This is a genomic window from Gordonia polyisoprenivorans NBRC 16320 = JCM 10675 (genome assembly GCF_000241325.1).
Lineage (GTDB): Bacteria > Actinomycetota > Actinomycetes > Mycobacteriales > Mycobacteriaceae > Gordonia > Gordonia polyisoprenivorans.
This window is the reverse complement of sequence record NZ_BAEI01000043.1, coordinates 1-55038: the sequence shown is the minus strand read 5'-3', so window position 1 is coordinate 55038 and position 55038 is coordinate 1. Positions and strand designations below refer to the sequence as shown.

60 protein-coding genes (1 of these 60 only partly in view) are annotated in these 55038 nt (G+C 65.1%); 31 read left to right on the top strand and 29 right to left on the bottom strand.

Annotated elements, in window-relative coordinates; translation table 11 throughout:
• The 6 genes from GOPIP_RS11925 to GOPIP_RS11900 all read right to left on the bottom strand — a co-directional run.
• Positions 1-816 carry the 5' end (the start) of an acyl-CoA dehydrogenase family protein gene (locus GOPIP_RS11925; protein ID WP_006369904.1) on the bottom strand. Its footprint begins 897 nt before the window's first position, so the window shows 816 of its 1713 coding nt (coding positions 1-816); the start codon lies at positions 814-816; its stop codon lies off the left edge, out of view.
• Positions 813-1457, bottom strand: coding sequence for a TetR/AcrR family transcriptional regulator C-terminal domain-containing protein (locus GOPIP_RS11920; RefSeq protein ID WP_006369903.1), 645 nt, complete (start codon positions 1455-1457; stop codon positions 813-815). Before GOPIP_RS11920 ends, GOPIP_RS11925 begins: the two co-directional genes overlap by 4 nt.
• 120 nt (positions 1458-1577) lie before the next feature.
• Positions 1578-2195, bottom strand: a complete 618-nt coding sequence (locus GOPIP_RS11915) for a 3,4-dihydroxy-2-butanone-4-phosphate synthase (protein ID WP_006369902.1) — start codon at positions 2193-2195, stop codon at positions 1578-1580.
• Complete coding sequence (locus GOPIP_RS11910; RefSeq protein WP_035727828.1) at positions 2192-2893, bottom strand: GntR family transcriptional regulator; 702 nt, start codon at positions 2891-2893, stop codon at positions 2192-2194. The genes GOPIP_RS11915 and GOPIP_RS11910 overlap by 4 nt, the downstream gene beginning before the upstream one ends.
• A gap of 43 nt (positions 2894-2936) precedes the next feature.
• Entirely contained in the window at positions 2937-3452 is a 516-nt protein-coding gene (locus GOPIP_RS11905) for a flavin reductase family protein (protein ID WP_006369900.1), read from the bottom strand.
• A gap of 2 nt (positions 3453-3454) precedes the next feature.
• Positions 3455-3883: an ester cyclase gene (locus GOPIP_RS11900; RefSeq protein WP_006369899.1), complete on the bottom strand. Its 429-nt coding sequence runs from the start codon at positions 3881-3883 to the stop codon at positions 3455-3457.
• 272 nt (positions 3884-4155) lie between these two features.
• Here GOPIP_RS11900 and GOPIP_RS11895 point away from each other — a divergent pair, with 272 nt between their 5' ends.
• Genes GOPIP_RS11895 through GOPIP_RS11865 form a run of 7 tightly spaced genes read left to right on the top strand, consistent with a single transcriptional unit; the run spans position 4156 to position 10374 of the window.
• Positions 4156-4776 (top strand): amino acid synthesis family protein, encoded by a 621-nt coding sequence (locus tag GOPIP_RS11895; RefSeq protein ID WP_035727825.1) that lies wholly within the window; start codon positions 4156-4158, stop codon positions 4774-4776.
• A complete protein-coding gene (locus GOPIP_RS11890; protein WP_006369895.1) occupies positions 4770-5324 on the top strand; it encodes an amino acid synthesis family protein in 555 nt (184 codons plus the stop codon). Before GOPIP_RS11895 ends, GOPIP_RS11890 begins: the two co-directional genes overlap by 7 nt.
• A 53-nt stretch (positions 5325-5377) precedes the next feature.
• Positions 5378-6109 carry an alpha/beta fold hydrolase gene (locus GOPIP_RS11885; protein ID WP_006369894.1) on the top strand — a complete coding sequence of 244 codons (732 nt, stop codon included), beginning with the start codon at positions 5378-5380 and terminating at the stop codon, positions 6107-6109.
• On the top strand, positions 6102-7604 hold the full coding sequence (locus tag GOPIP_RS11880; RefSeq protein ID WP_006369893.1) for an aldehyde dehydrogenase: 1503 nt from the start codon (positions 6102-6104) through the stop codon (positions 7602-7604). The genes GOPIP_RS11885 and GOPIP_RS11880 overlap by 8 nt, the downstream gene beginning before the upstream one ends.
• A 1-nt stretch (position 7605) precedes the next feature.
• Complete coding sequence (locus tag GOPIP_RS11875; protein ID WP_006369892.1) at positions 7606-7827, top strand: tautomerase family protein; 222 nt, start codon at positions 7606-7608, stop codon at positions 7825-7827.
• A 14-nt stretch (positions 7828-7841) separates the two neighbouring features.
• On the top strand, positions 7842-8885 hold the full coding sequence (locus GOPIP_RS11870; RefSeq protein ID WP_006369891.1) for an LLM class flavin-dependent oxidoreductase: 1044 nt from the start codon (positions 7842-7844) through the stop codon (positions 8883-8885).
• A gap of 34 nt (positions 8886-8919) precedes the next feature.
• Complete coding sequence (locus tag GOPIP_RS11865) at positions 8920-10374, top strand: purine-cytosine permease family protein (protein ID WP_006369890.1); 1455 nt, start codon at positions 8920-8922, stop codon at positions 10372-10374.
• Between the two features lie 165 nt (positions 10375-10539).
• On the opposite strand, the gene GOPIP_RS11860 is transcribed toward GOPIP_RS11865, so the two are convergent.
• The 3 genes from GOPIP_RS11860 to GOPIP_RS11850 are packed head-to-tail and all read right to left on the bottom strand — an operon-like array spanning position 10540 to position 12852.
• Complete coding sequence (locus GOPIP_RS11860) at positions 10540-11556, bottom strand: aldo/keto reductase (RefSeq protein ID WP_006369889.1); 1017 nt, start codon at positions 11554-11556, stop codon at positions 10540-10542.
• 25 nt (positions 11557-11581) lie between these two features.
• Positions 11582-11956 carry a DUF2255 family protein gene (locus GOPIP_RS11855; RefSeq protein WP_006369888.1) on the bottom strand — a complete coding sequence of 125 codons (375 nt, stop codon included), beginning with the start codon at positions 11954-11956 and terminating at the stop codon, positions 11582-11584.
• Between the two features lie 11 nt (positions 11957-11967).
• Positions 11968-12852, bottom strand: coding sequence for an aldo/keto reductase (locus GOPIP_RS11850; RefSeq protein ID WP_006369887.1), 885 nt, complete (start codon positions 12850-12852; stop codon positions 11968-11970).
• A 102-nt stretch (positions 12853-12954) separates the two neighbouring features.
• On the opposite strand from GOPIP_RS11850, the gene GOPIP_RS11845 reads away from it, so the two are divergent.
• Positions 12955-13848: a helix-turn-helix domain-containing protein gene (locus GOPIP_RS11845; protein ID WP_006369886.1), complete on the top strand. Its 894-nt coding sequence runs from the start codon at positions 12955-12957 to the stop codon at positions 13846-13848.
• Positions 13849-13999: 151 nt separating this feature from the next.
• Here the strand turns inward: GOPIP_RS11845 and GOPIP_RS11840 are convergent, their stop codons facing one another.
• From GOPIP_RS11840 to GOPIP_RS11830, 3 genes are all read right to left on the bottom strand, one after another.
• Positions 14000-14215, bottom strand: a complete 216-nt coding sequence (locus GOPIP_RS11840; protein ID WP_035727821.1) for a hypothetical protein — start codon at positions 14213-14215, stop codon at positions 14000-14002.
• Positions 14212-14949 carry an MgtC/SapB family protein gene (locus tag GOPIP_RS11835; RefSeq protein WP_006369885.1) on the bottom strand — a complete coding sequence of 246 codons (738 nt, stop codon included), beginning with the start codon at positions 14947-14949 and terminating at the stop codon, positions 14212-14214. The genes GOPIP_RS11840 and GOPIP_RS11835 overlap by 4 nt, the downstream gene beginning before the upstream one ends.
• 66 nt (positions 14950-15015) lie before the next feature.
• Positions 15016-15435 carry a hypothetical protein gene (locus tag GOPIP_RS11830; RefSeq protein WP_006369884.1) on the bottom strand — a complete coding sequence of 140 codons (420 nt, stop codon included), beginning with the start codon at positions 15433-15435 and terminating at the stop codon, positions 15016-15018.
• A gap of 279 nt (positions 15436-15714) precedes the next feature.
• Here GOPIP_RS11830 and GOPIP_RS11825 point away from each other — a divergent pair, with 279 nt between their 5' ends.
• Positions 15715-16110, top strand: coding sequence for a tautomerase family protein (locus GOPIP_RS11825; protein WP_006369883.1), 396 nt, complete (start codon positions 15715-15717; stop codon positions 16108-16110).
• A gap of 47 nt (positions 16111-16157) precedes the next feature.
• On the opposite strand, the gene GOPIP_RS11820 is transcribed toward GOPIP_RS11825, so the two are convergent.
• Both GOPIP_RS11820 and GOPIP_RS11815 read right to left on the bottom strand, forming a co-directional pair.
• Positions 16158-17015: an aldo/keto reductase gene (locus GOPIP_RS11820; protein ID WP_006369882.1), complete on the bottom strand. Its 858-nt coding sequence runs from the start codon at positions 17013-17015 to the stop codon at positions 16158-16160.
• A gap of 70 nt (positions 17016-17085) precedes the next feature.
• A complete protein-coding gene (locus GOPIP_RS11815) occupies positions 17086-17490 on the bottom strand; it encodes a (R)-mandelonitrile lyase (RefSeq protein ID WP_006369881.1) in 405 nt (134 codons plus the stop codon).
• Between the two features lie 234 nt (positions 17491-17724).
• Here GOPIP_RS11815 and GOPIP_RS11810 point away from each other — a divergent pair, with 234 nt between their 5' ends.
• Positions 17725-18627: a helix-turn-helix domain-containing protein gene (locus GOPIP_RS11810; RefSeq protein WP_006369880.1), complete on the top strand. Its 903-nt coding sequence runs from the start codon at positions 17725-17727 to the stop codon at positions 18625-18627.
• A 13-nt stretch (positions 18628-18640) separates the two neighbouring features.
• Here the strand turns inward: GOPIP_RS11810 and GOPIP_RS11805 are convergent, their stop codons facing one another.
• From GOPIP_RS11805 to GOPIP_RS11785, 5 genes are all read right to left on the bottom strand, one after another.
• Positions 18641-19960 carry a GGDEF domain-containing protein gene (locus GOPIP_RS11805; RefSeq protein ID WP_006369879.1) on the bottom strand — a complete coding sequence of 440 codons (1320 nt, stop codon included), beginning with the start codon at positions 19958-19960 and terminating at the stop codon, positions 18641-18643.
• 360 nt (positions 19961-20320) lie between these two features.
• Positions 20321-21607 carry a GGDEF domain-containing protein gene (locus tag GOPIP_RS11800; protein ID WP_006369878.1) on the bottom strand — a complete coding sequence of 429 codons (1287 nt, stop codon included), beginning with the start codon at positions 21605-21607 and terminating at the stop codon, positions 20321-20323.
• A 70-nt stretch (positions 21608-21677) separates the two neighbouring features.
• Positions 21678-21974, bottom strand: a complete 297-nt coding sequence (locus GOPIP_RS11795) for a TspO/MBR family protein (RefSeq protein ID WP_006369877.1) — start codon at positions 21972-21974, stop codon at positions 21678-21680.
• A gap of 35 nt (positions 21975-22009) precedes the next feature.
• Positions 22010-23638 (bottom strand): MDR family MFS transporter, encoded by a 1629-nt coding sequence (locus GOPIP_RS11790; protein WP_006369876.1) that lies wholly within the window; start codon positions 23636-23638, stop codon positions 22010-22012.
• A gap of 290 nt (positions 23639-23928) precedes the next feature.
• Positions 23929-24366: a MarR family winged helix-turn-helix transcriptional regulator gene (locus GOPIP_RS11785; protein ID WP_006369875.1), complete on the bottom strand. Its 438-nt coding sequence runs from the start codon at positions 24364-24366 to the stop codon at positions 23929-23931.
• A gap of 173 nt (positions 24367-24539) precedes the next feature.
• Here GOPIP_RS11785 and GOPIP_RS11780 point away from each other — a divergent pair, with 173 nt between their 5' ends.
• Positions 24540-25208 carry a TetR/AcrR family transcriptional regulator gene (locus GOPIP_RS11780; RefSeq protein WP_006369874.1) on the top strand — a complete coding sequence of 223 codons (669 nt, stop codon included), beginning with the start codon at positions 24540-24542 and terminating at the stop codon, positions 25206-25208.
• 14 nt (positions 25209-25222) lie between these two features.
• On the opposite strand, the gene GOPIP_RS11775 is transcribed toward GOPIP_RS11780, so the two are convergent.
• Positions 25223-26104, bottom strand: a complete 882-nt coding sequence (locus tag GOPIP_RS11775; protein WP_035727812.1) for an oxygenase MpaB family protein — start codon at positions 26102-26104, stop codon at positions 25223-25225.
• A gap of 116 nt (positions 26105-26220) precedes the next feature.
• On the bottom strand, positions 26221-26820 hold the full coding sequence (locus GOPIP_RS11770) for a TetR/AcrR family transcriptional regulator (protein ID WP_006369872.1): 600 nt from the start codon (positions 26818-26820) through the stop codon (positions 26221-26223).
• Between the two features lie 233 nt (positions 26821-27053).
• Here GOPIP_RS11770 and GOPIP_RS11765 point away from each other — a divergent pair, with 233 nt between their 5' ends.
• Positions 27054-28247 (top strand): thiolase family protein, encoded by a 1194-nt coding sequence (locus tag GOPIP_RS11765; protein WP_006369871.1) that lies wholly within the window; start codon positions 27054-27056, stop codon positions 28245-28247.
• A gap of 4 nt (positions 28248-28251) precedes the next feature.
• Positions 28252-29403 carry an acyl-CoA dehydrogenase family protein gene (locus GOPIP_RS11760; RefSeq protein WP_006369870.1) on the top strand — a complete coding sequence of 384 codons (1152 nt, stop codon included), beginning with the start codon at positions 28252-28254 and terminating at the stop codon, positions 29401-29403.
• 215 nt (positions 29404-29618) lie between these two features.
• On the opposite strand, the gene GOPIP_RS11755 is transcribed toward GOPIP_RS11760, so the two are convergent.
• On the bottom strand, positions 29619-30257 hold the full coding sequence (locus GOPIP_RS11755; RefSeq protein ID WP_006369869.1) for a DUF1345 domain-containing protein: 639 nt from the start codon (positions 30255-30257) through the stop codon (positions 29619-29621).
• An 85-nt stretch (positions 30258-30342) separates the two neighbouring features.
• On the opposite strand from GOPIP_RS11755, the gene GOPIP_RS11750 reads away from it, so the two are divergent.
• The 3 genes from GOPIP_RS11750 to GOPIP_RS11740 all read left to right on the top strand — a co-directional run bounded on the left by GOPIP_RS11750 (position 30343) and on the right by GOPIP_RS11740 (position 33410).
• The gene (locus tag GOPIP_RS11750) at positions 30343-31104 is read left to right on the top strand and encodes an IclR family transcriptional regulator (RefSeq protein WP_006369868.1); all 762 of its coding nucleotides are present in this window, start codon (positions 30343-30345) and stop codon (positions 31102-31104) included.
• A gap of 73 nt (positions 31105-31177) precedes the next feature.
• Positions 31178-32173, top strand: coding sequence for a PDR/VanB family oxidoreductase (locus tag GOPIP_RS11745; RefSeq protein ID WP_006369867.1), 996 nt, complete (start codon positions 31178-31180; stop codon positions 32171-32173).
• Between the two features lie 10 nt (positions 32174-32183).
• Positions 32184-33410, top strand: coding sequence for a cytochrome P450 (locus GOPIP_RS11740; RefSeq protein WP_006369866.1), 1227 nt, complete (start codon positions 32184-32186; stop codon positions 33408-33410).
• Positions 33411-33413: 3 nt separating this feature from the next.
• Here the strand turns inward: GOPIP_RS11740 and GOPIP_RS11735 are convergent, their stop codons facing one another.
• Positions 33414-34055, bottom strand: coding sequence for a TetR/AcrR family transcriptional regulator (locus GOPIP_RS11735; protein WP_006369865.1), 642 nt, complete (start codon positions 34053-34055; stop codon positions 33414-33416).
• Positions 34056-34189: 134 nt separating this feature from the next.
• Between GOPIP_RS11735 and GOPIP_RS11730 the strand changes: the two genes are divergently transcribed.
• The gene (locus GOPIP_RS11730; RefSeq protein WP_006369864.1) at positions 34190-34486 is read left to right on the top strand and encodes a putative quinol monooxygenase; all 297 of its coding nucleotides are present in this window, start codon (positions 34190-34192) and stop codon (positions 34484-34486) included.
• Between the two features lie 58 nt (positions 34487-34544).
• Complete coding sequence (locus tag GOPIP_RS11725) at positions 34545-35786, top strand: FAD-dependent oxidoreductase (RefSeq protein WP_006369863.1); 1242 nt, start codon at positions 34545-34547, stop codon at positions 35784-35786.
• Between the two features lie 10 nt (positions 35787-35796).
• On the opposite strand, the gene GOPIP_RS11720 is transcribed toward GOPIP_RS11725, so the two are convergent.
• Positions 35797-36741, bottom strand: a complete 945-nt coding sequence (locus GOPIP_RS11720; RefSeq protein ID WP_006369862.1) for a LysR family transcriptional regulator — start codon at positions 36739-36741, stop codon at positions 35797-35799.
• A 157-nt stretch (positions 36742-36898) separates the two neighbouring features.
• Here GOPIP_RS11720 and GOPIP_RS11715 point away from each other — a divergent pair, with 157 nt between their 5' ends.
• The 9 genes from GOPIP_RS11715 (at position 36899) to GOPIP_RS11675 (ending at position 45081) form a co-directional block, all read left to right on the top strand.
• Positions 36899-38050: an FAD-dependent monooxygenase gene (locus tag GOPIP_RS11715; protein WP_006369861.1), complete on the top strand. Its 1152-nt coding sequence runs from the start codon at positions 36899-36901 to the stop codon at positions 38048-38050.
• A gap of 29 nt (positions 38051-38079) precedes the next feature.
• The gene (locus GOPIP_RS11710) at positions 38080-39018 is read left to right on the top strand and encodes a VOC family protein (RefSeq protein WP_006369860.1); all 939 of its coding nucleotides are present in this window, start codon (positions 38080-38082) and stop codon (positions 39016-39018) included.
• A gap of 27 nt (positions 39019-39045) precedes the next feature.
• Positions 39046-40053, top strand: coding sequence for a fumarylacetoacetate hydrolase family protein (locus tag GOPIP_RS11705; RefSeq protein ID WP_006369859.1), 1008 nt, complete (start codon positions 39046-39048; stop codon positions 40051-40053).
• Positions 40050-40805, top strand: coding sequence for an SDR family NAD(P)-dependent oxidoreductase (locus tag GOPIP_RS11700; protein ID WP_006369858.1), 756 nt, complete (start codon positions 40050-40052; stop codon positions 40803-40805). The genes GOPIP_RS11705 and GOPIP_RS11700 overlap by 4 nt, the downstream gene beginning before the upstream one ends.
• A complete protein-coding gene (locus tag GOPIP_RS11695; RefSeq protein WP_006369857.1) occupies positions 40802-41800 on the top strand; it encodes a cyclase family protein in 999 nt (332 codons plus the stop codon). Before GOPIP_RS11700 ends, GOPIP_RS11695 begins: the two co-directional genes overlap by 4 nt.
• Positions 41797-42582 carry an SDR family NAD(P)-dependent oxidoreductase gene (locus GOPIP_RS11690; RefSeq protein ID WP_006369856.1) on the top strand — a complete coding sequence of 262 codons (786 nt, stop codon included), beginning with the start codon at positions 41797-41799 and terminating at the stop codon, positions 42580-42582. The genes GOPIP_RS11695 and GOPIP_RS11690 overlap by 4 nt, the downstream gene beginning before the upstream one ends.
• A 28-nt stretch (positions 42583-42610) precedes the next feature.
• Entirely contained in the window at positions 42611-43807 is a 1197-nt protein-coding gene (locus GOPIP_RS11685) for an alpha/beta hydrolase family protein (RefSeq protein WP_006369855.1), read from the top strand.
• Positions 43808-43862: 55 nt separating this feature from the next.
• Entirely contained in the window at positions 43863-44657 is a 795-nt protein-coding gene (locus GOPIP_RS11680; protein ID WP_006369854.1) for a sulfite exporter TauE/SafE family protein, read from the top strand.
• A 106-nt stretch (positions 44658-44763) separates the two neighbouring features.
• Complete coding sequence (locus GOPIP_RS11675; protein WP_006369853.1) at positions 44764-45081, top strand: putative quinol monooxygenase; 318 nt, start codon at positions 44764-44766, stop codon at positions 45079-45081.
• Positions 45082-45226: 145 nt separating this feature from the next.
• On the opposite strand, the gene GOPIP_RS11670 is transcribed toward GOPIP_RS11675, so the two are convergent.
• The gene (locus tag GOPIP_RS11670; RefSeq protein ID WP_006369852.1) at positions 45227-46819 is read right to left on the bottom strand and encodes an APC family permease; all 1593 of its coding nucleotides are present in this window, start codon (positions 46817-46819) and stop codon (positions 45227-45229) included.
• A 249-nt stretch (positions 46820-47068) separates the two neighbouring features.
• Positions 47069-47503, bottom strand: a complete 435-nt coding sequence (locus GOPIP_RS11665) for an Lrp/AsnC family transcriptional regulator (protein ID WP_006369851.1) — start codon at positions 47501-47503, stop codon at positions 47069-47071.
• Positions 47504-47614: 111 nt separating this feature from the next.
• Here GOPIP_RS11665 and GOPIP_RS11660 point away from each other — a divergent pair, with 111 nt between their 5' ends.
• Both GOPIP_RS11660 and GOPIP_RS11655 read left to right on the top strand, forming a co-directional pair.
• On the top strand, positions 47615-48733 hold the full coding sequence (locus GOPIP_RS11660) for a Glu/Leu/Phe/Val dehydrogenase dimerization domain-containing protein (protein ID WP_006369850.1): 1119 nt from the start codon (positions 47615-47617) through the stop codon (positions 48731-48733).
• Between the two features lie 229 nt (positions 48734-48962).
• Positions 48963-49829, top strand: a complete 867-nt coding sequence (locus tag GOPIP_RS11655; protein ID WP_006369849.1) for an alpha/beta fold hydrolase — start codon at positions 48963-48965, stop codon at positions 49827-49829.
• A 33-nt stretch (positions 49830-49862) separates the two neighbouring features.
• Here GOPIP_RS11655 and GOPIP_RS11650 read toward each other — a convergent pair whose 3' ends face one another.
• Genes GOPIP_RS11650 through GOPIP_RS11640 form a run of 3 tightly spaced genes read right to left on the bottom strand, consistent with a single transcriptional unit; the run spans position 49863 to position 53073 of the window.
• Positions 49863-51014: a CoA transferase gene (locus GOPIP_RS11650; RefSeq protein ID WP_035727809.1), complete on the bottom strand. Its 1152-nt coding sequence runs from the start codon at positions 51012-51014 to the stop codon at positions 49863-49865.
• A gap of 47 nt (positions 51015-51061) precedes the next feature.
• Positions 51062-51808 (bottom strand): 3-oxoacyl-ACP reductase FabG, encoded by a 747-nt coding sequence (gene fabG / locus GOPIP_RS11645; RefSeq protein WP_006369847.1) that lies wholly within the window; start codon positions 51806-51808, stop codon positions 51062-51064.
• Positions 51809-51855: 47 nt separating this feature from the next.
• The gene (locus GOPIP_RS11640; protein ID WP_006369846.1) at positions 51856-53073 is read right to left on the bottom strand and encodes an acyl-CoA dehydrogenase family protein; all 1218 of its coding nucleotides are present in this window, start codon (positions 53071-53073) and stop codon (positions 51856-51858) included.
• Positions 53074-53186: 113 nt separating this feature from the next.
• Here GOPIP_RS11640 and GOPIP_RS11635 point away from each other — a divergent pair, with 113 nt between their 5' ends.
• Together GOPIP_RS11635 and GOPIP_RS11630 are read left to right on the top strand one after the other, a co-directional pair.
• The gene (locus tag GOPIP_RS11635; RefSeq protein ID WP_020169835.1) at positions 53187-53882 is read left to right on the top strand and encodes a GntR family transcriptional regulator; all 696 of its coding nucleotides are present in this window, start codon (positions 53187-53189) and stop codon (positions 53880-53882) included.
• Positions 53883-54171: 289 nt separating this feature from the next.
• Positions 54172-55038, top strand: an 867-nt coding sequence (locus GOPIP_RS11630) for a DUF222 domain-containing protein (protein ID WP_006369844.1), incomplete at its 3' end; no start/stop codon positions are given.

Genomic DNA, 55038 nt, shown 5'->3' with positions numbered 1-55038 from the left:
GGTTCCGTCGGGTAGCACGCGGGGGAGCAGGAAGCACGACAGTCCCTCACCGCCGGGGCCCTGCGCCTGTGCGAGCACCAGGAACGCATCCGACATCGGCGCCGAGCAGAACCACTTGTGCCCGGTCAGCAGGTACTCCGCGCCCGGGCCGCCCGCGCCGACCGGTCGGGCGACGGTGGTGTTGGCGCGGACATCCGACCCGCCCTGCTTCTCGGTCATCGACATCCCGAAGATCGCCGATGCCTTGTCGGCGGACAGTTCGGGAGAGTAGCTGCGGGACAGTGCTTTCGGTACCCAGGCGGCGGCGACGTCGGGTTGCAGTTCCAGTGACGGGATCACCGCATGGGTCATCGACACCGGGCAGGCATGGCCCGGCTCGATCTGACCGAAGAGCATGAACACCGCGGCCCGGGCGACATGTGAGCCCGGCTGCGGGTCGGCCCAGCAACGGGTATGGGCGCCATGGGAAATCGATGCGGAGATGATGCGGTGATACGACGGGTGGTACTCGACCTCGTCGATGCGGTGGCCCCACCGGTCGAAGGTGTGCAGTTCAGGGGTGATGGTGTTGGCCAAGTGCGCGTCGCGCTGGAACTCCGCGCTGCCGACCAGCGCGCCGACCTCACGCAGCTCTGCCTCGGCCCATCCCGCGTCGTGACGCGCAACAGCTTCTTGCAGAACGATATTCAGCTCGTACTCGTTGACGTCGACGCGCGGTCCGGACTGATTGAAGACCGTGTGGGTCAGATGCGGCTGCGGGTGGGCCGTTTCGGCGGTGGTGCTCGGGTTGGTGGTGGTCGGGTCGGTCCAGGTCACGGCGATGCCTTTCCGGTGGGGGTCAGCGGCTGGTCGAGCACGCTGTCGGGGATGCCCATGTTGGTGAACAGAACGGTGACGGCCTCGGCGACGGATGTCCCCAATTCGTCTCCGGTGGCTGCATTTTGGACGGTCAAACCGAAAATCGCCGACCAGAAGGCCCGGGCCTCGACGCCGATCTCGGCCCGCAGCTGCCATCCGGTGCGGACCAGGGTGTCGAGGAGCGCGGCCTCGCCGCGGTCGTGCAGGGTGGACAGCGTTTCGGTGATGTGGGGGCGTAGATCGGTGCGACGTGACACCAGCAGCATGGCGGTGGTGAACAGTTCGACGTTGCGCGACTGCGGGCCGAGGAGGGTCTCGACGAGGGTGCGGGTGTAGTCACGGACCGTTGTCGCCGACGCCGCGGCCTGCTCGGCATGCCGACCGGCGCGCAGCACCGCCGCACACGCCACCTCGACGAACAACTGTTCCTTGGACCCGAAGTAGTAGGTGACCTGATTGGGAAAGGCGTCGGCCCGGGCGCAGATTTGCGCCACCGACGCGGTCTCCCCGACCTCGGCGAACACTTCACCGGCCGCACGCAGCAGTGCGCTGCGGGTGGCCTTGCCGGCCTCGCGGCTGGCGCGACGTGCAGTGGTCACGGTGACTCCCTAGTGTTTGTATGGAAAACAATAATTGGGAGGGGTGGGGTGCGCAAGGGGGCAGGCAGGGGGGCAGGCGTCGGCGACCGACCGCCGCCACACGCCATGAGGTGTCAGGGTCTAGTAGGAGGACTCGCGCACATCGGAGACCGAGATTCCGTGAGTCACTCCGAACGAGAAGGCCGCTGCCGGGTCGAGGATGTCGCCGGATTCGTCGACCAGCCGCACGGCCACGGCCACAGGTGCATGGCCTTGTGCGGTTACCTGCTCGACGGCGAGTTCCCAGCAGCGCCGACGACTCCGGTAGCCGCCGTCATCACACCGGACCGGCATTACGTGACCGGGCCGGACCAGGTCGTCCGGAACACTCGAACCGTCCGCCAGTACGCGCAGGGTGCGCGCCCGATCGTGCGCGGAGATGCCGGTGCCGATTCCGTTAGCAGCATCAACTGCGACGGTGAACGACAGCCGCGAGTCCTCGGAAGCAAACACGGGCTGATCGGGAATGCGGAGCTTGTCGAGGAGAAACGAGGGCATGGCGGCGTGTACCAGTCCGGACGAATGCCTGATGGCGAAAGCCAGTTGTGCTGTCGTGGCGACATCTGCGGCGAACACCAGTAGGGCGCCTGATTCATCGAGAAGGATTGTCTCGGAAGAACACCGGCGGGCGTTCTGCGCCTTCGGCGATGGCGTGGGCTCGTCTGCTGTGTGAGCTGGACGGTCGAGGGTGGCAGTCATGAGGTTGGCCCTCCCTTGGGGGTGGAGTCGAGTCCGATGAGTAACGCCTGCCGGCTGGCGCGCACATGTTCGCGCATCACGCGTTCGGCGCTGTCGCCATCCTTGGCGGTGATCAGATCGACGACGTGGTGGTGCTCTCGGTCGGATTGCAGTGCGCGACCGGGCTGACCGAGTGAGGTATGGACCAGGCGGGCATAGGCGAGTTGGTTCATCAGAGTCCGGTAGTGCGCTTCGAGTTTCTTGTTGTCGGCACCGACGATGAGCAGGTTGTGGAACTCCTCGACGAGTTCGGCGTAGCGGTCGCGGTCGTCGCGGGCCACTGCCTCATCGGCTTGGCGGAGGTTCTCTTCGAGGAGGTCGAGTTCAGGGACGCGTCCGCGTTGGGCGAGTAAGCGCGCCGCTGCGCCCTCGAGTAGTTCCTTCATCTCGAAGAGTTCGGTGATCTCGCGGCGCGAGGGCGTGGTGACGAAAGTACCTACGCGAGGCCGTATCTCGATGAGCCCCTCGGTCTGCAGTTGTTTGAATGCCTCGCGGACCGGTGTTCGGCTGACACCGAACTCTTCGGCGAGAGCCAATTCGGAGATGTTGACCTCGGGTAGGATCTCGCCGGCGATGATACGACGACGGATCTCGGTGACCAGACGTGCCTGGATCGATCCGTTGCCTGTCCCATTGATGACCATCGCATTCTCCTTCATCCCAACGACTCCGTCGTCACGGCATCCGCCTCGCACATCGGCGTCAGCTGATCGGTGTCAGTGCGCCACCGTCGAAGAACTTACCCGCGCCGTACACCATGGGAGCGCGGTCGCTCGCCGTCGCGTGTAGGACCCGGCAGACGAACAGTGTGTGCGTGCTGGCTTGCAGCCGCTCGCGGATCTCGACTTCCATCTGCGCGCTACTGCGATCGATCAGCGGACTGCCGAACGGGCCGGGTGTCCAGTCCAGGGCGGCGAACTTGTCGTCCGACTTGGTCGCGAACACCCCGACAACGTCGAGCTGATCGACCGAGAGAATGTTGATAGCCAGATGCTCTGCGCGATAAAGACATTCGTGCGTCGACGACGTTCGCTGCACGGCGACCATCACCGTCGGCGGCTCCAGCGTCACACTGGAGAAGGCATTGACGGCGAGTCCGCGGGGTTTGTCGGCGTCCATCGCGGTCACCACCGTCACCCCGGTGACGAACTGGCGGTTGACCTGCTTCATCACGTTGATATCCGGGTGCATGCGCGTGTGATGGTCGGCTGTACTCATGGTCACTGGTCCTGTCCGATGCTGATGATGCCGAGCGCCGCGAGAAGGGCCCGCGGATCCCAGGTCACGTGTTCCTCGACGATGACGTCGTCGGCGAATCGGGCGAAGGTGGCGCCGCTGACCGTCACCTCGCGCCGGGTCGCCGGAACGCCGAGGAAGGAGTTCTGGTGTACCCCGGTGCTGTGCCACCGGATCGCAACCCGGTCGCCATCTTCGACGATGTCGTCGATCGTGGTCACCAACGACGGAAATGCCGCTCGCGTGGCCACGATCGAGTCCTTGAATGCTGCGCGGCCCTGGGCGTCACCAGAACTGCCGATCCTGCGGTAGTCGGGTCCCAGTAGATCGTCGAAGGCATCGACGTCGCCGCGATCCCATGCTGCATCCCAAACTTCGCGGATTCGACCGGCCCGAAGTGCAGATGTGGACATCTTCTCGTCCTCTCTTGATGTGGCTGGTATACAAGCCGATCTCATACCTGAGACCCTGTTGCATACAACAGAATGTAAGCCGCATCACGAGCGGTGTCAACGAGTGCGCCAGATCGCCTCTCGGTCTCATTGGCGCCAAGCGTGCCCACCAGGTGATTTAACATGCTTCTAACAGGACTTTCATCGCTTCCGATCATCGTTTGGGCCATTGTGGCAGGGAATTTCTGCCATTCTCTTGACCTGTGTCACTGCATCGCATAGCGTGCTGTGGCATGCAAGAGAACGAACCGGGTACTCACGCTGAAATACGCAAAGTCGTGGTGTACCGCGAACAGATCGTCACCGAGGCGCAGGCCGAGCCCGTCCGGCCGATCGCTCAGGCCAGCGTCGCCGTGGTGGTACACAACCCGTGGGTCGGCACCGGCCCCACACGCGATCTCTCCCGCGAGGTCGAAGCTGTTGCGCCGGGCCTGGCACGCCTGGTCACCGAGAAGTTGATCGACGCGCTTGGTGGCGTGGAGGCCATCGAGGCATTCGGAAAGGCGGCAATCGTCGGGTCCGCCGGTGAGATCGAGCACGGCGGCGCCCTCATACACACCCCGTACTTCGGCAACTTGATGCGTGAGTTCCTCGAGGGCGAGTCGATCATCTGCTTCGCCGACACCCGTGCCGACGCCGGCGAGACACTTGTCGTACCGCTCTGGCACAAGACATCCGCCGCCACCCGCAGTCACTATCAGACCGTGTCCGCCCGCGTCTCTGACGCGCCACGCGCCGACGAACTGGTCATCGTCGCCGCCGGCTCCACCGGTCCCCGGCCGCATCCGCGCATCGGCGACCGTAAGACCGACCCTGCAGTCTCCATCACAACCCTGGAAGGTGTCCCATGCTGAACATCCGCAAGATCGTGACCATCGTTGAAGAAATCCGGACCGAGGGCGGCCGTGCCGTGACTCCCGCCGCGCGTGTGGCTATCGTCGCCGCCGTGATCGAAAATCCTTGGTCTGGACAAGGGTTCGTGGATGATCTGGCGCCCGGCATCGATGCCAACGCCTCCGACCTGGGTGCGCTGCTGGCGCCGTCGGTCCTCGAGGCGCTCGGCGATCCGGCGCAGGCCTACGGCAAGGCGGCGATCGTCGGTCTCAACGGCGAGATCGAGCACGGGTCCGGTCTGATCCACACCCTCAAGTTCGGTGATCACTTCCGCAAGGCCGCCGATGCCACCACTCTGCTTCCTGCCGTCGAGAAGCGTGGGCCGGCCGGGGTGATTTTCGATATCCCGCTCAAGCACATCACCGACGCGACGATCCGGTCACATCATCAGACTGTCGAGGTGCGCATCGCAGATGCGCCGCACCCCGACGAGATCGTCATCGCACTCGCTGCCGCCGCACAGGGGCGGCCGCAGCAACGCCTCGCCGATCTGTCGACCGAGCGCTGATCCAGCACGCTCTGACGACACGCCCCTGATCGAAACCTGAGGAGCACAACGCCATGACCGGACCGACGATAGTCCTTCTCCACGGAGTGGGGCTCGATCACCAGATGTGGGCGCCATTGATCAACCGCCTCGGCGACCGTATGACCGTGATCAGTCCCGATCTGCCCGGTCATGGCGTCAATCCGCCGGCACCGCTGGGTATCACGCTGCGCGACCTCGCCGATGGTGTGGCCTCGCAGATCCCGGCGAGGTCTCATCTGGTCGGATTCTCGCTGGGTGCTCTTGTGGCACAGCATATTGCGCGTTTCCGGCCCGACTCGATCGCTTCGCTCACGTCGGTCAGCTCGGTGTGCAAGCGCACCCCTGCTGAGCGTGAGGCGGTCCTGGGTCGGTTGCACGTCGCCGAGAAGGACTTCAGCGCGAGTGCAGCGGCGTCGCTGCGTCGCTGGTACGACGGCACCGAGGTGCCGTCGGAGACCGTCGAGGAGACCGGGAAGGTGCTGCGCGCCACCGATCGCGACAGTTTCCTCAATTGCTATCGGGTTTTCGCCACCGGAGACGCCGAGATCGGGCCCGAGCTCGACCATATCGATGTCCCGTCGTTCGCGGTCACCGGTGAGCTCGATCCCGGATCCACTCCGGAGATGACCCATCGTCTGGCCCAATCGATTCCGGGATGCCGAGAAGCCATCGTCGCCGGTGGCCGGCACATGCTGCCGGTGCAGTGTCCCGCCGAACTAGCGAATCACCTGATCACCTTCATCGGAGAGTACGCCCATGTCTGAGCACACCGTGGCCGACCGCACCAGACGCGACCACTTCATCGGCGGAGAACACGTTGCCCCGAAATCCGGCGACTACTTCCAGAGCACCAACCCCGCCACCGGCGCACTGCTCTACGAGGTGGCTCGTGGCAACGCCGCCGACATCGACGCGGCGATGATCGCGGCACGTAACGCCTTCGACGATCCCCGATGGCGGGACCTGAGTCAGACCCGCCGTGGACATCTGTTGCGTCGGCTCGGTGACCTCATCGCCGAGAACGCCGAGGATCTGGCCCGTTCGGAGAGTCAGGACAACGGAAAACTGTTGCGCGAGATGCGAGGCCAGCTCGCGACGCTACCGGAGTACTACTACTATTACGCCGGCCTTGCCGACAAGATCCAAGGCGATGTCATCCCCACATCGGATCGCGCGGTGATCAACTACACCAACCGCGAACCGCTCGGCGTCGTCGGTGCGATCACCCCGTGGAATTCGCCACTGACCCTCACGACCAGCAAGCTGGCGCCCGCACTGTGCGTCGGCAACACCGTGGTCATCAAACCGTCCGAGTACACCTCGGCGACCATTCTGCGCCTGGCCGAACTGGCCCTGGAGGCCGGTTTCCCGCCCGGCGCGGTCAACGTCGTCACCGGCTTCGGTGCCGAAGCAGGTCAAGCGCTGGTCGACCACCCCGGACTGGCCAAGATCTCGTTCACCGGCAGTACCGCCACCGGTTCGCGGATCGCCGCGGCCACAGCCTCCCGTTTCATCGGATCGACGCTGGAACTCGGCGGGAAATCGCCGAACATCGTCTTCGACGACGCCAACGTCGCCAACGCAGCCATGGGCGTGGTGGCCGGTATCTTTGCCGCCGCCGGACAGACGTGCATCGCCGGCAGCCGGATCTTCGCCCAGCGCGGCGTCTACGACGAGTTACTCGAGCGGGTGACCGACCGGGCGCGCCGGATCAAGATCGGCGATCCGCTCGATGACGCCACCGAACTCGGCCCGCTCGCCTTCGAAGCTCAGCGTGACAAGGTCGCCTCGTACGTCGACCTCGGTCGCGGCGAGGGTGCGCGCGTCCTGACCGGCGGACGCACCAGCGACGGCGGACTCGGCGGCTACTACTACGAACCGACCGTGCTGGTGGACGTCCACAACGACATGAGGGTGGTCCGGGAGGAGATCTTCGGCCCGGTCGCCGCGATCATGCCGTTCGACACCGAGGACGAGGTCGTCGGCCTCGCCAACGACACCGACTACGGACTCGCAGCCGGGGTATGGACGACGAATCTCTCACGCGCACACCGGATGGCGGGCCGTCTCGAAGCCGGCACCATCTGGGTCAACACCTACCGCGCAATGTCGCCGATGTCGCCGCGGCAGGGATTCAAGACCAGCGGTGTGGGCGTCGAGCACGGTACCGAGACCATCAAGGAATACACGCGGCTCAAGAGCATCTGGATCAACACCGCCGAGGAGCCCGTCGCCGATCCCTTCGTGATGCGGAGCTGACATGCCGTTGATCGAGGTCAGCATCGCCGAGGGCCGCACGCCGGATCAGCTCAGAGCATTGATGCATGAATTGCACGCGGCCGCGGTGCGCACCGTCGACGCGCTCCCGCGCAACGTTCACATCATCGTCCGACAGGTCCCGCGCGACCTGTGGGCGTCCAACGACGTGAGCATCGCCGAGCGCGACTCCGCGGACCCAACAACAGCACCGACAGAACAGTAGACAAGGAGACCACCATGCGATTTTCACTGTTCGTACACATGGAACGCTGGGACGACAGCGTCAGCCACCGAGAACTCTTCGGCAACCTGACCGAACTCACGCAGATGGCCGAAGCCGGCGGCTTCAGCACTGTCTGGATCGGCGAGCACCATTCGATGGAGTACGTCATCGCGCCCAGCCCGATGCCGCTGCTTGCCTACCTCGCCGGCCAGACCTCCACCATCCGCCTCGGAGCGGGAACCATCGTCGCACCGTTCTGGAACCCGATCCGCGCCGCCGGCGAGACCGCTCTGCTCGACGTCATTTCGAACGGCCGCGCTGAGGTCGGATTGGCGCGTGGTGCATACCAATTCGAGTTCGACCGGATGACCCCGGGTCTGGCCGCCACCGACGGTGGTAAGCACCTGCGTGAGCTGGTGCCTGCGGTCCGCAAGCTGTGGCAGGGCGACTATGCCCACGACGGCGAGATATGGCAGTTCCCCACCTCGACCAGTGTGCCCAAGCCGATCCAGCAACCCACGCCGCCGATGTGGGTGGCTGCGCGCGACCCCGATTCTCATGACTTCGCCGTTCGCGAGGGCTGCAACGTCATGGTGACGCCGCTGATGAAAGGCGACGAAGAAGTCGTCGACCTGACGCGGAAATTCAATACTGCCGTGGCCAACCACCCGGAGGTACCGCGGCCCGAGATCATGGTGCTGCGCCACACCCACGTGCATTCGCCCGATGATCCCGACGGATGGCGCGTCGCCGCCGAGGGCGTCTCGAAGTACTACCGCACTTTCGACGCCTGGTTCGGAAACAAGACCACACCGGTCGACGGCTTCCTCGAGCCGAGTCCGGAATCGAAGTTCGAGTCCCGGCCCGAGTTCGAGCTGGACTCGCTGCACCGCACGGCAATGATCGGCACGCCGGATGAAGTCATCAAGCGCCTCAACGAGTATCAAGCTCTCGGCGTCGACGAATTCAGCTTCTGGATCGACAACAGTCTCTCCCACGAGCGCAAGCGCGACTCGCTCGAGATGTTCATCAAACACGTCGTACCCGAGTTCTCGTAACTCGAACCTGCTCCCTCAACGAAAGGTGACCGCGATGAGTCAAGACGTCTCCGTCGCGTCCACGGGTGAAGTCACGCCCGACTACCACTACCGCAACAAGATCGCGAAAGTCGAGCCCTACGGGGTTGACGCCATCCCCGACTCCGAGCGACACGGAAAGCCTGTCTCGCAGTTCTTCATCTGGTTCGCCGCAGGGATGAACTTCCCGATCATGGTGCTCGGCTTCGTCGCGGTCAGCTTTGGACTATCGCTGCCGGCGGCGATCTCCGCGATCGTCATCGGCTCCGGGGTCGGAGCAATCGTGATGGGTGTGCTCTCCCGGATGGGCGGCCGGCTCGGTGTGGCACAACAGATCCAGGCTCGAGGGCCCCTGGGTTTCTTCGGAAACTTCATCCCCGTCGCCTATGTGAACATCTTCGCCGGAATCGGTTGGGCTGCGGTCACCGTCATCCTCGGCGGCCAAGCATTGAAGGCACTCGTGCCGGCGATACCGTACTGGCTGGGTACCCTCGTCCTGGTGGTGTTGCAGCTCATCGTTGCAGTGTTCGGCTACAACATGATCCACTACCTCGAGCGCATCCTCGCCGTTGTGTTGTTCTTCGGCTTCGCCATGATCACCATCGTGTCGGTGAGCCGGGGATGGCAAGGAGGGTTTGGTACAAACCCGCACGCCTCGGGATGGATCGGTGGCTGGGGAGGGTGGATCACGTTCTCCGGTTACTTCCTGTCATTCCTGATCGCCTGGTGGCCGTTCGCCTCCGACTACTCTCGTTACCTTCCCGATGACGACAAGATCAATCGCGCCACCGGTGTCTGGACATTCGCCGGCAACTTCATATCGCTGTCGTGGTTGGGCATCGCAGGGGCATTGCTGGGGAGTTCTGCCGCCAGCGGCGAGAGCCCGATCGAAGCCCTGGAACGCCTCACCGGTCCCTTCCACGTGGTTGCCCTGTTGATCGTGCTGATCTCGTCGTTCTCGCAGAACTTCCTCAACGTCTACGGAGGAGCGATCTCGGTTCAGACACTTCGTATCCCGGTCAGCCGGCGAACTGCAGTCATCCTCATCTGCGCGGCGGCGTATGTGGTCGGTCTGTGGGCCGACGAGGGTTTCGAGGCCAAGTTCAAGACGTTCCTCTTCATGGGCGCCTACCTGATCGCGCCCTACGGTGCCGTGCTTTTGCTGGATTACGTACTCGGCCACCGCCACGACCGGCGTCGGATCGCCGAGCTCTACGATTCACGTCGCATACTCGAGTGGGGATTCGTCGCATGGCTGATCGGTACGGTCGCTTCGATGCCATTCTGGAATCTGTCCTTCTTTGTCGGGCCGATGGCCAAGAGCTTCCCCGAATTGGGCGACCTCTCCTACTTCGTGGGCTTCATAGTCGGCGGTGTGGCATTCATCTTCTTGCATCGACTGCCACCACTGTGGCATCGGAAGAAGCCCGTCTTCGCCGATCAGCACGGTGAGGCCGACGCCGTGATCTGATTTCAGGGTGAAGTACGAGAAGTGGGATCGCACTCCTATGCGGTCCCACTTCCGCTTTGGGTGAGTCAACACCTCGGCGCCGTACTTTTGCGCCACGGAGGAGCGACACAACAGTACGGCGCAAGGTCGCTTGACGGCGAGCAGCCGCCTGGTGACCGTCTTCGATCAACGCCGTCGAGCGCCGATGGTCAATTCGTGTGTGCCGTAGCTGTTGTCATCCGGATTGATGGTGACGCCGGGTGCGACGATTTCGTCGATGCGGTCGAGAATGTCTGCGGACAGCGTGGTCTCGGCGGCGGGTAGGTAGGACAGCAGCTGCTCCATGGTGCGGGGGCCGACGATCGCGGCGGTGACACCGGGGTGGTTGATGACGAACGCGATGGCGAGTTCGATCAGCGGCATGCCGGCCTGCTCGGCGAGCTGCGCGAGGTCTTCGACGATGTCGAGCTTGCGCTGGTTCGCGGGGATGCTCATGTCGAATCGGGCGCCGGGGCGAGCGGCGGAGGTCGGCGTGGAGGCGGCGTCCTTGCGCCACCGGCCGGACAGCCACCCACCGGCCAGTGGGCTGTAGGTGAGCGTGCCCATGCCGTGACGCCGGGTGGTCGCCAGGACGTCTTCTTCGATGCCGCGCACCAGGATCGAGTACGGCGGCTGTTCGGTGACGAAGCGGGCGAAGTGGTTGTCCTTGGCCGCCCACTGGGCTTCGACGATCTGTGAACCGGAGTACGACGACGATCCGATGTAGCGGACCTTGCCGGCCCGGACGAGGTCGGTGAGCGCGCCGAGGGTTTCTTCGACGTCGGTATCGGGACCGGGCCGGTGGACCTGGTAGAGGTCGATGTGGTCGGTACCCAACCGGCGCAACGAGTTTTCGACCTCGCGGATGATCCAGCGACGGCTTCCGCCGCGGTGGTTGGGGTCCTTGCCCATCGGCATGAAGAATTTCGTGGCCAGCACCACGTCGTCGCGGCGCCCGCGGAGTGCTTCTCCGACAATCTCTTCCGATTCGCCGCCGGAGTAGACATCGGCGGAGTCGACGAAGTTGATGCCGGCGTCGAGCGCGGCGTGGATGATGCGGATCGAGTCGGCGCGATCGTCGTTGCCCCAGGGGCCGAACATCATTGCTCCCAGGCACAGTGGACTGACCTGAACTCCGGTGCGTCCCAACGGGCGTGTCTGCATGTGCGTGTCTCCTTGGTCGTGTGTGTCAGGCGGGTGTGAGTTCGAGGGTCGCGGCGCGCGGGCCGGGTTCTTCGAGGTGGTCGACGATGGATGCGTAGCTGCCGTACTTGTCGCGGTAGGCGCGGTCGACGGCGGCGAGGTCGTCCTCGCTGTCGACTTCGGTGAAGGTGACGTCAAAGCTGTTGCTACGTGCGGTGATCTGTCCGTTGCCGGTGGCGATGGCCCAGGTGAACCAGGATGCGTTGCGTCCGTTGGTGGAGCGGATGAAGATCCGGTCGCCCACGCTGACGATCCAGATGATCCGCGGATTGCGTAGGCTGCCGTCGTGTCGGCGGGTCGCGAGATGCACCTCTTGGGGCGCGGTCAGGGTATGTACGGCATCAGCCGGCCAAGTGCTCATGGGTGGTGTCCTCACGCTTCCGGGATGTCGCGACCGAAGTTCTCGCGGGTGATGACGTCGGGTTCGGGACCGCCGCGCACGCCGGTGTCGAGTGCATCGATCGCGGCGAGCTCGTCGGCGGTGAGATCGAAATCGAAGATGTCGAAGTTCTCCACGATCCGCGACGGTGTCACGGACTTGGGGATGACCTGCCGTCCTTGCTGGAGGTGCCAGCGCAGCATCACCTGGGCGGGCGTTTTCCCATGTGTGTCAGCGATTGTCCCGATGGTCGGGTCCTGCAGGGTGGAGCCGTGCGAGCCGTCGCGGTAGAAGGTGATACCGCCGATCGGCGACCACGCCTGCGAGAGGATGCCGTGCTCGGCGTTTGCCTCGAGCAGAGCGGATTGCCGGAAGTAGGGGTGCACCTCGATCTGGTTGACCGCCGGGATCACCGAGGTCGCGTCGAACAGTCGGGTCAGATGCTCAGGCATGAAGTTGCTGACGCCGATGGACCGCACCTTGCCGTCGGCCAGTAGGGTCTCGAGGGCCTTGTAGGCGTCGATGGTGAGCTCGAATTCCCCGGGCAGCGCTTGGTGCAGGATCAGCAGGTCGATCTGTTCGACGCCGAGTTTGCCCGTGGCCTTGTCGAAGGCGTGCAGGGTAGCGTCGTAGCCGTAATCGCTGATCCACACCTTGGTCTCGATGAACAGCTCATCACGGTCGAGCCCAGAGCGCCGGATGGCCTCGCCGACGCCCTTCTCGTTGAGATAGGCTGCGGCGGTGTCGATGTGGCGATAGCCGGATTCCAGTGCCGTGGTCACCGCCGCCGTCGTCTCCTCCGGCGGAGTCTGGAACACGCCGAACCCGACGGCCGGGATGAGGACGTTGTTATTGAGTTCAAAGGTGGGAATCGCCATGGGTCCGACGCTACGCGCGGCGGGACCGGCGAGGGAGGTCTCGTCGAACCAGGTACTGGCATTACCTGTCAGGTCGGCGGCGTCGTACCTACCCTGAAGAACATGGGCACCACCGACCTACGCACCCAAATCCGCGACTTCCTCGGTTCGCGGCGTGCACGAATCACCCCGGAACAGGCGGGTCTGCCCGCCTACGGCGGCAATCGTCGCGTCAAGGGGCTGCGTCGGGAGGAGGTCGCCATGCTCGCCGGGGTCTCGGTCGACTATTACGTCCGCATGGAACGCGGCAATCTCGCCGGTGCGTCGGACGGCGTGCTCGCCGCGCTTGCCGAGGCCCTGCAACTCGACGAGGCCGAACGCGACCACCTGTTCGCGCTCGCCCGCGCGTCGCAGACCGGTGCCGGCACCCGACGTCCCCGCACGCCGGCGACGACGGTGCGGCCCGTCATCCAGCAGGTACTCGACGCCGTCACCAACGCCCCGGCCTGGGTACGCAACGGTCGGCACGACATCGTAGCGATGAATCAGCTTGCCCGCGCACTGTATTCACCGGTTCTCGCAGATCCTCGACGCCCCGCCAACACCTCTCGATTCGTCTACCTTCGGCCGGACGAAGCCGAGAAGTTCTTCGTCGACTACGAGCAGATCGCCGCCGACGCAGCCGCCATGCTCCGACTCGAGGCCGGCCGCAATCCGCACGACAAGGCACTGATCCAACTCGTCGGTGAATTATCCACGTGCAGTGAACGTTTCCGACAGCGGTGGGCGTCGCAGGATGTGCGCTTCCACCGCAGCGGACACAAGCGCATCCACCATCCCGTCGTCGGGCGACTCGACCTCGACTTCGAAAGCATGGAATTGTCCTCGGAACCGGGCCTGCAACTGAACATCTACACCGCCGCGGCCGACACCCCCGCAGCCGACGGCCTGGCATTGCTTGCTTCCTGGGCGGCAGGGCAGGAGCAGATGAACACCGAGCATCACGCGCTCGGATGAGCGAGTGCCCGCTCGGGCAACCGGTCATGCCCGTAACCATCAATCATTCGAATGATCGTGGATTGAATTCCCGCAGTTCACGCGCTTGCGAGGGTCGACGGGGAGTTCTCCCCATTGTCGATCCGCAAGCGGCGATTGCAGACTGATCATGTCAGCAAGAAACGCAGCGACTCAACGAAATCTGCTGCCACAGAAAAGGAATCAACATGATCATCGCCATCTGGAACGTTTTCGCCTCGGTCTGGAACCTGGTCGTCAGCTTCATCTGACCCGACGCATCAACGCACACGCCCGGCACGTCGTACTCGGTACGGCTGGCCGGGCGGCTGCGTTTTTCGATGTGACACTGTCGCAACGCTCCGCTCACTCGTCGTCCTCGTCCCCGTGATCGACCCGGACCACCCCATCGATCGCCGCCAGCGTGCCGGTGGCAGCATCGGCTCCGCGGCCGTGGAAGCGCAGGGTGATCATGACGAGCGGGATCTCGTTCCCGTCGGCGGCTCGGGGGCGATGTCGATCGGCGATGGTGAGGGAGTCCACCGTCCATGACTGGGCGGTGCATGTCGCGAGCAGGTCGCGCAACACGCCGCGACCGTCCTCGTAGGTGATGGTGTACGAGCGCTCCGCCAGGCCACGTGCGCTCACGAACCGTCCGAGCGGTGTGTAGGCGAAGACGATGACGAAATGCAGGCCGGTGACCAGTAACGCCAACAGTGGCAGCCCGGCGCCCGCGGCCATACCGATCGCCGCGGTCTCCCACACCGATGCCGCGGTGGTCAGCCCCCGGATGGCGCCACGCCGCGTGATGATCAGTCCAGCTCCGAGGAATCCGATCCCCGAGACGATCTGAGCGGCCACGCGTGAGGGGTCGAGGACGACCTGCCCGTTCTCCAGGACGTCGCCGAATCCGTATTTGCTGACCAGCACGATGAGGGCGGACGCCGTGCCGACGATCGTCTGGGTGCGCAATCCGGCGCTCTTGCCCCGGAATTGGCGTTCCAGTCCGATCACCGACGACAGTACAAATGCCAGCAGGAGTTCGCCGAACTGTCGCCACTCCTGGCCGTGGGCTGCGTCGATCGCTACAGACAGGTGGGTCATCCACCGATTATCGCGCGGGGTTCCTGTGGTGGGGGCCGCGATCCGCGTCGAACACGGGTCACCGCATCACCGACGGCGTCGGGTGATCTTGCGTCCGCAATAGAGCTTGATCGGATCGGTACTCAGAGGCATCACCGTGAGGAAGGCGAGCACGTTGATCGCGACCGACATCCACAGGTGATTGGTGAACGACTGGAACACGGCCACGCCCGACATGAGTCCGAGGACATAGAGGACCCACCACGCCCAGAGTTTGCCGCGGGTCACGAATGCCGTCGACGCCAGCGCGATGACGGAGATGACCAGAGAGATGCCGGTCGCCGCGACGGCGAGACCGGAGCCGGCCACGATGGAGATGGCGAGAGAGGCGACTTCGATCACCGTCACCACCGCCCAGATCCCGATGATCGTCATCATGCCGGGCTTGACCTGCTGCCAGGTCACCGATGTCGGATTCGTCGCGAATTGCGGACCGCCCATGATCATGTGTTCTTCTCCCGCCCCGGTTGTGTGCGCCGACTGGCACCGACGCTTGACGCACGACCATAACCGACATCGTCGAGATGCTGAATCCGTTGTGGGAGAAGTCGAACCGACGTCATTCGATGAGTGCACCGCATAGTTCCCGAACGCGACAAGCGGGTCTGTGGCGCGCAGTCGCGCCGAAGTGGGCCGGCCGAAGGCGTCGGCAGGGATTGCCAACACTGATATGTCAGGACATACTGGAACCCTAACACTTTGTCAGGACAAATAAGGAGGACCCACATGCCGCTGGTGCACATCCATGTGACCGAGGGCCGTCGAACAGATGCCGAGCTACGACGTTTCGCCGACGTGGTGCAGGAGGTCATGCTCGATCACTTCGCCGCTCCGGCGCGCGATCGCTACCAGATCATCACCGAGCACAAACCTGGACGAATCATCCTCGAGGACACCGGACTCGGCTTCGAGCGCACCGACGACGCGGTGGTCATCCAGATCTTCCAGCAGGGCCGCAGCCTCGACCAGAAGCGCGCTGCCTTCGGCGCACTGGCCGACCGCTTGCACACCGAAACCGGTTTGCGCCGTGCCGATCTGGTGATCTCGGTGGCGGCGAACACGCGCGAGGACTGGTCCTTTGGAGACGGGGTCGCGCAGTTCGTGGACGGGGTGCTGGCGTGACCGGCCGGTCTTCGCATTGATCCGGACGCCCGTCCTCATCCGCGTCGCTACTTCCCGCTGTAGACCGGGAACACCGCGCTGTCGCCGTAGTCCTTCTCGGTCAGGTCCCGCAGCGTCTCCATGTCGTGGTCGGAGATCGTGAAGTCCACTTCGGCGTTGGCGCGCATGTGGTCGGGATTGGCGGTCTTGGGCAGCGACACGGTGCCGAGTTGGAGTGTGTAGCGGATGCACAACTGCGGCACGCTCACCGAGTACTTCTCGGCGATCGCTCCCACGGCGCGGTTGGTGAGGATCTCGCCGTGGGCGATGGGGGAATAGGCTTCGACGACGATGTTCTTGGCCTGGCAGTAGGCGATCAGTTCGGTCGGGGTGTTGCCGGCGTGCACGAGGATCTGGTTCACGTGCGGCGTGACGCTGCCGTGTTCCAAGATGTTCTCCAGGTCGGGCTCAAGGAAGTTCGAGACCCCGATCGAGCGGATCTTGCCCGCGCCGTGGGCCTCTTCGAGCGCCTGCCACGCCTGGCGGTTTCCGTCGGCGTAGTCACCCCCGCGGAAGTCGTCCCAAGGTTGCGGGCTGTGGATGAGCATCAGGTCGATGTACTCCAGGCCGAGCTTCTCCAGTGATCCGTCGATCGCGGCCACGGCCTTGTCGTGGTCCTTGATCTCGGCGGCGAGCTTGGTGGACACGAACAGGTCCTCCCGAGCGACGCCGGCGGTCCGGACTCCCTCACCGACGCCGCGTTCGTTGCCGTATGCCTGCGCGGTGTCGATGTTGCGGTAGCCGATCTCGATTGCGGCACGGACGGCCTCGGCGGCTTTGTCGTCGTCGATGAACCAGGTTCCCAGGCCGAGCTTCGGGATGGTCACTCCGTTGGACAGGGTGTAGGTCTCGTCGAGGATGGTCATGTGTGTACTCCGTTCGTAGAGAGCTCGAATGTCTTGTCACTCATGGTCGTCACGTGATCGCGGTGTGCTGTCACTGCGGCGTCACCCGGTACTCTTCGTCGCTCACCGGCTCCAGCCAGTGCACCGCCGCGTGATCGTCGTCGGCCTCGTTGATCGCCAGGTGCACCATCAATCGATCCGGTGCCGCGCCGTGCCAGTGCTCTTCGTCGGCTTCGAACAGGACGCGGTCGCCGGGCCGGATCACCTCGACGGGCCCGCCGCGGCGCTGGCACAGGCCGACGCCCTCGGTGACGAACACCGTCTGGCTCAACGGATGTCGGTGCCAGAAGGTACGCGCGCCGGGCATGAAGTGCACGAGGTTCGCCGAGATCCGCGACGGAGCGGGCGCGGCAGCAACCGCGTCGATGTAGACGTCGCCGGTGAACCAGTCCGCCGGGCCCTTGGCGGTGCTGATCGAGCTTCGGGTGATTTCCATTGGGATCAAGGTCCTTTCGGGTTGTCAGGTGGCTGGTCCGTCAGTTGGGCGGACGTGGGGCGTGAGCCTCGGAGTGGCAGACCACGCGGGACTCGATGTCGATTGCGGACACCCCCCGATGGTGCCCCGTCGTGGTCGTGCCGCGCCAGCGCGGGAGGGGGTCCTGTCTGTACCCCCTATCGGCAGCCGGGGGTGCGACAGACCCCCTCCCACGCATGCGGTGTAGGTCGTACCGTGGTCGGTGTGGAACCGCGTGACGAGCTCCGAGATCTGCTGAAGACCCGCCGTGCCCGCATCACCCCGGAGCACGCCGGGATCTCCGCGATCGGAGCGCGTCGGGTCCCCGGGCTGCGCCGTGAGGAGGTCGCGATGCTTGCGGGGGTCTCCACCGACTACTACACGCGCTTGGAGAAGGGCAAGGTCGCCAACCCGTCGGAGTCGGTGCTCGAGGCGATCTCGCGTGTGCTCGAACTCGACGACGCCGAGCACACGCACCTTCTCGACCTGATCGCCGCGATGAACAGCCGTGGCGGCGTACCGCGGCACCGGCCGGGTGGCCCGGCGCCCCGCCCGAACCTGCAATGGATGGTCGACGCGATGACAGATGCGGCCGCACTCGTCGCCGGTCCGTTCCTCGACGTCGTGGCCATGAATCATCTTGCCCGCGCACTGTATTCACCAATGCTCGACAACAATTCTCAGGGGCGGGCGAATTTCGCGCGGTTCGCCTTTCTCGATCCCGCGTCGCGCGAGTTGTATCCGAACTGGGACGGCGCGGCCCGGGTGGCGGCCGCGCAATTGCGCCTGGCGGCGGGTAAGCATCCGAATGCTCGGGCACTGTCGTCATTGGTCGGTGAACTTGCCACGCGCAGTGACGAATTCCGGACGATGTGGGCCGAACACGAAGTTCGCCTGCACTTCGCGGGCACCAAGTACTTCACCCACCCTGCCGTCGGTGAGATCGAACTGTCGTATCACACGATGGATCTGCCCAGCGATCCCGGACACGCATTGACCATCTACAACGCCATGCCCGGGTCGGCGTCGGCGGATGCGTTGCGGTTGCTCTCGGCGTGGGCGGCGTCGCGCGCGGTGGCGAGCCCGGTGGAGCCGGGGAGTGACGCGCAGTCGCAGTAGCGAAATCGAGTTATCACACCAGGGTTTCGACGTCGCCGTTGGCGGCGATGCGCTCGGCGGGCCGGGGGCGCACACGCGCGCGCATGGTCGGCCGCGAAGTACACCCGGCGCTCTTCGACGGTTCCGGTTTGCCCGAGACGTCGTACATGTCGGCGTCGACGACGATATGAGTATTGCGCCCCGCATCTTTCGCGGCGAGAAGTGCCGCGTCGGCGATCGACATCGCTTCTGCCAGCGATGGCCTCACGCGCTCGGGATTCGTGGAGTGATCCGCATCGCGGTAGACGACCGCGCCGATGCTCACCGTGGCCGGGAAATCACCCTGTGTACCGGACGGAGCTTCACGGATCTGTTCGATCAGCGCGACGGCCGCGTCGCCGGATGCCCGCACGACGACCGCGAATTCGTCACCACCGAGTCGCCCGGTCGCGGCGTTGGGCCCGGCGACCTCAGCGATCCGAGTGGCCAGGCGACTGAGGATCGCATCCCCAAGCGAATGGCCGTGGACGTCGTTGATCTGTTTGAACCTATCGACGTCGATCATGATCAGCGTGACGGGTCGACCCGACTCGAGGAACTCCGATGCCGCGGAGTTGAATCCACGGCGATTCAGCACACCGGTCAGCGGATCGGTGTTCGCCCAATCCAATTGGGTGCGCAGTGCCCGCTTGAACGCGGCAGAGTACGAGCGCAGGAGTAACACGATTCCGTTGGATGCCACGAAGGCGACGAAAACGCAATACGCGACGGTCCCCACCGCTGCGCCTTCGATCCCGGCCCAGACCGAGAGGCCGACGATCACCAGGCTGCTGAAAGCCATGTGCGCGTACATCACTCCGAGCCGGACGAAATGCGCGACAAATCCCCCGATCACCGCGAAAAGGACACTGCCCTGCACCGCGAGCAGCGGATCTCGGGCGGAGAGAAGTCCGATGAGAAGTCCGAGGTCGGCGTAGAGAACGAAGATGTTGTTCAACGAGGTCAGCGAGTTCGTGCCCACCGCCCGCGACCACCACGAGGTGTAGATACGCATCCTCGTCATCACGATGGCCACCGGGATGGTCGAGGCGGCCAATGCGAGTACCACGGCGGTGCGCACCACCGATCCGCGGGTGCCGTCGGGAGTTGTCGTGCCGAGGGCTGCGACGATGCCGAAGCACAACGTCAACGCCGCAATTCCCCACTGCGCGACTCGATCACGACCGCCCGCGAGGAACAGTGCCGACCTGGCCGATGTGGAGACCTGTTGTTCGCGGAGGTTCCCGGCGCCGTCGTCCTCGTTGCCGCGGCGACGCACGGCGCGGCGATGCTGCCCCGAAAGAGAGGATGACACAGAATTGACCTCTCTTTGTTGGTAGCACTCAGATGTTCGCCGACCTTCCCCCGATGTGATCTGTTGTATGTTATCCACGCTCGTGCCGGTGTTGCGCGCCCACAGCGACAGTGACTTTCAGACGTTTGACAACTGCGGATTGTCAAGATGCTCAAATGCTCAAGACGATCGCGGTTTGTTAAGAACGCAAAGTGTCACTTAACTGAGACCTAATCCCGCCGCCGGTGGCCGACCCCAGTGGGCAAAACCGTGTCCGCCACCGGGCGCCCCCTCGTGACCGGGCTATGGGCAGTTTTCATGACCGCCAGCGGGCAGATACTGAACCGTCCCGGACTGGGTGGAGACCTCGTTTAGGCCCACTTAACTGTGCCGACCGGGTCCGTGAGTATTCGGCGAATGGATGAGACGCCGTCGGCGTGACCGGAGCGAGTCGATCGGAGCGATGCGCTGTTCCTGTGTTCGCTCGGCCACGTGATCGTGATCGATGATGGTGTGGGTGTTGCGTCCGGCGTTCTTGGCCATGAGCAAGGCTTCATCGGCCAGCGCGGTGGCCTGCTCGAGTAGGTCGCGGTACTCGTCTGAGAGCGTCGGCCCCTCCCGGTAGATCGCGGCCCCGATGCTCACCGTCACCGGGGAGCCGCGGAGTACGTCGAGCGGGGTCTGCTGGATCGCGTGAATGAGAATGCGGACCGCTTGCGGCGACGAACGCAGCGCGACGGCGAACTCGTCACCACCGAGACGTCCGACGACGGCATCGGGGCCTGCCAACTCCTGCACGCGCGCCGCGAGCCGGCTCAGGATCGCGTCTCCCACCGAATGCCCGTACGCGTCGTTGATCTGCTTGAACCGGTCGACGTCGAGCATGATCACGGCGACGGGTGGGGTAGCGGCGACGATGCTGTCGGCTGCGACGGAGAACCCGCGACGGTTGAGCACGCCGGTCAGGGCCTCGGTGTTGGCCCAGTCCAGCTGCGTCTGCATGGTGCTCTTGAACGCCGTCGAGTACGCGCTCAACAGGAGCACGATGCCGTTCGAGGCGACCAGGGACACCAACGCGAAGTAGAGCACCATGCCGATCGGGTGACCGTCGTACACGGCGCGTGCCGCGAGCGCGACGATCACCGTACTGCTGAACACCAAGTGAGCGATGACGACGCGGAACCTGACGAAGTGCGCGACATAGGCACCGACGACCGCGAACGTGGTGGCGCCGTGCAGGGCAAGGAGTGGACTCGCAAAGGTGCACAGTGCGGCGGCCACACCGATGTCGGCGTAGGCGACGAACAGATGGTTGTGTGCTCGCATCGACCGAGGGCGTGACCACCACACGTTGCCGAAGCTGATCTTGGACACAGAGAAGGCGACCGGGATCGTCGACGCGACCACGAGAAGAAGGATCGTCGTCCGCACCGCAGACCCCTGGGTTCCTGCGGGAGTCGTGGCGGCGATGAATCCCAGGATGCCGAAAAGCACTGTCAGGATCGCGATTCCACGCTGGAGCAGTATTTCCCTGCCGCCGGCGTCCTCGACCGCACGACCTGCCGTGCTCCAACTGTGCCTCAGTGGCGGAGCGTCGGTCGCCGCGGCGAAGGTCCTCGTGTGGGTACCCGATGGGATGTCACGTCGGTCGTCGGCCTCTGGGGACAAGTGCGCATCCCTCCGTGTGCAGCGCACGAATACAGCTACTGGCTCAGACCCCCCGCGTCCGATGAGAATTCTATCCGCGAATGCCGAACCCGCCGGTGTCGGGTCCGAGCCGGTGCGCCCCGAAGAACACCACGCTCCACCCCGCGTTGAGTACCAGGTTCACCCCGAGCGCGCCGACCAGCGCCCGGGCCTCGGCGTCACGACCGTTACTGCAGGTGGTCACCGACCTGCCGGTGGTGAGCGAGCCGATGGCGGCTGCGGCGGTGGTCGCGACCGAGGTGGTGAGGACGGTGAGGGGCGCATGTTCGCCGCGCCACGCCGATGCTCGAAAGGCTCCCGTGACGACCAGCGGCTCACGGTGGATCACCGTGAGCCGCTGCAGTATTGGACGATGGGGGACGATCAGGTGGCCGGTACCCGGGCGCCGTCGGCCCGCGCCCGGCTGTCATCGGTGTCGATCAGCTCCGCGTCGATGACGTTGTCCGGCAACGATTTCTGCTCGTCGTCGGCCATGACCTCGACGTTCTCGAGGTGCTCGTCGAGCGCGCTGTGCGTCTTGAGCGCGACCTCCTTGATGAACAGCACCGCGATCAGGCTGATCGCCGCCATCACGCCGGCCACCAGGAAGATCCGGGCGGTGCCGTCGCCGTAGGAGCCGCGGACCAGGTCGGCGAGCGGCGCGGGCAGATCGTTGAGATTGGCCAATCCCGCCGAGCCCGTCGTCGAGGTGTCGACGCCGAGTGCGCTGAGCCCCTTGGCAATCAGATCCGCGACGTGATTGGACAACACCGCTCCCAGCACCGACACGCCGGCCGCGCCACCGAGTGAACGGAAGAACGTGATCGTCGAGGTCGCCGACCCGAGGTTGGCCGGGGACACGTTGTTCTGTACTGCCAGCACGAGATTCTGCATGCTCATGCCCATGCCGACGCCCAGGACGAACAGGTATCCGCCGAGCAGCACCATGTTGGTGTGCGCGCCGATCGTCGACAGCAGGGCGAATCCTGCGGTCATCAGCGCCGCGCCGGCGACGATGAAGCCCTTCCACCGGCCGAATCGGGTGATCAGCTGTCCGGAGACCGTCGCCGAGAGCATCGAACCGATGATCATCGGCAGCATCAGCAGACCTGCGGAGGTCGGGGAGTAGCCGCGTGCGATCTGGAAGTACTGGCCGAGGAAGACCGCACTGCCGAACAGCGCGACGCCCACCGCGACGCTGGCGACGGTGGCCAGGGCGATCGTCCGGTCCCGGAACAGGCGCAGCGGGATGATCGGGTCCTTGGCCCGCGACTCGACGAACAACGCCGCCGCGATCAATGCCAGGCCGAGCACGACCAGACCGATCGACCACACCGAGATCCAGTCGAAGTTCTTGCCCGCCAAAGTGACCCAGATGAGCAGGGTGCTGACCCCGGAGGCGATCAACACGGCGCCGGTGTAATCGATGCGGACCTCCTTGCGGATCACCGGAAGGTTCAGGGTGCGCTGGATGACGAGCAGCGCAATCACCGCCAGCGGGACGCAGACGTAGAACGTCCAGCGCCAGCCGAGCCAGCTGGTGTCGACGATGACGCCGCCGATCAGCGGGCCGGCGACGGTGGCCAGCGACATGACCGCGGCGATCGGCCCCTGGTAGCGGCCACGTTCGCGCGGGCTGAACATCGAGGCGATGACGATCACGACGAGCGCCTGCAGGCCGCCCAGTCCCAGGCCCTGGATGACGCGGAAGCCGATCAGCATGCCCACCGATTGGGACAATCCGGCCAGGATCGAGCCGAGTGTGAACACCGTCAGAGCGATCTGAACCAGCAGTTTCTTGCTGATGAGGTCGGAGAGCTTGCCCCATAACGGGGTGGTGGCCGTCGAGGCCAGCAAGGTGGCGGTGACAACCCAGGTGTATTGGTCCTGGGTGCCGTGCAGGTCGGTGATGATCACCGGCAATGCGTTGGACACGATGGTCGAGGACAAAAATGCGACGAACATGCCGAGCAGCAGCCCGACGAGTGCTTCGATGCGCTGCCGGTGAGTCATCGGCGCGCCCGTCGACGAAGCGGGTGCGCGCTTCGAAACGGTCGTACTCATGCGAAAACCTCCCAAAGATCAGGTCGAATCCGTCCGCGGAACGCGGAGAACAAGTCGGGTGTCACGACGAGGGGACCAGTGGTCCGCCCGGTCGAGATATGCGCGGAGCCGACGCGCAGCAATTAGTTGACTAGCGCAACCATAAGCGTAATAGATGCAACATGCAACTATCGGGAGATATTCCTGTCCGATTCGGATGTGATCGGTACCTCAGCGGTTGCCTCCACCCGCTCGACGCCTCAGGCGTCGTCGGTGTCGTCGCTCAGTCGGTGGAGCAGGTCGGTGAGTGTCCTGATGTCCTCGGGATCCCACTCGGCCAAGCGCTTACGCCACTCGACCACCGACGAGGCGACAACCTCGTCGTATCGACTGCGTCCGGCGTCGGTGAGGCGGACGACCCGCGCCCGCGCGTCATGTGGGTCGGGGGAGCGCTCGACCAACCCGAGGCGCACCACCGCGTCGACTTGTCGCGTGACCGTGGACTTGTCCAGGCCGAGCTCATGCACGAGTCGCGACATCGGCAACGACTCGTGGCCGGCGAGGATGGTGATGACCGGATAGGCCGACGGGTCGAGTCGCGGATCGATCGCATGTGCGCGCGAGCGCGTCCGATTGCGGCCGCGCCGCCAGGTGTCGGCGAGTTCGGCTTCCAGCTCGGTGATCGGGTCCGCGCTCATGATCGGCGACATTCCCCTCGGTCGGGAGTGCTCGGGCCCAGTGCCCGGACGAGGTCAGGGTAGTACGTGGTTGCGGCGGGCGTGAGCATCGCGAAACACAGCCGGCCGTCTAGCATTGACGCCGATCACGAACACTTGTAGACCGAACATACTTGTCAATGATGGGAGCGGCGATGGGCCAGGCCACACCGGTGCACGCCCGTTCGGCTGTGGACGTTCCCGTCGACGACTGGCGGCACTATCCGCCGCTGGCTCTGCCGAAGATCCTCGACGTCGCCCTCACGCAGATCGTCGAGCACGGCTATGACGCCACCAGTGTGCGCACCATCGCCGCCGAGGTCGGCGTGACGGTTCCGGCGCTGTACTACCACTACGAGAACAAGCAGGCGATCCTCGTCGCGCTGTTCGACCACGCGATGAGCACGGTCAGCGCCCACATCGACGCCGCGCTCACCGAGGCCGGCGACGATCCGGTGCGTCGGCTCTCGGCGCTGGTCGAGGCGACCGCGTTGTACATGGCCAACCACCGGGACCTGGCCTTCTTGGACTCCGAGCGCCGCTCACTGACTGCCGAGAACGGCCGATGGTATCGCGAGCATCGCGACACCATCGACGGACAGCTGCGTGACGCCATCGAAGACGGTTGCCGCGCTGGGGTTTTCGCGACATCGGTTCCCGACTCCGCGCGACGGGCGATCTTGTCCATGTGCCAGGGCATCGCGAGCTGGTATCACCCCGACGGGCCCAAGACGCCCGCGGAGACGGCGGCGGAGTACGTGCGGATCGCGCTCGCCGCAGTGGAGTTCGCCGCAGTAGAGTTCGGCGCCGCCGACGACAGCTGAAATCGGGGGTCCGGTCAGCCTGTCGACACCTGCTCGACCACGTCCGTCGTCCGGTGGACCGGGCATCCGGGGGCGAAGGTGCCGAGCTTGTCGACCTCGAAGCCGTTGGGGTAGCTGCGGATTCGAGGCATGTCCCGGACCAGGCGGGGTGTGCGCCGAGAGGGGAGCACTGCGACGACCCGGGCGCGTGCCCGGAGTCCTGCAACGGAGAGCTTGCGCGCCAACGCATTCGGCTTGCGATAGTGAAACGCCTGCAACAAAGGGTCGTCCATCACCGAGCGGCTGAAGATGTCGATCAGGGGAGCCGCCGGTTTCGGGTAGAAAGTCGTCATCAGGTGCATGGTCGAGTCCGCGACGCGGCGGGCCCCGGCGTCGAAGGCGAAGTGCGCTGCCTCGTACTCGTCGAGCAGGCGTGTGAAGTCCTCGTGGGTCTCCGGGATGTCGGTGATCCCCATGTGCTTTCCGAGCGAGCGGTAGTAGAGCACCGACGCGCGCACTTCCTCGTAGGTCATCCGACGCCACCCGTAATCGTCGATCCACCGTTTGGGGACGACGACGAATGTGGCCAGGACGTAACGCATGTCGTCGTTGGTGATGTCGTACATCTTGTGCATCTGGTTGATGCGGCGAATGGCCGCCTTGCCCTGTGGACTCGAAATCCCCTCCAGTAGAGGTACTTCCAGGAGTAAGCCGGTGTCGTCGTAACGCTTCTGCACGCGTTCGGTGAACTCGCCGGTCTCGTCGAGCAGTCGTCCGATGCTCGGCACTGCGTAGGTGCGGAAGAGGGCGAAGCTCAGTGCCTGGTTCATGTCCCAGGGGAACTCGTAGGTGACGAGATTGCGGTAGATCTCGCCGAAGTCGGGGTCGAGGCCGTGGTTGCGGTCGATCCTGAGCATGGCTGCCTCCTTGCGTTGTGGCATCGACTATAAGATGACTTACACTTTTGTGCAAGGGGTCACACTCGGCAAGAGGTGTGGCTCAGCCGGGTGGATCCGAAAAGCCCGGGCGGACGTCAGTGGTCGGGGGTCGTGGGCGGGGTCGTGGCCCCGTCGCCGAGCGGGCCGATCGCGCTCTGGAGGAACATTCGAAATCCCAGATCGAGGGCCTCGTAGGAGCGCAGCGTCCCGCTTTCGTATCCGACGAGCAGATACATCGAGATGGTGGCGTACTCCTCGGCGGCGAAGTCGTCGCCGAGGGCCTCACGGTAGGTCTCGGCGATGAAGTCGCGCCGTTCGAGGTCGACTTCTTCCTGATGCTTGCGGACCTCCGGATCCTGGGCGGCCCAGACACGGATGGCCCGCTCGGAATCGTGGGGCAGGGTCAGGCCGACGTCCATCAGTGCCGTGAGGCGCTCGACCGGATCGGTGACCTTGCGCGCTTCGGCGATCGGCCGCTGGCTCTTCTCCTCGCGCCAGTAGGCGATCAGCGCCGAGGTGAACTCGGCCCAGTTGTCGAAGGCGTGATAGAAGCTGCCGGTGGTGGCGTCGGCGCGGGCGCAGACCGCCGCGAGTTTGAGCGCACCGAATCCGTCCTCGGCGAGGACGGTGAGACCTGCCTCGAGGAACCGCACGCGCGCGTATCGCGACGGTGTCGATCTCCTCTCGCGGGCCATAGGGTCCGATCCTAGTAGCGCCGATCATGTACGCCGTCAGAACGTGCGGACGCAGGTCGTGGACGGCGGCGTCGGCCAACTCGCGGGGCGTCCGAGCCTGCGATCTTGTTGATCTGCATCACACCGCCGTGTTACAAACTTAGCGAACGATCAGTCGGTGGTTCGGGTTCTTGCGTGGGCGACGTACGTCCCGCCGCGACCCGGGCGCCGTGAATCCTCCGGAGGTTCTCCCCATGCCCGAAGCCGTCATCGTCGACGTCGTCCGCCTTGCCTCCGGCAAGGGCAAGCCCGGCGGCGCGCTCTCGCAGACCAAACCCGTCGAACTACTCGCGCACGTGCTGCGCGCCCTCGTCGAGCGCAACGACCTCGACCCGGCGCTCGTCGACGACGTCATCGGTGGCTGCGTCGGCCAGGCCGGGGAACAGGCGCTCAACATCTCGCGCACCGCGCTGTTGTCGGCCGGATTCCCCGAGTCGGTGCCCGCGACCACCGTCGATCGGCAGTGTGGGTCGAGTCAGCAGGCCGCACACTTCGCCGCACAGGGCGTCATCGCGGGCGCGTACGACATCGTGATCGCCGCGGGCGTCGAGTCCATGAGCCGGGTACCGATGGGCTTCACCACCGTCGGGCAGAGTCCGTACGGACCGAGCATCGCCGCTCGTTACCCCGAAGGCCTTGTCGGCCAGGGCATCTCGGCGGAACTCGTTGCGGCGAAGTGGAAGTTCGACAGGGATGCGGTGGATGCCTTCGCCGCGGAGTCGCATCGTCGTGCCGCTCAGGCTGCCGCAGATGGCTTCTTCGCCAAGGAGATCCTGCCGATCGAGGTCGCCGACAGCGACGGCAACCGGGTCACCCACGCCGTCGACGAGACGGTGCGCGCGCAGACCACTCAGGAAGGTCTGTCCGGACTGAAGTCGTCGTTCTACAGTCCCGAATACGCCGAGCGCTTCCCCGAGATCAACTGGCACATCACTCCCGGCAACTCCTCGCCGTTGACCGACGGTGCCTCCGGGGCGTTGATCATGAGCGACACCATGGCCGCCAAGCTCGGCCTGACGCCGCGTGCCCGCTTCCACGCGTTCTCCCTCGCCGGCGACGATCCGATCTTCATGCTGACCGCGCCGATCCCGGCAACCCACAAGGTGCTCAAGCGCTCGGGGTTGTCGATCGGCGACATCGACGCCTACGAGGTCAACGAGGCTTTCGCTCCGGTGCCGATGGCGTGGGCGCACGAATTCGGCGCCGACCCCGCCAAGCTCAACCCGCGCGGCGGGGCAATCGCCCTCGGCCATGCACTCGGGTCCTCGGGAACCCGACTGCTCTCGACGCTCGTCAATCACCTCGAGGCCACCGGCGGACGCTATGGTCTGCAGACCATGTGTGAAGGCGCCGGAATGGCCAACGCCACCATCATCGAACGGATCTGAATCCATGAAACGTACCGTCTTCGAGGCCGAACACGAGCAGCTGCGCGCATCCGCCCGCGAATTCCTCGCCCGCGAATGCGCACCCAACGTCGAGAAGTGGGAGGCCGCAGGCCAGGTCGATCGCGAGGCCTACAAGAAGGCCGGCGACGCCGGACTTCTCGGCTTCAACATCCCCGAGGAGTACGGCGGCGGCGGGGTCACCGACGACTTTCGCTTCAACGCCGTCATCGTCGAGGAATTCGCCCGCTTCGGCAGCGCGGCACCCGGTCTGAGTTTGCAGAACGACGTTCTCGTCCCCTACTTCCTGCATCTGGCCAACGAGGAACAGCGTGCTCGGTGGATGCCCGGGATGGCCACGGGCGAAACGATTCTCGCGGTTGCGATGACCGAGCCCGGCGCCGGTAGCGACCTCGCCGGGATCAAGACCTCGGCCCGCCTCGACGGTGACCACTACATCCTCAACGGCTCCAAGACCTTCATCTCGGCCGGCATCAACTCCGATCTGGTGGTGGTCGTGTGCCGCACCAATGCCGACCCGGGCGCCGGGCACAAGGCGTTCTCGCTGCTCGTCGTCGAACGCGACATGGAGGGCTTCGAGCGGGGCCGCAAGCTCGACAAGATGGGCCTCAAGGCGGCCGACACCGCCGAACTGCACTTCACCGACGTCCGGGTGCCCCGGGAAAACCTCCTCGGCGAGGAGAACAAGGGCTTCTACCACCTCATGCAGAACCTGCCGTCGGAGCGGCTGTCGATCGGTATCGGAGCCATCGCCGGCGCTCGCGCCGTCTTCGAGGAGACCCTGCAATACGCCAAGGACCGCAAGGCTTTCGGGCAACCCATCGGTGCGTTCCAGGCGAATCGGTTCTACCTCGCCGAGATGTCGACCGAACTCGACATCGCCGAGCAGTACATCGACCGCTGCCTGCGCGCCGTCCTCGACGGTGACCTGACCGCCGTCGACGCCGCCAAGAACAAGTGGTGGTGCACCGAACTCGCCAAGAAGGTCATCGACCGCTGCGTGCAGCTGCACGGTGGCTACGGATACATGAACGAGTACAAGGTCTCTCGCGCCTACACCGACTCGCGCATCCAGACGATCTTCGGTGGCACCACCGAGATCATGAAAGACCTCATCGGGCGGGATATGGGCCTGTAGTAGGGGTCTCGCCGTCGGCGGTGCCCTCCATCCGGCGGTGCCTTGCCGCCCGATGGTCGAGGTGCCCGGCGCCCCAGGCGCCGGGCCTCGAGACCTCGTGCGCCGGTGCTGGTTTCGGACCAGCGTCGGCTGTCGGTGGTCTCGAGGTTCCTCGCCCCAGGGGGCTCGTCACACCTCGACCATCGGACTAAAGTCCGCCCGGCTCGATCGTGGACCTAACCCACCACGATCCCCGCGACGAGGTTGATCGTCGTCGCCAGGATGACTGCTCCGAAGACGTAGGACAGCAAGCAGTGTCGTAGGGCCACCGACCGGATCTCGCGGTCGGAGACCGAGGTATCCGACACCTGATAGGTCATACCGAGGTTGTAGCTGAAGTAGAAGAAGTCGCGAAAGGCCGGCGGGTCGTCGGAGTTGAAGTCGATCCCGCCGGCTTTTCCCTTGGCGTAGTAGAGAAATGCGTATCGGGTTGCGTACATCAGGTGCAGACTCGCCCAGGACAGGAATACGCCCAGAAGGGCGATCGCCGCGGGTATCCAGTGGGCGTGCGATCCGCCGTCGATGAGTAGTCCGATGATCCCGCCGAGCGCCGAGAGCGCCGCGACCACCACGATCACCTCGTCGACGATGGGACGGAAGTCCTCCCGGCCCACGTGCGCTCGGGTGTCGGCGGCGCTCATGGGCCACAACGCCACCCAGCCGAGAAGGACGAAAACCCCGGCGGTCGTCGCGATTCCGGCGAGGACGCCATGCCCGGCATCCCGGGCGAGCAGGCCGACCCCGACCCCGAGGGCGGCGCCGCACAGCACCGATACCAGGACCCGGGGCGCAGCTGTGTTCGGAACGATGCGCATCACCCCACCATCTGTAGCATCACTGCGTCTACGCTGAGTGCCCAAGCGCCGGACGTCGCGCGTCCGGCACGCGACAGGAGAAGTGATGGCCCGGTCGACGTCGGGGGAGTCGGTACTCGAGCGCGCCGTACGGATCCTCGAGGTCTTCGACGCCGACCACATCACCGTCACCATCACCGACATCGCCGAACGCGCCGGACTTCCGTTGTCGACGGCGTCGCGCCTCGTCGACGACCTCGTCGGTCTCGGCTTGCTCCGGCGCGACGAGGGTCGTCGGGTCCGGATCGGGGTACGGCTGTGGGAGTTGGCGTCTCGGGCATCCCCGACGCTCGGGTTGCGGGAGGCGGCGATGCCGTTTCTGGAGGACGTGCACGCCATCGTCGGACACCACGTGCAACTCGGTGTGCTCGATGGCGCCGAGGTCTTGTTCGTCGAGCGCCTGTCGAGTCCCGGCGCGGTCATCAACGTGACACGCGTGGCCGGGCGGCTCTCGCTGCACGCGTCCTCGGCGGGCCTGGTGCTCCTTGCCCACGCGCCCGCCGGATTCCAGGAACGCGTGCTGAGCCGGACGCTACCGCGGTACACGGCGCAGACCATCGTCGATCCACGTCACCTGCGGGCGTTCTTGGCCGAGGTTCGACGCTCCGGCGTCGCGGTGTGCCCCGGTTTCATCCACGAGGATGCGACGGGGATCGCGGTGCCGATCCGCGATTCCAAAGACCTCGTGGTCGCGGCCATCTCGGTGGTGGTTCCCCGCGACGACCGGCCGACCAGCCACGTCGCGGTACTCCAGGCGGCGGCTCGAGGGATCGGTCGCGAACTGCGTCGCCCGATCGACCGGCGCTGACGGCGGTGGTAGCACTCCCATTCAATGGGAATCGTCTTGTGGGCGGTGTCGGCGATATCCAACCCTTGTGACCATGACCACATCACCGCACGCGTCGTCCACGCCGGTCCGTCTGGTGGCCGCAGCCGCCGCCGACGGCCTGGTGATGACCGTCGTCGCCGGCACGCCCGTCGCCGACGGCGTCGTCGAACTCACCCTGGCCGAGGCGCACGGACACCGACTTCCCGACTGGTCGCCCGGTTCACACATCGACGTCGTCCTACCCGGCGACATCATCCGGCAATACTCGCTGTGCGGAGATCGTTGGGACCCGTTCCACTACCGGATTGCGGTTCTGCGAGAACCCTTGTCACGTGGCGGTTCTCGATACATTCATGACCAGCTGGCGGTAGGAGACGCGCTGCCGATCGGCGGGCCGCGCAACAACTTCGCGCTGGTGCCCGCCGAGCGGTATCTCTTCGTCGCGGGTGGGATCGGCATCACCCCGATCCTGCCGATGTGCCGACAGGCAGACCTGCTGGGCATCGACTGGACGTTGATCTATGTCGGGCGGTCGCGACGCACCATGGCTTACCTGGACGACCTCGCCGACGATCCGCGGGTGCGGGTCCATGCCACCGACGAGGGGCCACGTCCCGACCTCGCCGCCGAATTGGACGCCGTCGGCGCCGGAACCACGATCTACTGCTGCGGGCCCGTCGAACTCACCGCGGCCGTCGTCGATTCCGGTGCGGCCCTGCCGGTTGGCGCTGTACGTGTCGAACACTTTGTTCCCAAAGAACTCTCGGCACCCGTGCGGAGCCGGCCGTTCGAGGTGGAGTTGCGTCGGTCGGGACAAACCGTCACCGTGCCCCCGGACCGGTCGATCCTCGAGGCCGTCTCCGACGCCGGGGTTGCGGTCCTGTCGTCGTGTCGCCAGGGCACGTGCGGCACCTGCGACACCGGCGTGCTCGACGGCCGTCCCGATCACCGCGATTCATTGTTGACCGATTCCGAACGAGAACAGAACGACTGCATGTTCATCTGCGTATCCCGTTCCTGCACCGACACACTCGTCCTCGACCTCTGAAGAGAAGACCATGACCACCGCCACCGACACCACCCGGACACACGCCCCACTCAGCGACGCCGACCCCTTCGGCCACGACATCCTCGAGTCGCCCGACGCCTTCCACGCCATGCTGCGCGACTCCGGTCCTGTGGTGTATCTGAACCGTTACGACCTGTATGCCATGGGGCGCTACGCCGAAGTGCATGCGGCGCTGACCGATTGGCAGGACTTCGAATCCGGCGCCGGCGTCGGACTGAGCAACTTCCGGCTCGAGAAGCCCTGGCGACCACCGAGCCTGTTGCTCGAAACCGATCCGCCGCACCACGATGCGCCCCGCGCCGTCCTCTCTGAGATCCTGAGTGTGCGGGCCCTGCGACGCTTACGCGATCTCTGGTGCGCCGATGCCGACGAGTTGGTGGCCGCACTCCCGGCGAACACGCCGATCGACGCAGTCCCGGAGATCGCCGAGGCGTTCCCGCTGCGCGTGTTCCCCGACGCGGTCGGGATCGGGGCGGACGGCCGGGAGAACCTGTTGCCCTACGGCGATCACTTGTTCAACTCCTTCGGCCCGCACAACGACCTCGTCGTCGCCGGTGAGCCCCGGATTGCCGCGGTGTCCGGCTGGGTCAACGAGCAATGCGGGCGAGACCGGTTGACGCCGGTCGGCCGCGATGGCCACGGCACCTTTGGTGCGCAGATCTGGGCTGCGGCCGATCGCGGTGACATCACCACCGATCAGGCGCCGACGATCGTGCGGTCGCTCCTCTCGGCCGGCGTCGACACCACCGTGCACGGGTTGGCCGCGGTCTTGCACGCCTTCGCGACCAACCCGGACCAGTGGGACCTGTTGCGCGCCAATCCCTCTCTCGCCCGTATCGCATTCGACGAGGCCGTGCGTGTCGAGGCCCCGGTGCAGACCTTCTTCCGTACCGCCACCCGCGACATCCTGGTCGGCGACGTTCTGATCCCCGAGGGCAAGAAGATCCTGATGTTCCTCGGATCGGCCAATCGCGATCCGCGTCACTGGGACAACCCCGACGCCTTCGACATCACCCGCAACCCGTCCGGTCACGTCGGATTCGGGATGGGCATTCACCAGTGCGTCGGGCAGCACGTCGCGCGCCTGGAAGCCGAGGCCGTCCTGACCGCCCTTGCGCGCCGTTTCCGACGCATCGAACTCACCGCCACGCCGCGTCGACACCACAACAACACGCTGCGCGCGTGGGGATCGTTGCCGCTGTCGTTCCTTTGTTGAGGCTCAATCGATCAGGTAACACCGACCCATGTCGATGAGCTGGTCCACCAACTGCTCGTCGCCGATCGGAGCCAGGAATTCCGGTCCGTAAGCCACCCGTATGGCCAATGTGGAGAACAGACTGTGAAAGTAGGTTCGCGTCCGGGATTCCGCAGACACACTGGGTGACGCCCCGCAGATCGCAACGACGAAGAGGTCGGCCAGCTCGCCGACGTAGCGTGCACCCCGTCGATTGACCTCCGAGTGTGCGCCGGACACAAGCACGATTGCGCCGAGGAAGCGGTCGAACTCTCGGAAGATTCCGGCGAGTGTATTGACCGCCTCGGTGATCCTCTCCGCTGGATTCAGTTGGGTCCATCGGTCGTCGGAGTAGGCGTCCTGCGCGGCGCGAGCGCGTGCGAGCCCGTGCTCGTACACCGCCAAGAACAACGCATCTTTGGTATCGACGCGGGCGTAGATCGCGCGCGGTGGAATCGAAGCACGTTCGCACACCGCGGCGATGGTGAACGCGTCGTAACCACCTTCCTCGAGGATCGCCACACCCGCGTCCAGTGCGCGCGTCCACGATTCGCGGCTTCGTCGTTGGACGGGAGGCCGGACGGCCAGTGGATCGCTCTCGTCGGTGGAGGTGTCGGACGTGCTCATGATGGCATTCTCGCCGATTGTCGAAGCCGCCGGCGACAGCACTCGCGACATGGGCTGGGTCAAGTCTTGACACGAGCGTGACACCGGACACATACTCCTAACCGTAGCGCACGCTACGGTTAGGAGGCGGTGAGATGTTGGTCGTGATATCCCGAGGGTTGATTCGCAGTGAGCGGCGTGACGATTTCGTGGCAGCGGCACAAGAGATGGCGATGGCGACCCGAGATGATCAAGGCTGCAGACAGTACGCATTCTGTGCCGACATCGAGGACCCGCGATGGATTGTCTGCGTGGAGATCTGGGACGACGACGCCGCCTTGGACGCCCACATGGGTCATCCGCACACCGCGAGATTCCTGGACAGTATTGCCGACTCGCATATCGGCGATATCGAAATGCATTGTTATACAGCAACACTCAACCAACAGTAATGGTCCTGGCCAGTTGACCATGGCTGGCAAGGGCTGTTCACGCATCAGGAGAAGAGACATGAGTACATCGCATTCCCGAGCACGGGGCCGTGTCGCGGTGATAGGTGCCGGTCCGGCCGGAATGGCCACCGCGCTGTCGGTTCATCAGGCCGGCCACGAGGTCGTCTTGTTCGAGCGATATCGCGAAGCGAGGCCCGCCGGCAACATCCTGAACCTGTGGCCGGCGCCGATCAAGGCTCTCGGCTTGATGGGCGTCGACACGCACGATCTCGGGGCGCCGTGTCGCACCGAAGTCCGTTCGGCGGGCGGCCACCTTCGGGCGTCGGTCCGACTGCCCCAGAGCGTGATCGATCAGTACGGCGGTGGCTTCATCGGGCTGCTTCGGCCCGAGTTGTATCGCAGGTTGGTGGCCACTCTGCCGTCCGGTGTGCTGCAAGTCGATCGCCAAGTCGAGAGCTTCGACCAGGACGCCGATGGAGTGCTCCTGCACATGGCGGACGGCGAGGCCGTCGAGGCTGATCTGGTGGTGGGCGCTGACGGGATCGATTCCATGGTTCGCCAGACACTATGGGGTTTGACACCGAAGCGAAAGCACAACCTACACATCATCGGCGGCTACACCTTTGATCATCCGGCGAGTGCAGTCCGCGGGCTCTGCGTGATGAGTCACAGCCGACGTGTGCAGGGGAGTTGGACGTCGATCCGCCACGAGGGTCGCGACGGCTATCAGTGGTGGGTCCTCGAAGCGCACGAGGACAACGGCGATGAACTCGGTCGGAGCCTGGCCGAACACGCAGCTGAACTGGCGAGTGAATTCGCTGCGCCACTACCGGAACTCGTGGCGGCTACTGCACCGGAAGCGATGCAACGGTGGATCCTTCGGGACCGCAAGCCCATTCCTCAGTGGTCGAAGGGCAGAGCCACACTCGTCGGCGACGCAGCGCACGCGACGTCACCCTATGCCGCGTACGGCGCGGGTATGGCGACGGAGGACGGGTACTTCCTCGGTCGGCGCTTGGCAGGCATCGATCTGGCCGATCCGATTGCGCTCGGTGAAGCGTTGACAGCATTCGAGGCCCCACGCAAGCGACACACCGCCCGTCAGGTCCAACTTGCGTGGGCGCTCGGTAAGGTGTTCCACCACACCCCGACGCCCCTGCAGCCGGTACGTGATGCGGCATTCAACCGAACCCCCCTGCTCCAGAAAGTGATCGGCGAGCAGTCGCCCAAGGAGATCGTTGCGCAGATCGACGAGATCGACGCTGCCGAAAAGGCCTTCGTCGAAGCCATCGGAGTCTGACGGCGGTCCGTCATCCGCCGCACACCTCGTCGACCGCCGCAACGATGATCTCCCGCAAGAACTGATGCTCGGGCTCGTGATCGTGAATGGGATGCCACCACATGGCCTGCACGAGTGGTTCCAACGGAATCGGCGACGCTCGTCTGATCAAACGAGGATGTGTTGTGCCACTGCGCATCAGGGACGGTGCCAAGGCGATCCGGTCGCTGCCCACGAGTAACGAGGGGACGGTCAGGAATGCCTCGGTGACCACTTGCGCCTGCGGTTCGATACCGAGCATGCGCAGCTGTCGCGCGGCCGGGGTCGATGCAGAACTGTCGTGGTAGATGAGCACCCACGGAAGAGTTTTCAGATGCTCGACGGTGAGATCTGCATCGGACAGCGGGTGCTCGGCATCCATCAAGATCACCCACTCGTCTCGATAGAGTTCCTTGTTGGGGAGGTCTGAGACGAACCCGTGCGGCATCAGCATCACGTCGCGTTCGGTCAGTACCTGCTCTGCCCGCACCACCTGATCGGGAGTTGTGGGCAGGATGCGCACCCGGGCGTGCGGTGCGCGGTCGAGTAGTCGGGCGACAAGGGCCTCTCCGAGTAGTTCGGTTGTGTAATCGCTTGTCAGGATCGTGAATTCGCGGATGGTGTCCGACACGTCGAAACCCGCACGACTGTTGAAGACGCGTTCGACCCCCTCGAGGGCCAGTCGCGTACGTGGCCGCAGATCGGCGGCCAGTGGAGTCAACCGATAGTGTGCGCCGCTGCGATAAAGGAGTTCATCGGCGAAGTGTCGTCGAAGCTTGCGCAGATTCGCCGATACGGCAGGTTGTGTGACGCCGAGCTGATCGGCGGCTCGCGTCACGCTCCGATGTTGCAACACCGCGTCGAGCGTGACCAAGAGGTTGAGGTCCAGGTTGGCCAGTGCACGAGGTGGTGTGACCGTCGGGGGTGGCGTGGTCATCGCGACTTCTTTCACGTAGGTGTCGGGGTCAGTCAATCATAAACACTGCTTATGTCGACTATCACCAACGTCATCTTCTCTTATTGTGAGCCAGACCGCACCCTTGGAGTCAGGGCAGTTCCCGTCACCAGCCCCGCGATCCTCAGGAGAAGCACCCATGGTTCACCACTCAGCGACCGGCCGACCCGCGAGCTCGGTTCTCGTCACCGGTTCCGGGATCGCCGGAACGGCCGTCGCCATCTTGCTCGCACGTTCGGGTGTTGCGGTCGATCTGGTCGAGGCGCGAAGCCGCGACCATGCAACCGGATCAGGAATCACTTTGCAGGGCAACGCACTACGAGTACTCAGGCAACTCGGGGTATGGCCGGAGATCGAGAAGCACGGCTGGGGTTTCGACGCCCTCGGTATCCGTGCCGCCGACGCGCACGGCACGCTCCTTGCCCAGATGGATGATGCCAAGACCGGCGGACCTGACTTGCCCGCGACGATGGGCATGGAACGTCCGGTACTCGCTCAGATCCTGCGGGACGCGGCCGACCTGGCCGGGGTGAAATCCAGATTCGCGACCACCGTCACCGCATTCACCCAGGACGCCACCGGAGTCGACGTCGACTTCTCCGACGGCTCCCGCAGCCGCTACGACGTGATGATCGGCGCAGACGGCGTCCGGTCGTCAACGCGTGAGGCTCTCGGTATCGAGTTGGAGACCACGCCGACCGGCATGGGCATCTGGCGCGTGCTCTGCTCGCGCCCCACGTCGATCACCCACACCGACCTCTTCTACGGCGGCGTCGGGTACATCGCCGGCTACTGCCCGACCGGCCCGGACTCGATGTATGCCTACATCGTCGAAGACGCGCAGGATCGCAGTGGCCTCACCGACGACCAAAGGTTGCAGGTGATGCGATCGCTGGCCGAGCATTATCACGGACCGTGGGACGACATCCGTGAACTCATCGACGATCCGACCCGCATCAACTACACCTGGTTCGAATCGCATCTACTCGACGGTCCGTGGAACGTCGGACGAGTCGTTCTCATCGGCGACGCCGCCCACGTCTGCCCGCCCACCCTCGCTCAAGGCGGTGCCCAAGCCCTCGAGGACGCCGCAGTCCTCGCCGAACTCCTCACCTCCGAGCCTGTCGGCGACGATCTGTGGGCCGCCTTTCACGAGCGGCGGGCCGGCCGGGCGGCCGCAGTCGTCGCCGCCTCGCTCCAACTCGGCCGATGGATGCTCGACCACGAACCAGAACCCGATGTCCCGGCACTCATGGGCCGGATCGCTGACCTGGTCAGCACTCCTGCCTGAATCAGATCTGTACACAAGGAAAGAACACGATGACCGACTACGCCTTCACACACCTCCGGCACGTCGCCCTGGCGGTACCCGACTACGACAAGCAACTCGCGTTCTACACCGACCAGTGGGGCCTATCCGTCGCGGGTACCGACGGTGACCTCACCTATCTCGCCGCCGAAGGGTCCCCAGAACCCTACGTTGTCCGAATCCGCAAGGACTCCGACAAACGCCTCGATCTGATCTCCTATGGGGCGGCCGATTCAGCGGCGGTCGACGCGCTCGCCGGCAGGCTCGCCGCCACCGGTGTCCACCTCGTCCACGAACCCACCGACATGCAAACACCCGGCGGCGGTTACGGATTCCGGTTCTTCGACAACGAGGGCCGCACCATCGAGGTGTCCGCCGACGTCGCTCCCCGGGAGCACCGCAAGATCGAGGAGGGCGAGTCCGTCCCGGTCAAGCTCTCCCACGTCGTCGTGAACAGCGCCGACCCGGAGGCGACCGTCGCCTTCTACGAAAAGCACTTCGGGTTCAAGGTGTCCGACGTCCTGATGCATCCGCGCATGGGACAGATGATGTGGTTCCTGCGTACCAACAACTGGCATCACTCGATGGCGGTCGCTCGCGGACCACACCCTGCGCTGCACCACGCTTCCTTCGAACTCCGAGGCCTCGACGAGTACATGCGCGGTACCGGCCGCATGCTGCGCGCGGGTATCGAGAAGATCTGGGGTCCCGGTCGACATATGGCCGGCAACAACACCTTCTCGTACTTCCTCGATCCCAACGGCAACACGATGGAATACACCACAGAACTCGAAGTCCTCGAGGAAGATACGTGGCATCCGCACATCTACGACTTCTCCGACCCGGCCGTCACCGACCAGTGGGGAACAGCGAATGCGATGAACGAGTTCGTCGCCGCCAAGTCGTTCAACGATCCGGACAAGGGCATGTACGTTGCCCCGCCCGTCTGACCTCGACGATCCGAAAGAGGCGTCATCATGCGATTTGCCACCATCCGGCTACCCGACGGCCGTCCGAGTGCAGCCGTACTGGACGGCGAGAACGTCCATCCGATAACGGGTTTCACCGTCCTCGAGCTGATTCGCCGGGGACTGCCCGACGCGCTGGCGATCGGTGCGGACGCGATCGCGCACAGTGCGCCGGCCGCAACGTATGAGTTGCAGGCGCCACTGCGTCCGCCGACGATCCGGGACTTCGTCACTTTTGAGGAGCACGTCGAGGGCGTGCGCACCTCCGTGCAGGGAGAGTCCGGGGTACCCGACGCCTGGTATGAGGCACCGCACTTCTATTTCACCAATCCGCACACCATCAGCGGGCCCGGGGCGTCGATACCGGTACCGCATGGTTGTCGTGCATTGGATTTCGAGCTCGAGGTGGCAGCAGTCATCGGCCTCGCCGGTTCGGATCTCACCGTCGAGGCCGCCGGCGACCACCTCTTCGGATACACCATTCTCAACGACTGGTCGGCACGCGATCTGCAGCGTCGGGAGATGGAGGTGGGTCTCGGCCCGGCCAAGGGCAAGGACTTCGCCAACACTCTCGGGCCCGTTCTGGTCACCGCCGACGAACTCGCCGACCGCATCGATGACGAGGGATTTCTGGCCCTGGAATGTACGGTTGCGGTCAACGGGGTGCAGGTCGGGCGAGATGTGTTGTCCAACATGGGCTGGACCTTTCCCGCAATGATCGCCTACGCCTCTCGCGACTCGCGCATCGAGCCCGGCGACCTGCTCGGTTCGGGGACCGTCGGCAACGGAGGTTGCCTGGCCGAACGATGGGGACGACGCGGGCAACAGGACCCGGCCCCGCTGCGTCCCGGCGACACCGTGACACTGAGCGTCGAGGGTATCGGGTCGCTGACCAACACCGTCGGCGAGCAGAAGGCGTCGGTCCCCGTGGTTCCGGCGGCGAGGAGAAGGGCCGACCGCGGTGCACTCCGCGAAAAGTACTGCGTCACCAGCGATGCACCGGGAGTCCGATCGTGACGGCTCTCGTGATCGTCACCGGTGCCGCAGGCGGCATCGGTGCCGCCGTCACCGATGCACTGAGACGCAGCGGGGTGCAGGTGATCGCGCTGGACGCCACTGTCGACACGACCCGAGACGTGCTCGAATTCGACGTCACCGACCGAGAGCGATGGCGAGCCCTCGCCGCAGATCTGGCAGTCCGCGGAGACACCGTCCGCGGTCTGGCGAACTGCGCCGGAATCACACGCCGTGCCCGCCTTCTGGACGCCGACTCCGCGGACATGATCGACGTGTATCAGGTCAACGTTCTCGGCCCCTTGCTCGCACTGCAGGAGTTGCGCCCGGTGTTCGCCGATCAGGCGTCGGTGGTCAACGTCGGATCGATCGCCGCCACAACCGCGCACTATCCGGTGGCCTACACCACCAGCAAATGGGCGCTGCGCGGACTGACCCACACCGCGGCTCTCGAATTGGGTCCCAGCGGTATTCGTGTGAACATGGTGAACCCGGGGTTCATCGATACCCCGATGACGGCATCGGCACCGGTCGCGTTCCGAGAAGCCTCGGTCGCCGAAACGCCGTTGGGGCGCACCGGAAAACCCAACGAGGTCGCCGCCGTGATCGAATTCCTGCTCGACGACGCCGCAGCCTACATCAATGGCGCCGAGATACCCGTCGACGGCGGCGCCACCTCCCATGGCGGCGTCAAGTCGATCTCCGACGCACTCGCCGCATCATCATCCACTCCCGTCAGCACAGGAACACCATGACCCTCGACGACACCCACCCGGCCCGCACGCTCATCGAACGGGACGACCCCGAGGGCAGCATCGCAGCCGCTGCCGCCCGCTGCTCCAACTGGGGCCGGTGGGGTGAACACGACGTCCTCGGCACCCTCAATCACATCGATGACGCCAAACGCGCCCAGGCTGCCGGTCTGGTCCGACGGGGCAAAGCCTTCAGTCTCTCACTGCAATTCAACATGGACGGACCGCAGAAGGGCTGGCGGCGGAGGACCAACCCGATCCACACCATGCTCGACACGGGCACCGACGCCGAAGCCGGCATCCAAGGCTTTCCCCACGGTCTCGGCGGCGCCGACGACGTCGTCACCATGCCGTTGCAGTGCTCGACCCAATGGGATGGGTTGGGGCACATCTTCGATCACGGTCGGGCCTGGAACGGACGGCCCGCCGGCCAGGTCGTCACCGCGCTCGGCGATCAGGTCACCGGCATCGAAACCGTTGCGGCTGAGATCATCAGCCGCGGGATCTTGCTCGACGTCGGACGTGTCATCGGCACCGACGGCGAACTCGCCGACGGCTTTGCCGTCACGGTGGACCACCTCGAACAGACCATGCAGGCACACGGGTTGGCCGGTCGGGTGGGCACCGGCGACATCGTGCTGGTACGCACCGGACAACTCGCACGTGCCAAGCGGGCGGGGTGGAATGACTACGCCGGGGGCGCGGCGCCGGGGCTGTCGTTCACCACCGCGGACTGGCTGCATCGCACCGAGATCGCCGCGATCGCCACCGACACCTGGGGATTCGAGGTGCGCCCCAATGAATTCGACGAAGCCTTCCAGCCGCTGCACCAGGTGGCCATCCCCAACATGGGGCTGTTCCTCGGCGAGATGTGGGACCTCGACGAACTCGCCGCGGACTGCGCGCGCGACGGCATCTACGAGTTCTTTCTCGTCGCCGCACCGTTGCCGGTCACCGGTGCCGTGGGCGCACCGGTCAATCCGATCGCGGTCAAGTGACCGGGGTCGAAGGTCGCCTCGTCGGCAAGGTCGCCGTCATCACCGGAACGGCAAGTGGCCAGGGGCGGGAGGCCGCACTGCGTTTCGCGGACGAGGGGGCACTGGTGTACGGGTGTGACATCGAGCCGCATTCCGCGCAGCAGACTGTCGACATGGTCACTGCGGCCGGTGGCCGGATGATCAGTGCGCACCCCGTCGATCTCACCGACGAGGACGCCGTGGCCACCTGGATCGACACCATCGGCGCGTGCCATGGCCGAATCGATGTGCTGTACACCAACGCCGGGATGACGACGTTCGCCCCGGTGTCGGAGATCGCCTTGAGCGAATGGCATTTCGTGATGCGACACGAGATCGACCTCGTCTTCTTGCCTGTTCGCGCGGCATGGAAGTACTTGTGCGCGTCGGGGAATGCCTCGATCATCCTGGTCGGTTCGACCGCCGGGGTCACCGGGTCTCTCACCAATTCCCGACTCGCACACACGGCGTCGAAGGGAGCCGTGGTGGCGATGACCAAACAGCTCGCCGCCGAGGGTTCCCACCATCAGGTCCGCGCGAACTGTATCAGCCCGGGCATGATCCGCACCCCGCAATCCGAAGCGACCCTGCTCGACGACGACCATCCGATGCGCACCATCGAATCGTCAATACCACTGGGACGCTTGGGTACACCGGCCGACGTGGTGAACTACGCGGTGTTCCTCGCCTCCGACGAATCCGGCTACATCACCGGAACCAACCTGATGGTCGACGGCGGATGGTCCGCCGTCCTGCCCGGCTGACCCGAACCACCCACGAAAGGTAACCGATATGTTCGAATACTTCACCGGACACAATTATGTCTGGAACTTCGCCGTCGTCGGCGCACTCAACAGTGGCGGCCGGATCGACGAGGTCGACCGCGCCTGCCGACCCCTTCGCGACGTCGCGTCGACCAACGAGGACCTCGGTACCGTCGATTTTCTGAATTCGTGGACCGCGATGGTCGATCGACTCGTCGTCGAGGCCGATGAGGATGCGGCACAAGGACACACCAGGACAGCTGGGCAGGCGTACGCCCGGGCAGCCAACTATCTGATCACCGCGGAGCGGATGCAGCAGGCGGGCACACCGGAACGTGAGGCAACCTACCAACGCTGCCTCGACCTCATGGAACGTTCCTTCGAGCTCAATGACCCGCTGACCCGGCGGGTGACCATCCCGTTCGGCGACACCACGCTGCCGGCCTACTACACCAAGCCCGTGGACGTCGACGGGCCGATGCCGGTGATGATCATGTGGAACGGCCTGGACTCCACCAAAGAGCACCAATACCTTTCCGGCCACAATCATGAACTGGCCGCTCGCGGCATCGCGACGCTGATGGTCGACTGTCCCGGGTCGGGTGAAGCGTTGCGCAAGCAGGGACTCACCGCGCAGAGCAACACCGAAGAGTGGGCGGCGGCCTGCATCGACTTCCTGGAGGCCGACCCCGACATCGACAGTGCCCGTATCGGTGTCGTCGGGTGGTCGCTCGGCGGTTACTACGCGCCGCGGGCGGCCGCGTTCGAGAAGAGACTTGCACTGTGTGTTGCGTGGGGAGCGAACCACAACTGGGGCCAGGTGCAGCGTCGTCGCGTCGACCGTGAGGGCGAGCGTCCGGTACCCCACTATTGGGATCACGTGATGTGGGTGTGGGGTGAGACCGACCTCGAGGACTTCCTGACCATGGCCGACAACATCCACCTCGACGGAGTCGTCGAGAAGATCACGGTGCCGTTCCTGATCGCCCACGGTGCCAACGACCGCCAGATCCCGGTGGAACTCGCGCAACGGTCCTACGATCAGGCCGTCAACAGCCCGCGTCGCGATCTGCGCATCTTCACCCCCGAGGAGGGCGGAGCCGAACACATCGGCCTCGACGATCTCGGTCACGTCAGCAGCTTCGTCGCCGATTGGGTGGCGGACCGATTCGGCGAGATGGCCGTCGATCGGAGCGCGCCGGTGGCCGCGGTCGCTCTCGGCTGACACCGACCCCACCCACCTGACCAACCCGCCCGGACCACCCGGCACCCTGGAGGGCATGTCCACCTGGGAGCTCGTCGCCGTCCTCGTTGCTGGAGTGGGGGCGGGCGCCATCAACGCACTCGTCGGCAGCGGCACGCTGATCACCTTCCCCACCCTCGTGTCGTTCGGGGTGCCGCCGGTGACGGCCACGATCTCCAACGCGATCGGTCTGGTCGCCGGCGGCGTGTCGGGAACCTGGGGCTACCGCCGCGAACTGCAGGGACAGTGGCCACGGCTGCGCTGGCAGATGCCCGGCTCCTTCCTCGGCGCACTGCTGGGGTGCTTCCTGCTCCTGCATCTGCCGGAGACGGTGTTCGAGAAGGTCGTGCCGGTCCTGTTGGTCGGGGCGCTGATCCTGGTCGTCGCCGGACCACGCATCCAGCGATGGTCGCTGAGCCGATCCGGGATCCTCGGCCATACCGGAGCCGTGACCGAGGCGTTTCCGCTGAGCCCCACCAGGATCGCCGCGATGACCACGGCGACCTTCCTTGTCGGCATCTACGGCGGGTACTTCACTGCCGCGCAGGGCATCTTGCTGATCGGGGCGCTCGGCGTGATCGCCCCCGACGACCTCCAGCGCCTCAACGCCGCCAAGAACCTGCTCTCGCTGATCGTGAATGTGGTTGCGGCGGTGACCTACACGATCGTGGCCTTCGATCGCATCGACTGGACCGCGGCCGGGTTGATCGCCGTCGGGTCGCTGGTCGGTGGGGTCCTCGGCGCCCGATACGGGCGCCGGCTCCCGCCGACGGCGTTGCGGATCCTCATCGTCGTGGTCGGGCTGATCGGGCTGTGGCGACTGTTGGCCTGAGCCCGTTCTGCAGCAGTCTGTTCCGCAGCAGTCTGTTCCCCTGCGCCGCGATCCGGCGTAGCGTCATCCGAGATTGTGTTCGACGAGACGAAGGTGAGTGACGACGATGTCCGCAGTGATCGTGGTGGCAACGATTTCCCCGCAACCCGGTAAGGAAGAGGAGGTCCGTGCGGCCATCCTCACCGCCATCGACAAGGTGCACCAGGAACCGGGCTGCGAGCTGTACGCACTGCACCAGTCGGCGACCGGCAACGAGTTCGTGATGATCGAGAAGTGGGAATCCGCCGACGCGCTCAAGGTCCACGGCGGCGCCCCCGCATTGACCGAACTCGGAGCCGCGATCGGCGGATTGCTGGCCGGCCCGCTGGACGTCAAAACCTTCACCGCAGTGCCCGCGGGTGATGCGGACAAGGGCGCTCTCTGATCAGGTTCCGCTGACCGCCCCGACGGCGCCCGGCTTTTCGCCGACAGCGCTCTGTAGACCGCCGACAGCGCCCGTCAGAGCGCTCTCGACGCCCAGTTGGGCGCTGTCGGCGTTGTGACGGGCGCTGTCGGCGGGTTTCGGACACTCAGTCGCGGGCTGGGACCCGGTCCTCGGCCGCTTCATCGATCACTGCCTCGGTTTGCACGATCTCGGTTTGCACGATGGCGAATTCCGACGAGCCGGCCTCAGCGTCACGCGCCGCGCGTGCGCGCAACCCCAACACCGAGTGTCGACGACCGTAGAGGGCGTAGACGACGATCCCGACGAGCATCCACACCACGAAACGAATCCAGGTCTCGACGGACAGATTGATCATCAGCCAGCCGCAGGCCACGATCGCGACGATCGGCACGAACGGGCTGCCGGGCACCCGGAATCCGCGTTTGAGATCGGGGCGGGTCTTGCGCAGGACGAGGACGCCGGCGCACACCAGGATGAAGGCGAACAGGGTGCCGATGTTGACCATCTGCTCCAGGGTCTCGATGGGGAACACCGCGGCGATCACGGCGACGACGACACCCACGATCATGGTGATACGCACCGGGTTCCCGGATTTGTTGGTGGTGCCCCACGACCGCGGGATCAGGCCGTCGCGCGACATCGCGAACAGGACTCGGGTCTGCCCGAGCATCATCACCATGACGACGGTCGTCAGACCGGCGAGCGCACCGACGTTGATGGCGGTCTCGGCCCACGTCACCCCATGTGCCTCGAAAGCCGTTGCCAGGGTCGCGCTTCCGTCGCCGACCAGCGGGCTGCCGGTGCGTAACTGCTGGTAGCTCACCATGCCGGTCAGCACGATGGTGACCGCCACGTACAGCACGGTGACGATCGCCAGCGAGCCGAGAATGCCACGCGGGATGGACTTCTGCGGGTTCTTGGTCTCCTCGGCGGTGGTCGCCACGACGTCGAATCCGATGAACGCGAAGAACAGTAGGCTCGCCGCCGCCAGCAGGCCGTACCACCCGTAGTTGCTGCCGTCGGATCCGCTCAGCATGGCGAACAACGTCTGGTGCAGACCCGACGCCCCGCTTGTGTTCGGTTCGGCGGCAGGCACATACGGATGGTAGTTGTCGGTGTTGATGAAGAACGCGCCGACGATGATCACCAGCAGCACGACAGCCACCTTGATGGCGGTGATGATGGTGGACACACGCGACGAGAGTTTCACGCCGAAGGCAAGAGTCAACGTGATCGCCCCGATGATCAGCACCGCGCCCCAGTCGGCCTTGAACCCGCCGATGGCGACGGTGGTCGACGTGCCGATGAAGTCGGCGAGGTAGAGTGACCACCCCTTGGCCACCACCGAACTGGCCAAGGCGAATTCGAGAATCAGGTCCCAGCCGATGATCCATGCGATGAACTCGCCGAAGGTGGCGTAGGAGAACGTGTAGGCGCTGCCGGCGACGGGCACCGTGGACGCGAACTCCGCGTAGCACAGGGCAGCCAGCCCGCAGGCGACCGCCGCGAGGACGAAGGCCAACGAGACCGACGGTCCGGCCAGGTCGCCCGCGGTGCGGGCGGTGAGCGTGAAGATGCCTGCGCCGATGACCACGGCGACGCCGAAGGCGGTCAGGTCACGTGTCGTCAGATCCTTGCGCAACTTGCTGCGCGGTTCATCGGTCTCGGCGATCGATTGCTCGACGGATTTTGTCCGCCATATCCCGGTTCCGGGCATGGGTGTCTCCTCACAGCGGGTTCGCTACGCGCAGAGCGCATCTGGCTACCGACCCCAGGGGTGGGCTGTCGGGGCGGGGCATGCGGGGTCACCGCGTGCGCTGTTGCCCGGTCTCGTCGGACAGTCGGAGGTCGGTAGTGCCGTTCATGCAAGCAGTGTGACGTGGGACACGTCGAGAGGATTCGTCGAATCCGCTCGCGAACGCAAAAGATTCAACGCAGCCGGATGATCAGCGCATATTCTTTGCGCTCACCGATGCCACGAGCCGAGCACGATCATGGTCTTCGTGCCGGTGGCCTTGCCACCGCGGCGTAGGTGATTGATCACCTGCTGGAGGTGGCTGTGGTCGCGTGCGCGCACCTTGACGAGCATGTCTGGATCGCCCGCGATCGTGTAGACGGCCTCGACCTCCGGAATGCGCGTCATCTCCGCCATCATCTCGTCGGGTTGCGATGTCCCGACGTAACGGACCTCGGTGAAGGCCTCCACGGGGCGGCCCAGCGCGGCCTGATCGATGGTGGCGGTGAATCCGGTGATGACGTTCTGGGCACGTAGCCGGTCGACGCGACGTTTGGTCGCGGCCACCGACAGATTCACCCGTGACGACAGATCGGAGAAGGTGGCGCGACCGTCGTCGGACAGCAGTGCCAGCAGCTGAAGATCCACGTCGTCGAGCTCGACCATGCGCAATAATTTATCGCAGTGGGGGCATTAGTGACAAAGATTTGCGTTGTGAGCGATAGTTCACGCCAAGTCCTTGTGGGCCTGTTGTCTGGCTCACTACCGTCCTGCGCCATGACCACAGCATCTTCGGCAGACATCCTCGACGACTTCTCCAACCGCGATTTCGAGCAGATCGTGCTCTGCCGCGATCCCGAGGCCGGCCTTGAATCGGTTATCGCCGTGCATGATACGACCCTCGGCCCATCGCTCGGCGGTGTGCGTATGCGCGCCTACCCCACACAAGCCGACGCGATCGCCGACGCGATGAACCTCGCGCAGGCGATGACCTACAAGGCGGCACTGGCCGGGTTGCCGCTCGGTGGCGGCAAGAGTGTGATCAACGTCGATCCCCGCGTGGCCAACCGTGACGAGATCCTGGTCGCCCACGCGAAATACATTGCCGCCCTGGGTGGCCGTTACATCCCCGGCGTCGACATGGGCACCTCGGTGCGTGACCTCGAGCTGATCGGACGACATGTCGACGTGGTGTCCAGCCAGCGCGGCGACCCCTCGTGCTTCACCGCCCGCGGGGTGGTCCGCAGTATCGAGGTCGCATTGGAGGCGTGCGATCGGTCCGTCGACGGAACACGTGTCGCCATCCAGGGCCTGGGCAACGTCGGTCTGCACGCCGCGCGCATGCTGGCCGGCGCCGGGGCCCAGGTGTTCGCCGCCGACATCGATCCACAGCGTGTACGCGGTGCCGTGGACGAGATCGGCATCACCGCAGTCGATCTCGACGAGATCCTGCTCTCCGACGTCGACGTCGTCGCACCATGCGCCGGTGGCGGGGTGATCGACGAGCGGGTGATCGCCGGGATGCGCGCCTCGATCCTGGTGGGAGCCGCCAACAACATGCTCGCCCATTCGGCGCTCGCACGGGACCTGCGTGACAGGGGCATCGTCCACGTCCCCGACTTCGTCGCCAACGCCGGCGGGCTGCTCGCCGTCGAAGCCGAGATCCACGACCGGGAGCAAGGGCTGGAAGGCCGGGTCGACGCCATCGCCGACACCGCCCGCGACATCCTTTCTCGCGCAGCCTCGACCGATACCGACAGTGTGAGCGTCGCCCTCGCGATGGCCATCGAGATCGTCGAGGGCAAGCGGAAGTACCGGCCGTACTTCGCCTCGACCATCGAAAGAATTCACACGGCGGGCTCCTCGCACGGTGGTCGAGGTGCCGACGAGCGCTAGCGAGGAGGCCTCGAGACCTCCGGTGCCGATCAGTATCCGGTGCGTAGGGCAGGAAAACAGCACCGGTGCAGCCGGTCTCGAGACTCGGCGCACTCGCCTCACACCTCGACCATCGGGGGATCGGAGGTGCCCCGAGTCCCGTTCCGGTGGCCGACGTGCACGTCCAGCCGTGAGTCTGGTTATGTCGATGTCAGAGGTGCAAGCCATGTGACCTCGGAAAGGACTCGCCATGACTCCCGCGCATGATGCCGAAGCAGTACAGATCTCCGTCGAGTCGGGTTCGGTGACGATCATCGGCGACCGATGGGGCTCGCCCGGAGACTCGGCACCGATCGTCATGCTCCACGGTGGCGGTCAGACCAGGCATTCGTGGGATCGGAGCGCGAAAGCGCTGGCCGAGCAGGGGCGCGAGGTGTACACCTTCGATTCCCGGGGGCATGGTGACAGTTCGTGGGCGCCCGATGGCAACTATGCGCTCGACGGCTTTGTCGACGATCTTGTCGCGATACTCGCCACCCTGCCGGCCAAGCCGGTGCTGATCGGCGCGTCGCTGGGCGGGATCACGAGCCTGTGCGTGGCCGGCGAGCATCCCGACCTCGCCTCGGCGCTGGTGATGGTGGATGTGGTCGTCGACGTCGAACCCGAGGGGATCGACCGGATCAAGACGTTCATGACCGACCACATCGACGGCTTCGCGTCGCTGGAGGAGGTCGCCGACGCGATCGCCGCCTACAACCCGACACGTCGACGCCCCAAGAATCTCGACGGGCTGCGCAAGAACGTCCGGCTGCATGAGGACGGCCGCTGGTACTGGCACTGGGACCCGGCTTTCATCGCCTCCGACGACGACGAGCCGCGCCGGCACACCGATCCGGCTCGACTCACCGCGGCGGCACGCCAGGTTACTATCCCCACCCTGATCGTGCGCGGCGGAAAGTCGGACGTGGTCAGTGATTCCGGAATCGCGTCCATGAAAGCCCTTGTCCCGCAAGCGGAGATCGCCGACGTCAGTGCGGCGGGGCATATGGTCGCCGGTGACGATAATCAGGTGTTCGCCGGGGCGATCGAGGAGTTCCTGGTGCGGCACTCTCTGTGAGAGCGGTTACGCGCCGGATCAAGGAAGCCGATCCTATTCCGCTGCAGGCGTATCCGCTCCCAATTGCGCCGCCGGACCGGTGAAGTAGTGTTCGCCGTCGAACGACGCCGGATGTCCGGCCGCGAGGTAGGTCCCGAGGCCGGCCTGAGTGAGTTCGGCAAACAGCGGGTTGTCGGTGAGTGCTCCCGATCTGACCACCTCGTCGAAGCTGCGGTAGCGCTGCGAGAGCACCGACGACCCGTCGAGAGCGGTGGCCGCCTCATCGGTGGAGTGTTCGGCGAACCACTTGCCGAACAACGCATTCAGCACGCTGCGATGGGTGTAGCGGTCGGCTTCACAGGAGAAGTCCGCGTCGAGCGCCTGCTCAAGCGAGGCGATGACGGACTCGGTTCCGGTGATACGAACCAGATCCCGGAAATGTCGCGGTGTCAGTGCGACGAGCATGAAGCGGTCGCCGTCGGCGGTGACGACGTCGGTACCGTAGGTGCCGTACACGTCGTTGCCGGTCGCCGGGCGTGAGTGTGCGTTGACCTGCGGTTCGGTCAGATAGCCCAGGGTGCTGGCGATCGACAGTGCGGTGTCCTCCAACGGCAGGCGGATCGACGCGCCCTGGCCGGTCTGCTCGCGCCGACGCACCGCGGCGGTGACGGCCAGCGCCGCATAAAGGCCGCAGACCACATCCCAGGCGGGTAGCACGTGATTGACGGGGCCGTCATGGTCGACGGGGCCGGTGATCTGTGGAAATCCCAGCCCCGCATTGACGGTGTAGTCGACGGCGGGGGAGCCGTCGGAACCGCCGAGCAGCTCCAGGAGGATGACGTCGGGGCGGAGCCCGGCAAGGGTGTTGTGGCTCATCCACTCCCGGCCGCCGGAGTTGGTGACGAGAATGCCGCCGCCGGGACCGGATTCGGTGACGAGGCGTTGGACCAGCCGCTGACCTTCGGCAGAACGCAGATCGGCGGTGACCGACTTCTTGCCCTTGTTGAGACCCGTCCAGTAGATGGAGGTGGTGCCGTCGTCGGTGAGCGGCCAACGATTCACGTCGGCGGCGCCGCCGATCGGATCGACCCGGATGACCTCTGCGCCCAGTTGCGAGAGGGTCAGCCCACACAGAGGGGAGGCGACAAAGCTCGATACCTCGACCACTCGAATACCGGCGAGTGGCCGGGAATGTTCGGTCGGCATGTCACACCGCCTCGACGGAAACGCGTCGTAACCGGTTGCTGCTCATGTCACATGAACCGTCCGCCGGTGACCTCCATGACCGTGCCGGTCATGTAGGAGGACAGGTGAGTCGCGAGAAACAGTGCGACCGTGGCGACCTCGCTGACCTCACCGGCCCGTCCCATCGGGATTTCTGCCATCTTCTGATCCCACGCCTTCTGCGGCATCGCCTCGGTCATCGCCGAGCGGATGAGTCCCGGCTGGATGGCGTTGACCCGTACCCCATGGTGCGCAAGCTCTTTCGCGGCAGCCTTGGTCATGCCGACGATGCCGGCCTTGGCTGCCGAATAGTTGGTCTGTCCGACCATGCCGACCTTGCCCGACAGGGACGAGAGGTTGACGATGGCGCCGCTCTTGCGTTCGCGCATGATCGCCGCCGCCTTGCGGGTGCCGTTCCAGGTGCCCTTGAGGTGGACGTTGATGACCTGGTCGAATTGCTCTTCGGTCATGTTGCGCATGGTGGCGTCCCGGGTGATGCCCGCGTTGTTGACCATCACGTCGACGGGTCCGAAATGTTCTGCCGCAGCTGCGAGTAGCGCGTCCACGTCGTCGCCGCGGGTCACGTCGCACGCCACGCCGACGGCCATACCGGCTCCGCCGAGTTCGGTGGCGGCTTTCTGCGCGGCCTCGGCATTGATGTCACCGATGACGACGTGGGCGCCTTCATCGACGAACAACTGCGCGATGGCGAAGCCGATACCCTGTGCGGCACCGGTGATCACGGCGGTCTGGTCCTTCAAGAGCGGTCCGGGCATGGCGATCCTGTCATGTGAGTGTGCTGGGATGACGTGGGTGTGGCGAGCTATTTGCTCGCGGCGCGAATGAGGTTGCCGCCGATGATGAGTCGCTGGATCTCGCTGGTGCCTTCGTAAAGCCGGAGCAGGCGGACGTCGCGGTAGATCCGCTCCACCGGAACCTCGCGCATGTAACCGGTGCCGCCGTGGACCTGCACCGCGAGATCGGCGACCTTGCCGACCATCTCGGTGCAGTAGAGCTTGGCCACCGATGGTGCGGTCCGTCGGTCCTCGCCGGTGACGTATTTGAGCGCGGCGTCACGTACGAGTGCGCGCCCGGCCATCACCCCGGTCTGCTGGTCGGCGAGCATGGCCTGCACCAATTGGAAAGAGCCGATGGGCTTTCCGCCCTGGGTGGCATTGGCCGCGTACTCAACCGACTCATCGAGGGCACGTTGTGCCTGCCCGACCGCGAGCGCAGCGATATGCACCCGACCTCGCGCCAGGGAGGTCATCGCGGCGCGATATCCGGTCTCCTCATCACCGCCGACGAGCGCCGAAGTGGGCACACGCACGCCGTCGAAGCTGACGTCGGCGGTCCACGCCCCCTCCTGGCCCATCTTCTTGTCCTTGACTCCGACCTCGACCCCTGGGGTGTCGGCAGGAACCAGGAATACGGCAATACCTGTGTTCTTGCCTTCTGCGGACTGTTCTGATTCAGCCCGCTCGCTTCGCTCCCGGCGCTGGGTTCTGGCGAACACGACGAACAGGTCGGCGATCGGTGCGTTGGTGATGAAACGCTTCTGCCCGTCGATCACCCACTGGTCGCCGTCGAGCGTCGCCTTGGTGCGCAGGCCGGCGGGATTCGAGCCGGCGCCGGGCTCGGTGAGAGCGAAGGAGGCGACGACGTCGCCGGAAGCGATGCGCTCGAGCCACTCCTTCTTCTGCTCGTCGGTCCCGAAGTTCACCAACACCTGCCCGGCGATGCCGTTGTTGGTGCCGAACATCGACCGCAGAGCGAGCGTCGTGTAGCCGAACTCCATCGCCAGCTCGACGTCCTGGGTGAGATCGAGGCCGAGGCCACCCCATTCCTCGGGGATCGCGTACCCGAACAGGCCCATCTCGGCTGCTTGGGCGCGCAGGTCGTCGGGGATGGCGTTGGTCTCGGCGATCTCGTTCTCGCGCGGCACGACCTTGGTGCGGATGAAGTCGTGGACCACCGAGCGGATCTGCTCGAAGTCGTCCGCGCTGACGGCGGGAGTGTGCTGCTGTGCGGGTGGAGCCATACGATCGAAATTATCAAATCTGTGAGGCTGTGCCAACCATCCGAGCTATATGTCCAGGCTATGGCTTGCATAGCGGGTGAGTGATAGTTGAGTTTGATAATCTCTGCGCGTTGATGCGAGTCGAGGAGGCAGTGGTGGCACAGCCCGTGGGTGGTCGATCGGTCGAGGCGGCATCGTCGGTGCTCAAGCAGATCGCGGCCCAGGAGATCCGCCGCATGGTCTTCGCCGGCGAGATGCGGCCGGGAACCAAGGTCGATCAGGATGCGGTCGCCGAATCTCTCGGGATGAGCAAACTGCCGGTGCGTGAGGCGCTGATCTCACTCAGCGGGGAGGGGATCATCGAGACGATTCCGCGGCGCGGCGCCTTTGTGGCCGACCTGTCCCGCGAGGACATTCGCGATCACTACTGGATGCTCGGCGTGATCTCCGGGCTGGCCGCCGAACGTGCGTCGGCGACTCTGTCCGACGCCGACCTCGACGAGCTGCGTGTGTTGGCGACCGAGATGGAGGAGACGACCGATCTCCTCGAGATCGAGCGCCTCAACTTCCGCTTTCATCGGCTGATCAACCTCGGCACCCGCTCACGGCGCCTGATCGCCGAGCTCAAACTCCTCAGTGGGGCAATCCCATCCGGCTTCTTCGACTCCCACCCGGACTCGGTCGCGTCGTCCTTGCGGGATCATCGCGAGATCGTCGATGCACTCGCCGGCCGCTCGCCGGGTATGGCGCGCACGTTGACCGAAGGCCACTTCCTCCGCGGCGGTCATCGTGCGGTGGCACTCCTGGAGGAGCGCGGGTTCTGGAGGTGAGTGAACCGTCCCCACGGTGGTAAGGGCGCTCTTCCGCCTTCCCGTCGAGCCCTTTCCGATCGGTGGTCGAGGTGCGAGGCGCCCCAGGCGCCGAGCCGTTCATCGGTGGTCGAGGTGCGAGGCGCCCCAGGCGCCGAGCCTCGAGACCGAGCCGAACCGACGCTGGAACCCAACGAAGACTCACCCGAAAAAACTTTCGACAACCTCTCGCCAACCCGACAAACCCGGCATACACTCGAACACAACAACACACAAACACGTGTTCGCTATCGCCAGGGGGGTGACAATCATGGTCGACACCGCGTTACCCGACGTGTCCGGTTTGTCGACCACCCAGAAACTCGCCCTCGCCCACCGCGTGGTTGATTCGCTGGCCACCGATGATTTGACCGGGCTGTCCAACGACGACCTGGTCACCGTCGCCCAGTCCACCGAACAGTTGATCACCCGCATCACCGTCCAAGGTGATCGGCAGATCGTGGAATTCTCCGACCGCCATTTGGCCCGCGAATACGGGTTCGGGTCGATCACCGACGCCATGATCGGCTTGTTGCGTGTGTCGGAACCGTGGCGGCGGTGGAAACAACTGAAAGCGACCGCCACCTTCCACACCTTTACCGGTGAGGTCGCCGCCCCCAAGTATCCGGCGTTGGCCGAAGCGATGGCGTCTGGGGCGGCCGGCTCGTCGCATGCGGCGGTGGTGATCGACGTGCTGGACCGCATCCCCGCGGCAGTGCCGTTCGACGAGAAAATGTCGGCCGAGGAGACGATGGCCCGCTACGCCCGCACCCACACCCCCTCCGATCTCCGGATTTTGGGGGCACGGGTGTTGGCGCACCTCGACCCCGACGGCCAACTGACCGACGACACCGACCGGCAACGCCGCCGGCAGATCCGCATCGGCCGCCAAGACGCCCAAAAAATGAGCGGCCTGTCCGGGCAGATGACCCCCACCCTCACCGCGCACCTCGAAGCAGTACTCGCCGCGTGGGCAGCCCCAGGAATGAACAACCCCGCCGACCCCGACTCCCCCACCGGCAGTCGGGAAGACGCCGACCCCGAACAGGTGGCGGCCGCGGCGGCCCGCGATCATCGCGATCAAGTGCAACGCAACCATGATGCGTTGGAAGCAGTCCTACGCGCCGGACTGGATGCC

Excerpts from the sequence above, each read along its gene's own strand:
- GOPIP_RS11770 (WP_006369872.1), bottom strand. The coding sequence starts at position 26,820 with ATGGCCCGCGAGAGGAGATCGACACCGTCGCGATACGCGCGCGTGCGG.
- GOPIP_RS11670 (WP_006369852.1), bottom strand. The coding sequence starts at position 46,819 with ATGCCCGGAACCGGGATATGGCGGACAAAATCCGTCGAGCAATCGATC.
- GOPIP_RS11695 (WP_006369857.1), top strand. The coding sequence starts at position 40,802 with ATGACCCTCGACGACACCCACCCGGCCCGCACGCTCATCGAACGGGAC.
- GOPIP_RS11675 (WP_006369853.1), top strand. The coding sequence starts at position 44,764 with ATGTCCGCAGTGATCGTGGTGGCAACGATTTCCCCGCAACCCGGTAAG.
- GOPIP_RS11660 (WP_006369850.1), top strand. The coding sequence starts at position 47,615 with ATGACCACAGCATCTTCGGCAGACATCCTCGACGACTTCTCCAACCGC.
- GOPIP_RS11680 (WP_006369854.1), top strand. The coding sequence starts at position 43,863 with ATGTCCACCTGGGAGCTCGTCGCCGTCCTCGTTGCTGGAGTGGGGGCG.
- GOPIP_RS11830 (WP_006369884.1), bottom strand. The coding sequence starts at position 15,435 with ATGATCATGGGCGGTCCGCAATTCGCGACGAATCCGACATCGGTGACC.
- GOPIP_RS11750 (WP_006369868.1), top strand. The coding sequence starts at position 30,343 with ATGGCCCGGTCGACGTCGGGGGAGTCGGTACTCGAGCGCGCCGTACGG.
- GOPIP_RS11870 (WP_006369891.1), top strand. The coding sequence starts at position 7,842 with ATGCGATTTTCACTGTTCGTACACATGGAACGCTGGGACGACAGCGTC.
- GOPIP_RS11705 (WP_006369859.1), top strand. The coding sequence starts at position 39,046 with ATGCGATTTGCCACCATCCGGCTACCCGACGGCCGTCCGAGTGCAGCC.
- GOPIP_RS11785 (WP_006369875.1), bottom strand. The coding sequence starts at position 24,366 with ATGAGCGCGGACCCGATCACCGAGCTGGAAGCCGAACTCGCCGACACC.
- GOPIP_RS11845 (WP_006369886.1), top strand. The coding sequence starts at position 12,955 with ATGGGCACCACCGACCTACGCACCCAAATCCGCGACTTCCTCGGTTCG.
- GOPIP_RS11890 (WP_006369895.1), top strand. The coding sequence starts at position 4,770 with ATGCTGAACATCCGCAAGATCGTGACCATCGTTGAAGAAATCCGGACC.
- GOPIP_RS11685 (WP_006369855.1), top strand. The coding sequence starts at position 42,611 with ATGTTCGAATACTTCACCGGACACAATTATGTCTGGAACTTCGCCGTC.
- GOPIP_RS11815 (WP_006369881.1), bottom strand. The coding sequence starts at position 17,490 with ATGGAAATCACCCGAAGCTCGATCAGCACCGCCAAGGGCCCGGCGGAC.
- GOPIP_RS11640 (WP_006369846.1), bottom strand. The coding sequence starts at position 53,073 with ATGGCTCCACCCGCACAGCAGCACACTCCCGCCGTCAGCGCGGACGAC.
- GOPIP_RS11865 (WP_006369890.1), top strand. The coding sequence starts at position 8,920 with ATGAGTCAAGACGTCTCCGTCGCGTCCACGGGTGAAGTCACGCCCGAC.
- GOPIP_RS11635 (WP_020169835.1), top strand. The coding sequence starts at position 53,187 with ATGCGAGTCGAGGAGGCAGTGGTGGCACAGCCCGTGGGTGGTCGATCG.
- GOPIP_RS11905 (WP_006369900.1), bottom strand. The coding sequence starts at position 3,452 with ATGAGTACAGCCGACCATCACACGCGCATGCACCCGGATATCAACGTG.
- GOPIP_RS11755 (WP_006369869.1), bottom strand. The coding sequence starts at position 30,257 with ATGCGCATCGTTCCGAACACAGCTGCGCCCCGGGTCCTGGTATCGGTG.
- GOPIP_RS11885 (WP_006369894.1), top strand. The coding sequence starts at position 5,378 with ATGACCGGACCGACGATAGTCCTTCTCCACGGAGTGGGGCTCGATCAC.
- GOPIP_RS11760 (WP_006369870.1), top strand. The coding sequence starts at position 28,252 with ATGAAACGTACCGTCTTCGAGGCCGAACACGAGCAGCTGCGCGCATCC.
- GOPIP_RS11735 (WP_006369865.1), bottom strand. The coding sequence starts at position 34,055 with ATGAGCACGTCCGACACCTCCACCGACGAGAGCGATCCACTGGCCGTC.
- GOPIP_RS11910 (WP_035727828.1), bottom strand. The coding sequence starts at position 2,893 with ATGAAGGAGAATGCGATGGTCATCAATGGGACAGGCAACGGATCGATC.
- GOPIP_RS11775 (WP_035727812.1), bottom strand. The coding sequence starts at position 26,104 with ATGCTCAGGATCGACCGCAACCACGGCCTCGACCCCGACTTCGGCGAG.
- GOPIP_RS11725 (WP_006369863.1), top strand. The coding sequence starts at position 34,545 with ATGAGTACATCGCATTCCCGAGCACGGGGCCGTGTCGCGGTGATAGGT.
- GOPIP_RS11825 (WP_006369883.1), top strand. The coding sequence starts at position 15,715 with ATGCCGCTGGTGCACATCCATGTGACCGAGGGCCGTCGAACAGATGCC.
- GOPIP_RS11780 (WP_006369874.1), top strand. The coding sequence starts at position 24,540 with ATGGGCCAGGCCACACCGGTGCACGCCCGTTCGGCTGTGGACGTTCCC.
- GOPIP_RS11740 (WP_006369866.1), top strand. The coding sequence starts at position 32,184 with ATGACCACCGCCACCGACACCACCCGGACACACGCCCCACTCAGCGAC.
- GOPIP_RS11650 (WP_035727809.1), bottom strand. The coding sequence starts at position 51,014 with ATGCCGACCGAACATTCCCGGCCACTCGCCGGTATTCGAGTGGTCGAG.
- GOPIP_RS11855 (WP_006369888.1), bottom strand. The coding sequence starts at position 11,956 with ATGAGCACTTGGCCGGCTGATGCCGTACATACCCTGACCGCGCCCCAA.
- GOPIP_RS11895 (WP_035727825.1), top strand. The coding sequence starts at position 4,156 with ATGCAAGAGAACGAACCGGGTACTCACGCTGAAATACGCAAAGTCGTG.
- GOPIP_RS11790 (WP_006369876.1), bottom strand. The coding sequence starts at position 23,638 with ATGACTCACCGGCAGCGCATCGAAGCACTCGTCGGGCTGCTGCTCGGC.
- GOPIP_RS11665 (WP_006369851.1), bottom strand. The coding sequence starts at position 47,503 with ATGGTCGAGCTCGACGACGTGGATCTTCAGCTGCTGGCACTGCTGTCC.
- GOPIP_RS11900 (WP_006369899.1), bottom strand. The coding sequence starts at position 3,883 with ATGTCCACATCTGCACTTCGGGCCGGTCGAATCCGCGAAGTTTGGGAT.
- GOPIP_RS11880 (WP_006369893.1), top strand. The coding sequence starts at position 6,102 with ATGTCTGAGCACACCGTGGCCGACCGCACCAGACGCGACCACTTCATC.
- GOPIP_RS11765 (WP_006369871.1), top strand. The coding sequence starts at position 27,054 with ATGCCCGAAGCCGTCATCGTCGACGTCGTCCGCCTTGCCTCCGGCAAG.
- GOPIP_RS11730 (WP_006369864.1), top strand. The coding sequence starts at position 34,190 with ATGTTGGTCGTGATATCCCGAGGGTTGATTCGCAGTGAGCGGCGTGAC.
- GOPIP_RS11850 (WP_006369887.1), bottom strand. The coding sequence starts at position 12,852 with ATGGCGATTCCCACCTTTGAACTCAATAACAACGTCCTCATCCCGGCC.
- GOPIP_RS11835 (WP_006369885.1), bottom strand. The coding sequence starts at position 14,949 with ATGACCCACCTGTCTGTAGCGATCGACGCAGCCCACGGCCAGGAGTGG.
- GOPIP_RS11745 (WP_006369867.1), top strand. The coding sequence starts at position 31,178 with ATGACCACATCACCGCACGCGTCGTCCACGCCGGTCCGTCTGGTGGCC.
- GOPIP_RS11655 (WP_006369849.1), top strand. The coding sequence starts at position 48,963 with ATGACTCCCGCGCATGATGCCGAAGCAGTACAGATCTCCGTCGAGTCG.
- GOPIP_RS11915 (WP_006369902.1), bottom strand. The coding sequence starts at position 2,195 with ATGACTGCCACCCTCGACCGTCCAGCTCACACAGCAGACGAGCCCACG.
- GOPIP_RS11720 (WP_006369862.1), bottom strand. The coding sequence starts at position 36,741 with ATGACCACGCCACCCCCGACGGTCACACCACCTCGTGCACTGGCCAAC.
- GOPIP_RS11820 (WP_006369882.1), bottom strand. The coding sequence starts at position 17,015 with ATGACCATCCTCGACGAGACCTACACCCTGTCCAACGGAGTGACCATC.
- GOPIP_RS11715 (WP_006369861.1), top strand. The coding sequence starts at position 36,899 with ATGGTTCACCACTCAGCGACCGGCCGACCCGCGAGCTCGGTTCTCGTC.
- GOPIP_RS11860 (WP_006369889.1), bottom strand. The coding sequence starts at position 11,556 with ATGCAGACACGCCCGTTGGGACGCACCGGAGTTCAGGTCAGTCCACTG.
- GOPIP_RS11875 (WP_006369892.1), top strand. The coding sequence starts at position 7,606 with ATGCCGTTGATCGAGGTCAGCATCGCCGAGGGCCGCACGCCGGATCAG.
- GOPIP_RS11710 (WP_006369860.1), top strand. The coding sequence starts at position 38,080 with ATGACCGACTACGCCTTCACACACCTCCGGCACGTCGCCCTGGCGGTA.
- fabG (WP_006369847.1), bottom strand. The coding sequence starts at position 51,808 with ATGCCCGGACCGCTCTTGAAGGACCAGACCGCCGTGATCACCGGTGCC.